Here is a 57,671-nt window from a genome sequence, read left to right as displayed (position 1 = left end):
ACTAAAGCCCAAATGATATTTCCCTTTAATAGCCTTTTAAATTCAAACTTAAAAATATTCATATTATATATCCCCCTTGCTTTCATAATAGTTCATAAATGTATCTTCTAGTGTTTGTTCACTAATTAATAATTTATCTATCTTATACGACGAAAGCTTTTTAACTAAACTATTTATATCATCTCTATAAAAGAAAATAAATTCATCATTATCATTTGAAAGAACTTCTCCTCCAATTTTTCTTATCAAAGCTTCATCCATATTTTCACAACTTAAAACTATCTTTAATGCAGCTTTTTTAGCTAACTTTTCTAAAACAACAGTATCAACGATTTTTCCCTCTTTAATTACTGCTACTCTATCACAAAAATTTTCTATTTCTACTAAGTTATGAGATGAGAAAAATACTGTAGCCCCTTCATTATTTGCCTTTTTTAATAATTGAAATAACCTCTTTTGAATCAATGGATCCAATCCATTAGTAGGTTCATCTAATATTAATAGCCTTGGCTTATGAATTAATGCTTGTACTATTGCTACCTTTTTCTTATTTCCCAAAGAAAGCTCTGACATCTTTTTGTTAACATCAACTTCAAGTAACTCATAAAGCTTATCAACTTCATTCTTGCTAATTCCATCATAAAAACTAGATGAGTATTTAATTATATCTTTAACCTTTATTTCATCATAAAATTTTACTTCACTTGGTACATATCCTATTTGCTTTTTAATATCCTTACTTTCCTTTACTATATCCATACCAAATATTTTTCCACTTCCCCCTGTAGGAAAAATAAAATTTAACAAAGTTCTTATTGTAGTAGATTTGCCTGCACCATTCGGCCCTACAAATCCAAATATTTCACCTTCCTTTATTTTTAAATTCACATCCATTATTCCTCTATTTTTACCATAAGATTTAGATAAATTATTTGTTTCAATAATATACATTTATTACTTCCCCCTTAAATTTTTATAAAAAATTGAGAAGATTTATTTAATATAATCTTCTCAATTTTCTTATTATCTTCTAAATATAAAAGCCTTTATTACTCCAAAAAACTCTCTCACATAAAATACTACTGCTGACACTTTATGAGATTGTGCTGGATATCCTAAAACATTAAATCCAACTTCTTTAGCTAAAAACTTTGCTCTAAACATATGAAAATTATTAGATATTATAGTAACTGTAGGAGCTTCTACTTCACTTTCCTCATCTAATATTTTCTTTGTATATAAAAAGTTTTCATATGTATCAGTTGATTTATCTTCCATTATTATTTGACTTGAATCTACTCCATTATCAACAAGAAAGTTCCTCATTGCACTAGCTTCACTAATCTTTTCACCTTCACCTTGGCCACCAGATACAATTATCTTTACATCAGGATATAGCTCATGAAAATCTAATGCTGTTTCTAACCTATATAATAACGATGTACTAATTTTTGTTCCCCTTACTCCTGCTCCTAATACCATTAAATAATCCGGCTTTTCAGTATCAACATGATGACCATTATATATTATAAGACCTTCTAGACTTATAAATAAAACTAATCCAATTATAAATAATACTGTAACTATACCTCTTATTATCTTAGGAATCTTACTCCATATATTTATTTGAAACCTTAACTCTATAAATCCATAAATAAGTAGAACTATTCCTAACATGCAAAACATACTAGAAAATGCTATAAATCCAAACATTAATTTTAAAACTAAATAATACAAAACTAATATTATACCTAGTATCATAAAAGCCTTGTATATTAAATTATTTTTTCTAATTAAGTTTTTTTTCATTTTTATTACCTTCCATTTCATTCCTCTCTAACTATATTATAAAGTATACTTATAACATAATTAAATAGTTTTTAACTAAATAAAATTATATATATATCATATATTTATATTAATAGTTTTCCTTTTTATTAATAAAGTAATATAATGAAAATATATAAATAGTAACAAGGAGATAAAGATATGAACTTAAGTAGAAATGACCACTGTTGGTGTGGTAGCAATAAAAAATACAAAAACTGTCATTTGGCCTTTGATGAAAAAGTATACTCTTATAAATTAAAAGGTCATGTAGTACCACCTAGAAATATTATTAAAACACCAGAACAAATAGAAAAAATCAAAGAAAGTGCTGCAATAAATACTGCAGTTTTAGATTTAGTGAGCAGTAAAATCAAAGCAGGAATGTCAACTGAAGAAATTAATACTATTGTTCATGACTATACAGTCTCACAAGGTGCAATACCTGCTCCATTAAACTTTCAAGGATATCCTAAAAGCGTTTGTACATCATTAAATGATGAGGTTTGCCATGGTATTCCTAGTGAAGATGTTATTTTAGAAGATGGTGATATAATAAATGTAGATGTTTCTACTATATATAATGGTTATTTTTCAGATGCCTCTAGAATGTTTATGATTGGTCAAGTACATCCTGATTTAGAGAAATTAGTAAGAGTAGCAAAAGAATGCTTAGATAAAGGATTAGCTGCTGCAAAACCTTGGGGATTCTTAGGTGATGTAGCTGAAGCTGTTCAAACTCACGCTGAAGCTAATGGCTACTCTGTCGTTAGAGAATTTGGTGGTCATGGTATAGGCCTTGAATTCCATGAAACACCTTTTGTTTCTCATGTAGGTAAAAAAGGAACTGGAATGTTATTAGTTCCTGGTATGGTATTTACCATTGAACCAATGATAAATATGGGAAAACCAGATATATTTATAGATTCTGATGATGGTTGGACTACATTAACTGAAGATGGTTATCCTTCAGCGCAATGGGAGTATACAGTATTGGTAACAGAAACTGGAATTGAAGTATTAACTCATTAAAAAAGGTGCATTTATACATGCACCTTTTTTTATACCTTAAATATTTATAATATAATAATTATTTTCCTACTTTTATTAATTTAAATAAATTTCTAATATTTTTATATCAATTTACTATTTTTTTCATATTTATTTTAACTTTTTTTATTATATTACTAAAACTTATTTTTTCTATTTTAATTTTACTAATTCTATTATAAAATTAATACTTGCAAGAAATATTTCAGTATTTATACATCCTGAAAGGAGGCATTCATAATGAATATAGAATTAACAAAAGAAAAATTAAAAAATATTTATGGAACTGTAAGTCCATTTGAATTTAAAGATAAATTATTAAAATTAGCTTCTTTAAATAATAGTACAATCTTAGATGCTGGTAGGGGAAATCCAAATTGGACTGCTGCTGAACCTAGACAAGCTTTTTTTACTTTTGGTCAATTTGCAATATTAGAAACTCAAAGAACATTAAATATTAATGCTCTAGCTGGTATGGTTCAAAAAAACGGCATTGCTAAAAGATTATTAAAATATATTAATGCAAATCCTTCACTACCTGGAATTAATTTAATACAAAAAATTTATGATTATGGAGTTAATAATCTTGGATTTAATGAAGATGAATGGATTTTTGAATTGGCTGATGGAATTATAGGTGATAATTATCCTGTCCCTGATAGGATGCTCGTAAATATAGAAAAACTTGTAAATAAATATTTACTTAAAGAATTATGTGGTAATATTAAATTTGAAAATAATTTTGATGTCTTTGGGGTTGAAGGCGGAACTGCAGCAATGTGCTATATCTTTGATTCCCTTGAAAAAAATCACCTATTGAATAAAGGTGACAAAATAGCTCTTATGACGCCTATTTTTACTCCTTATTTAGAAATACCACATTTACCTCATTACAATTTTGATGTAATAAATATTCATGCTAATGAAGTTGATGAAAATGGTCTTCCTACTTACCAGTATAGTGAAGATGATTTAAATAAATTAAAAGATAAAAATATTAAGGCACTATTTATAGTGAATCCAAACAATCCTGCATCTATTGCACTAAATGATCATTGCAGAAATACTCTAAAAAATATTGTAACTAAATATAATCCTAATTTAATGATTATTACTGATGATGTTTATTGCACATTTGTTAATAACTTTAAATCTATAATTAGTGATTTACCTTATAATACTATTGGTGTTTATTCATTATCAAAATATTTCGGTGTAACTGGTTGGAGACTTGGTGCAATAATATTAAACGAAAATAATATTTATAATAAACTTATAGGTGAACTACCTGAAAAACATAAAGATACTTTAAATAAACGTTACTGTCATTTATCTTCTAACCCTGAAGAATTATCATTTATAGATAGATTAGTTGCTGATAGTAGACAAGTTGCTTTAAATCATACTGCAGGTCTTTCAACACCACAACAAGTACAAATGGCATTTTTCTGTGGATTTGCATTAGTTGATATAGAAAATAATTATAAGAACCTTACTATTGATATTTGTAAAAGACGTAAAGAACTATTATGTGAAGGCTTAGAACTTAAAGTTTTTAATAACCCTCATTATGCTTCTTATTATACTGAAATAAATATATTAGATTGGGCTAGAATTGAGTATGGAATTAATTTTGCTAAGTTCATTGAGGAAAATTATACACCATTTGACATCCTTTATGATTTAGCTAAAAATTATTCTATTATTTTATTAAATGGAGATGGCTTTGCATCTTCTAGATGGGGTTTAAGAATTTCTCTTGCTAACTTGAATGATGAAAGTTATCTTGAAATTGGCAAAACTTTAAGATCTATTTTTAATACTTTACATCAACATTGGGAATCTAATAAATAAATTTTAAAACTTAACCATCAGAAAAAACTAGTAATCATCTTTTCTGATGGTTAAGTTAAATAAAACACATATGCTAAAATAAAAAAAGTTAATTTAAATATCCCTTTTACATAATTTTATTTATCCTTTAATTTTAGCCATTTAGTAACTTTATCTATAAAAAGAATTCCATCTAAGTGATCTATTTCATGACAAAAACACTTTGCCATTTCCCCTCTTCCAGTCAAAATTATTTCTTCTCCATTTTCATTTAATGCTTTTATTGTGACTTTCTTAGGTCGAATTGTATTACCATATTTATTAGGAATACTTAAACACCCTTCTACACATTCTTGAATGCCCTTTTCTTCAATAATCTCAGGATTAACTAATTTAATTATACCTGTTCCCATATCTATTACTACAAGTCTTTTTAATATTCCAACTTGCGGTGCTGCAATTGCTGCTCCATCTTCTGTATTATGCAGGGTATCAAGCATATCATCTAATATCATTCTTATATGATCATCCACTTCTTCAACTTTTTTGCATCTTTTCCTTAAAATTTCATCGCCTTCATATCTAAGTTGTCTTAATGCCATTTTATTCACCTCTAATTTATTTCTACACTTTATTTTACTCATTACAAATATAAATATGAAAAAGTGATTAATGCATTTTATTTTTACATTTATTTGTGCAATAATAAAAATATAAATTATAAAAGGTCGGTGATTTTATGAATGCTGAAATAGATAAATTAACAAAAATGCTAAAAGAAAGTAACAATATAGTCTTCTTTGGTGGAGCTGGAATGTCAACTGATACTAGCAACAAAGTACATAAAAAATAGAATATAAGTATATAATTACTTATATTCTAAAAATATATTACTTAAAATGCATTTGATATTGGTTTCCAATTTTCATCATTCATATTTTCTGTATAATTTGTATTATTTATTTTAAGTTGCTCATTTTTATCTCTGACAAATCCCCAATTTATATTTTTATTATTAGCATATTGTTTAAACGCTTCAAATTTATTTTCAGTCTGTCTATCAATATTCTTACTTTGTCCGTATTTCTTTTCTCCACCCTTAGTTTCAATAATCCACACATCACCATTTTTAAGTTTTACGATGTAATCTGGATAAAATAGCCATTGTTTTTGTATGCTATCTACATAGACAACTGAAAAATATTCTTGTCCAGTATCTCCATTTTTATAAACCCAATCAACATTTTTATTGCTTTCACAATATCTTTCAAATAGTCTTTCAGGTAATGAACGAATACCATCAACAAGAACTGATGAAGGATACTCATTATATGCATTGCTAAGCATTTCTACTACATCAGTTTCAGAAGCATCATATTTGATTAAATCAACTTCTGGAATAGTAAATGGCTTTGTTTTAGGATTTAATACTAAAGAAGTTTGAATTCCTAATTGACTTGTTGCTTCTCTAAAATCACATTTTAATTTTTGTTCATTATTTATAATGAATGCATAAAATTCTTTTAATTTAAGATTCAATAATTTATCTTTCTTATACGTATTTTCTCTAAATAACCTCTCTAAAATAGCCTTTAACTTTTCATGTTTTATTCCTATTGATGATTTTATTGAATCAATTGAATGCATTAAATCTATACCATTTTTATGTGTATTTACCATTCTACGTGTTTCAATAAATGAGCCTATTTCTACATCTAACACTGAACTTGTTTTAATAAATTTACCTTGTCTTGCTACTCTTTTTAGTTCTGCCGAAAAATCATAACCTTCTGATTCTAAAATAAGCTTATTCTTATTTAAATCAGATGTTAAATTATATTTATCAGTAAAAAATTTATTTATTTTTATGAAAGCTTCCCTTTCACCTAATCCATCATAATCAAGATTTTTAAGTTGTTTTTCTAACGTAAATGTCTTACATTTTTCTTTTAAAATAACACGTTTCACATCAAATGCACTTGCTATTTCTTGTTTTATAGCTTCCTTATACTTCTCATCAAAAGTATATAAATAACAATTATCCAACACTTCATCATTATAATGAATTGCTTCAGGCATTCTTCTAATTCTTCCAATAGTTTGTATAGTAAAATCTTCTCCCATATTTTCTCTTAATTTAACTAAAATCTTTGCTCTAGGACAATCCCATCCTGTTGCAACAGCTTGCTTCATTAGCAAAAATATTGGGGTTGCATTCATTTCTTCAATACCTTCTTTATTTATCTTATCACTATCTTCACTCATCCATTTTGACACTAATCCATTTTCATAAGTATATCCCATAGTTTCTAATTTAGTTTCAATATATTGTATTAACTCTTCTGACATATCTGGAAATTGAATTAATATTAAAGGATTTATTTTTATTTTTTTTCCAACTTCGGTATATCTTTTTACTATTTCTTTTCTTTTTTTATCTGCAATTTCAATTAAATAATCATGTTCACTATCTATATTGATATTAGCTTCTACTCCCTCATTTATATATATAGCCTTAGAAATTAATCCAGCATCAATCACTTCAACTTCAGGTATCTCATAAAAATTACTTAATTTATTCTCTTTAACAGTAGCTGAAACCCTTATTTCAGATATTGGTGCAAATGCATTAATAATATTCTGAGCTTTTTTAGTATCGTTAGAATGCTCCTCATCTATTATTACAATAAAGTTTATTCCTTTCCTATGAGCTTCTGCTATTCTCTCAAATAAATTTTTCATTTCACTTTCAGTGATAGCTTTATTTCTAACATTTGTTATTAATTCCCAATTTATAAATGCAGTATCACCTTCTTCAAATCCCATAGTTAAAACTTCATATAGGTTTTTAGCTATTCTACTTGGTAAATGTTTAATCATCTTATTCATGCTTTGTTCTTCTAAATTACCTTTTCCCGGACAAAGCCATATAAATGCCACTTTTGAATCTATATTTTCTATATATTTATCTATATAGTCTATTAATATTAAAGTTTTCCCGGAACCAGTTGGAGCTTTTACTAGTGTTATTTTTCCATTAGGATTTAATGAAGAATAAAGTAAATATTTTACACAGTTTTCTTGAAAATTAAATAGCCCTCTTGATAATCCAATCATATCTCCTCTACCTCTCTCAATTCATTTCTAAAATAATATTCTGGTATTAAAATAATATCAATTCCCAACTCATTAAATAATACTTCTTGCTCTTTAGTTAATAGTACTTGTGATGATATATATACCTTTTTGCATTTTGTTAAATTTGTTTTATCAGCAGTAAACATATCAATTTCTTCATCTGTAAAAATTATTTTATATGTTTCGCCATCTATCCTAACTCCATGCTCAATTTGAACCATCTCAGTAATATGATTTAATAACTTACTTTTTACATCATATCCATCATCATCATATGCTTGTTTGTCAATGTACTCTGTTTTATAATATTTTAAGTTTTCCAACATTCCATTAACTTTAATTCCTTTTTTTACTATACCCAAAACTTTAAAATTTCCATTTTCAATTATGGATTTCACTTGTGTATACATATTCTTATTTTCTTCAACTATTTTATTAACTTTCTCTAGTAATTTTTCTGACCTCTTTAAATCATTAATTGTGAGCTTTTTTTCAAATAATATAGTTTTAACATCCTTACTATGTTCATATCCTTTTATCGCAGCTTTAATCCTTTTATAAGTAATCGAACGTGCAATACCATATTTTTCTTCCCAACCTATCCATTCACTTTCATTTTCCTGTTTTAAACCATATACATTTTTAAATTCTTTTTCTTTCTTTTCTCCAACGGCATTATTCGTACAAAGTATAAATTTTCTGTCCCCTCCCAATTTCTCATTCATAAGCATTACAGCATGTCCCGTTGTACCACTTCCAGCAAAGTAATCTAATACTATTGCATTAGGTTTATCTTTAATAACTGCATATAAACAATCATAAACATTATATAAAGATTTAGGAAAATCAAAATCATTATCTTTTACCATACTATTTACTAGTTGTGTTCCATACTCATTTGCATCATATTTTTTATCTGTCCATACTGTTTTATAGGATGCAAAATTTTTGCCTATCTCAATCTCATATCTGCCATTATTCTCTTTAACTCGTAACAAATCTTTAATCGATTCTACTGATTGACGTGCATATCTCCATTTTCTTTCTATTCCATTAATATCTATAGGATATATATAAAAGCTTCCTTCTTCCTCTATAAACTCCGTCTGTTGTGGATGTACACTATCATCTAATACATCTCCAAAACCAATAATTTCACCATCTTTTACTATAATCGGATAAAAACAATTTTTAGCATCACTTCTTTCTGATTCACTTCCCCAATTTCTAAGATTTGACCAATCTATATCTTCAGGCTCAAGTTCTCTATTTCCGATTACTTTATATGATTTATTGTAGACAAAAATTGCATATTCATGAATATACGAAAAATTACTGCCTTGTACACCTCTTGGATTATGTATTATAGTTATACAATCGACCTTATAATTTGGACCAAATATTTCTTTGAGTAATAGAATAGTTGTTGCTAATTCATTTTCATCTATGGCACAAATTAATACTCCATCTGTTTTGAGTAAATTTTTTGCTATTACTAATCTATTATTCATCATACTTAGCCATTTACTATGTCTAAAGCCATCTTCCTTATCAACATAATTATTATCATATTTCCAATCTTTTGCTCCAGTATTGTATGGGGGGTCAATATATATTACATCTATATTTCTTCTATGAGTTTTCTCTAATAATTTTAAACTATGTAAATTATCACCTTCTAATAAAAAATTAAACTTTTTATCAACTTGACTTACAATTTCTCTACTTATATCTTCTGAAAATACTGGAACTTTTGTTTTCATTTCTAAATCAACTTGTTCATAATGTTCTTCCCATAATAATCCATACTTTTTATTATTTATTTCAGTTTCTATTTCTTTTATTGCTATGACAGTATTATCATCCGTTGTACTTTCAATGATTTGCTTGAATATTCCTTCTATCTTTTCTCTTTTTTGTTTTGCTAAATTGCTCATTTTCTTTTCCCCTCTAATTGTATACTTTTCCATAATTAAGTATAATATATAATATTATTAAAAGGCAAACTTATATTGTATTTATATACATATTTTTCTTTAATATGTATTAATTTTACTTAATTTCTATATTATTAAGAATAAAAAAAGGAGTGCTTAAAACACTCCAGTTGTCGTAAATACAGCCTTTTCTAATATTTTATATAGTGACGTAAAGTCTTTAAACTTAACTTCTTCTACTGTTGGTATTATCTTTTCTTTCTCTTCATCATAAGCTCTACCAACTACAATATATTCAATATGATTTTTAAATACATCTTCTGATTCACCATTTTCAAGTTTAATCTTAAGTGAATTTAATATATCTATATAATCATCTTTAAGTCTATGTGTTTCATCATAGTAAGAATTGAAGTTATCTATATTTTCTATTTCTTCTTCAATATCCTTTATCTCTGCTTTTAGTTTTGAGCTTCTAGTGTTATAGTTCTCTTTGCTAATTTCTCCATCCATATAGAGTTCCTTAGTTCTATCTAATATTCCAATATTTCTCTCTAACTTTGTTTCTAAAGAACTTTTATCTTTTAATTTATACTTTGATAATATCTCATCTATGATTTGTTCTATAGTCAATTTAAACTCATTTATTCCTCTTGGAGATAATAAAAAATTCTTAAGTGTATCTTCATTAAAACAAGCACTATTACAATCCCCATTATTCTTCTTACTACTACACTCCCATAAATCGCCTTTCTTATTAGTTCCTTTATGGAAGAAATTTTTACCACAAACACTACATCTTATTTTGCCACTCATTGCATAGACTCCATTTTTAACCCCTTTTCCTCTTAAGGTTCTTGATTTCCTAATCTCTTGACATTTATCCCATAGTTCCTTAGAAATGATTGCTTCAATCCTATCATTTGGTACTATATCATATTCTCTCGCTTTTTTATTTGTTTCACTTTTTTCATCATAGTAATATTTTTGATATCCTACATATCCACAATAACGTTCATTTCTAATAATCTCCATTATTCTATTAGGCTTCATATCCATTTCCTTAGCTATCTCTCTCATGCTTTTGCCTTCTGAGTAAGCTTCAAATATATACTTAGCTTTAGGAGCATCTTGATTTTGTATCAACTTATTCTCTCCATTAATATAATCAAATCCAAGCATTTTTTGACAAGGTGGCAAATAGTTTCTTTGCTCTCTAGCTTTTTCCAACCCTTTCTTAACTTTGTATTGAGTATTCCTTGACTCTTGTTCATCTAATAAGAAAAAAACATTAAGAATAAAATCTATATCATTATCAAATGAACTCCTTCCCATGTCCAAAAATATAACTTCTACATTGTTTTGTTGCAAAGCCAGTAAACATTGCTTCATTAATATTTGATTTCTCATAAATCTACTGCTATGGCTTACTATAATTTTATTTACTTGTGCTTTACTCTCGCCACTAACAAATATGATATTACCTTTGTGCTTCTCTACTAAAACATTACATCTCTTTAGCATCTCTATGAAATTGGGTCTATTAAATACTTTGGTAGCAGTTTTTCCATAATCAGCAAATACTTCTATTATTTCATAATCTGAGCTTTTGTAATTGGATTGAGTGTTAAAACTCGTTAACTGTTCCTCACTAGTAGTAGATACTCTAGCATATAAATAAACCTTCTCTTTTGTTACTTGACTCATACAGTTACATCCTCCTTATTTTCTAGAGTGATTATATCATTTTTATCAATAAAATCCAAATTTTAATTAGGTAAACACTAGGCAAATACTTACTTTAAAGGCTCTCTGTTGATTTTCAAATTTCTATAATCTTTACAACCTACATTTTTATAGTTATAAGTTATTTTCAAAATTTATTTTTTCTACAAAAAGCAAAAAATCGGGATGCAATATTTACTACTGCATCCCTATTGATTAATTCATTGGTATTTTTACATTTGCACCAAATCTAAACAAATCATTTCTTCTCTTTTTATTTATGTATTCCTTGTACCTATCTATCTCTAACTGTTGTAACCTAACTATCTCTTTTCTTCTTTCTGAAATTTCTGCTTTTGCTACTGCTCTTTTCACTGATTTTTCATCTCCAGTAAAAGCTTGACTTTGGGAGTAAGCAGGTAGCTTATTTCTAAGAATCGAGATTTCTCTTAACGTATCAAAATCAGTTACTATTCTTTCATAGTCTACACTATCTATATCCTTTTTCTTAGGAAGCTTTATTTCCTTCAGCACCGTAAATCCAAATGATAATTTAGCTTCACCAAAATCTTTTAGTTTATCCATTACTTCTTCTGTTAAAGGTAAAGTATAAAGTATTCTTAATCTATTTCCACTCTCTTCATATTCAAATGCATCCACTGGTATTTGATTTTTATAATCATGATTTATAAGTAACAAAGGAAATTTTTCTCCCATTGATTTCAGCTTTCTACTGAAGCAACCACTATTAATTTTCTCTCTAAATTTCTTTCCATCTTTGTCCATCAATACCTCAGAAAATTCATTAACTGGTAAATAACCAGCAAGATATATTTTTTTCTCTTGCTGGTTAACTCTCAATTCTAATGTATCATTCATTCTTGTTTCCATTATGCTATATCCTCCATCACTGAGCCTAAGTAAGCAATCTTAGAATCCAATCTACTTTTAATTTCTTTAATCTTAGACTCTGCTATTAGATATAACATATTGTTTATATACTCCTCGGTTGGTGCTTCAAGTGTGCTTAAAATATCTCTTAACTCTACACCTAATGCTTCTACTCTGGCTTCTGAAGCTCTTCTAAGAGTTTTATTAATTTTTCCTACTGTTGTAATCTTTCTGTATTCTTTTTTTATTTCTTCCTCTAAATCATTTGCAATTTTCTCTCTTTCTTCTCTTGGAAAATCTCTATCTAACTCTTTAGTTTGCATAACTTTATTGTAGTCATTTCTATAGTTTAGATGACTATTAATACTTCTAATAAATACTTCTGTTTCTGTGAGCTCCATATTCCTACCAAAAACTCTATTACAGTCTATTTGTTGTAATTTTATTTCATAACTGTCTAGCTCTTTTCTAAGCTCTTGTAATGTAGTTAATGCGACTCCAGCACCTATTGGATTTAAAATTGATTGTTGTCTAAAGTTTGGATTCACTAAATTCCATAAGCTATAATCATAATTTTCAATTTGTTGAATTCTTTTTGTGTTTATACCTTTACTTACTTTATTCTTTGACATAATATTATTTCTCCTTTTTCTTTAGTATTTTTAGATTTATTTGTATCTTCTATCAGCATTAATTTTCTTACGCTTTTTCTCTAGTTGTATTCTTCTATCATTATCTACAATTGACTTCCACTCTGGACTATCTAATCCATACTGACTTTTATAAAATTCTCTCAACAAATCAAAAAGTGAGTCGCCAGTTAGATATGACACATAATCTTCGCTACTGTTACTATTCTTTTTAACTATTTTTTTAGTCATCATCCTTCCTCACTTTCATATGCAATAAAAATTTTATCTTTTGTCGTATTGGTTAATCCATAACTCTTCATTATCATGTCTAGCTTAGTTATACTTTCATTTCTCTTAGCTAATAGTTTAAGATAAAGCTCTACATTATTCTCACATTTAGCCATGTAAGCATTTAACTTACTTATTGTAGCTAGTAACATTGCCATTGTAGTAATTGGAATAATATCTACATTCGTAATGTTTGGTATAGTCTTTATTAGCCATAAAAAGTATCTCCTTTCTTCTTTTGATGCTAATAACTCTAAGTCATTCCTTTTTTCTGCTAAATCGAAACCTATAGCACTATGAAACTCTTGTAGTTCTTGTAGCTTATCTTCCATTAGTAAAGCTCCCACTTTCTATCTTTTTTTACTTCTCTATTTGCAGTAACATCATAACTTCCCTCAAAACCATGAAGTGAATAATATTCACGAAGACTTTCTCTTATTGCATCTGATAAACTACATTGTTTTCTTTTGATTAATTCATTAATTGCTTCTCTCTCATCAGAACTAACCTTAAATGTTATTTTATAAATCCTTTTCAAAACTTTACTCCTTTCTGTTGACAATAAATTTATTTTTATGCTAAGCTAATCTCATAACAAAAAAGACACGTTAGAAATTGTGATTTTAACCACTAATTTAACGTGTTTTTTTCTATGCCTTTTATCTTTAATTGTTCTAATCTGTCTTACTTAATTTCATTGAATAAAAAAGCACACATATTTTATTCTATTGCAGGGCGTGACTCTATTAAGTGTAAAGATAAAAAAAAGAAGGTCATTCCTACCATTGTTAACCACTCCAATAGAATTTAACCTCGTACTTCTATTTTTCCTTTCTTCACATCATCAAATATTATTTATAATCATATTTATATTATCTATTTCATCACTCTCTTTACTTGTAATCATTACTTATATTTCTATAACTACATAATCTCCTACTATTTTTATTTCAATATCAATACTTAATCTAGAGCACCAATTTAATGATGCTCTAGCCAACACAATCAGTATTATGAATAATACTAGATTACACTTCCTAGATAGATTCTAATATGAAACTTAGACTAGTTATCACTACAAGAAAGGAAATAGTAATAGCTATTTGAAGGCTATAAATATGGAATTTAGTTGTCTTTCGGAGATACCTTAGTATTTATTATGAAATTATAGCCTTTAGATAACTATTATTTATTTTTCTTTATCATCTGATGAACACACCATCTAATATACTGACTTAAAGTCATAAAATTACTATCTGCATTTACTTTAAATTCTTCTTTTTCTTCTTGTGTCATATTCAATAACAATTGATGTTTCTTTTTCTTCACGTATTCCTTGCTCCTTTTTTTAATAATTAAAGCTCCAGCAAAAATCACTGAAGCTTTAATAGTTTTGGTCGTTCCTATTTATGAGGAAAGCTCTTCCCTCCCTCAATTTTAATAGTATATATTTTCCATATATTTGTCCTAAAGAAACGAACTTTTTTTATTTTTTTGTATTTATTTTTTGTTCGTTGTATCTAGATATCTTCTGACAAATCCTCTTAAATCTCTTTCTTACTCCACTCTCTTGAATTCTGGCTTTTGAACTAATTTCCTTAAGTGTATAACCTTCATTTATCATATGAACTATTATTATATCTTCCTCAGTAAGCAACCCTTTATTCTTCATTTCATCTAATGTAACTAATATATCATAGGCTATTAAACACATCATATTGTCTGGTATTATATCTCCTTTTAAATATATATACCTTATAATAGCTTCTACATGATTCTCATTAGTGTAATCAATAGCATCATAGTCCACCTTATCACCAATCCACTGTTTAGGTTTTTCTTTTTCAGTAGCGCTCTTACATATTTGTTTAGTAAGTAACATATCATCATTAATGTTGCTCATTAATCTTCTATATGCCTTAACACTAAGTTTTCCATCCTTCTGAAGCTCATCTAATAGATTCTTGTAAATTTTATATTGTCTTAATATTAAACCCATTATAGACTCTTCTATTAAATCCTCATCAGTAATTTTCCAATCCATATTTATATAATCATTTTTTTCAGCTACAAATATCTTAAGTGGCTCATTAGGATTGTCTACCTCTAAACCAACCCTTTGTCTTTCAATGTAAGTATCAAATTCGTTCTTGCTCATAAGTAAGTATTTCTTTTTAATAACTTTATCTCTTGGAGCTTTCTTTAATAAATATGTAGCTATAAACTCCTTTTGTCCATTTGTAATACTATTTAATTTCCCTTTTTCAACCAGTTCTTCAATGTGAGCCAACCTCTCTTCAAACGTTTTTAATTCTAGATTCACTTCTAATTTCATAATCTTTTTTATCTCCTTATTGTATATATTTGATGCAACTTAATACTGCATCCAGTGAACTTCCCTCCTTCTTTTCATTTACAATAAGGTTATTTATACATCTTTAAAAGGTGTCTATTTGCTACTTTCATTAAGACTCTATATCTCATTATTTGAGCTTAAAGCTATCGGTTTAACCTCTCAGCTCAGCATCTCACATTATAAACTTTCTCTCGCTTTGCTCGTTCAAGTTTAAATGCTCGAAGTTTCGCTGGTGAATAATAGTGATTTTTCAGGTAACATTTCTGTGATTTACTATAGATATATAGCTAGACACGGAAATGTTACCTATAATTAAGTTGTGTTAAATGTTAATAATGCTTATCCTTACTCTTTTCCCTTCAATTACTTTTGTTAAATCTTCTATTTTATAGCCTTGCTCAATTAATCTTAGTGATAACCCCTTCCACTTTATAAGCCTTCCCCTTTCATCATAAAGTTGAATTTCATTGCTTAATTCTTTCTTATCATTAGAAGTTAATGGTCTATTTAACCACTTTTCATCTAACTCAATATCATTAGATATTTCAGAATCATCAGACTTTAGATATAATCTGTCAATATCTTTTCTAACTCTGCTTCTTGCTTGAATCTGAGTTGTTTTATTAGTTGAATTTACTAGAACCCAATCTATATCATTATTCTTTATGTTTATTCCAGTTTGTAATGAAGCATTTATTATTAAAATATCAATATTATCAGGAATCATTCCATCTTTAACAACTGATTCTAATACTTCTAATTGATGTGTACTCATTGCATTTTCTTTATTATTTAAACTCCATAGACCAACTGCCCTTACCCCTTCATTAAAGCAGGTTTTCACAATATCATTTACAGTAGCAATCCTATCTGTATAAACTAACATCTTAACACCAGTTCTAGTAGTAACTTTTTTAAAATCTTTTATAACTTTCTTTATTTCTCTATTGGTTCTATATGGTATTACTATATTTTCTCTTAATCTTTTTATTTCAGGTTCATTACTAAAATCATAAGTAGTAGGTACTTTAAATCCTTTATTATATGTTATTAATTCAGGTGTTGCCGATAACATTACAACCTTAGCTTGTCTACTTAACGACTTAATCTTTTCAATAGCAACCTCATACATATCTGAATCTTCATTATCAAATTTCATTCTATAATCAACTAGCTGATGAGCTTCATCCATTACAATAAGTTTTATCTTTCTAAATGAATCGGGATTTCTTTTTGCATAATATCCAAATTGTGCATAAGTCATTACAGTTATTTTGTTTTCTCCAAATCCTTCACCAAACTCTATAGAGTTATTAACTACATTATTATCATCATTCTTACTATAGAATCTGCACAAATGTGAATAGTCCTTATCTAATCTAACTGCTCTTTTAAGATTTGATGTATCACACAAGTAAATTATATTTTCTAATTTCTCCCCTTGAATTAATGTATTAAATGTAAAATATGTTTTTCCACTTCCACAAGGTGCTACAATAAGACTAATTCCATTAGATACTCTATAACCTCTTTCATGCCATAACTCATTAAGAGTCTTATATTTTCTAATCTCATCCATAGCTCTAATTTCTAACTCAGGAGATAATGAACTAATAACTCCCTTTACTATGCTTAACAATTTACTATCATAAGCAATATGTCCACTCTCTATATCTGCTAATACTCTTTTATAACTCTCTAATCTATCCATAAATTCCTCCATCTTTTGTATAACCTAGCTGGAGCTTTTGTCACTCCAGCATTAGCTTATTGTTTAACCTTCTAATTCTTCAAAAGTTAACTCACATTCCCCCAATAAAGCTATTAACTTTTCTTTAGTTTGTTCTTCTACTCTTTTATAATCTATAAAAATTTCTAGGTATCTATGTTGTTTAAATTGGTTTTCTTCTTCTTCCTCCCATAGTTTTGAATAATATTCCTTAGTTTTTACTGCTAACTTATAAGACTCTTTTAACTTTTCAATTGATTCTAGAGCTTCTTTCTTTTTGTTTAAGTTATTTCTTGTCGCTAATCCTTTCATTAGTTCTTACCTCCATTTACTTTTTCAATAAATTCTTTCATAGCCCTTTCAATTACATCCGTTGCTTTTGTATCTGTTGCAATACAAGCTATCTTAAATTCCTTTCGTAATTGTTCGCTACATCTAATTGTTACTGTTGCTTCTCTTTTTTTCATAAAGTATACTTCTCCTTTTTTATATTTAAAATTCTTCTACATTAGGATTATCCGAATCTACTGCTTCAAAACGTAAAACAAGATCATAATTTAATTTGTTTTACATATAGTTATACAAACCTACTGTATAAAAAAATTGATGAAAATAATCATCAACTTAAATAAAAAGAAGTTGGATAAATCCAACTTCTACATTATTATTTTTTAATATCATCTTACGTTTAATATTTGTTACTACAAACCTAATATCATATGAAAAATAATTTAAAATTTTTTCTTAACATATAAACTTGTTATATTTTTAGATTTTACTTACCAATCATATCTTTCTATATTTGAATTATTTTAAAATATATTAATCTCTCCATTTTGATTTTTTCCATAGTCTTAACCCCTGAAAAGTTGCATTTTCTATTCCAACTTCTTCAACATAGGCTATTAGACAATATATTGACATACCTTTTCCTCCTTGCTTTCTATTTATCAAGGTGTTAAAATCTTAATTGCGAGTTAAGAGTGCTTCCACCTTGGGAGTGCTTTTTTATTTTAAGCTATAATATTATCTCCAATAATTATTCCATTAAAATCTAATGTTTCTGTCTTATTTTCTATAACACACTTTGTTCTACCTATTATCTTATCTGATAATCGTAGCTCTCTATTAATTCTTTCAACGTATTCCTCACTAGTTTCTTGAGCATTCATATACATTTCTCTCTCTTCTAAAATCATCGCTGATTTCGAATCAGATGGTTGAAACGTAACATAGTTATATTTTTTAAGCATATTAAATGCTTTACTTGGGAAATCTACCCCTTTCTCAAAATATTTATCAACAACAACTCTTAAAAAGTTAGATACACAATTTAACTTAAGCTTTCCTAACTCTAGTTGATTTTTGAATCTATATCCAGCTTCTCTTACTATTTCACTATCTAAACAAGCTAATATTGATATTACATACCCATTACCATCAATATCAGTATATTTTCTTGCAATCCTAACTGAAGCATTATTAAGTTGGTCATACTCCTTTCTTTCTATTGGTGTCAATATTTTAACTTTTTCAACTTCTTCTACTACTTCAGATATATGAATTTGTCCTTTCACTGGAATTTCAGCATTTGAGTCTATTGGATTTCCATTTTTAACGTCTGTTTTTTGTATCTTTGTTACTGTTTTTTTATCTGAAGCTAAATGCTTAAAGTTAGTATACTTATTAAAGTTACCAACCTTTGCTTTTTGCTTTTTTACTACCATATAACCAAGCTCAACTAGCTTTTTAATACTTCTTTTCACAGTTGCTATTGATATAGTAGTTCTTTCTGCAATTACTTCTATAGAAGGGAATGAACAACCTAGCTTCTCATTGTATAGGCTCATTAGATATGTATATATTCTAAATTCATTAGATGTGATATTTTTATCAGTTATTAATTCATAAGATAATTTTAAGAATTGCATTTGTTATTCCCTCCCTTCTTGGTGATGTTATTATGCGTTACTATACACATATAATAACACATAGTGACGTTACTGTAAAGTAAAAAAATAAAAACTGACAAGTTTTTTTATTTCTTATCAGTTTCTAATGATTCCATTATCTCATATAGATTTTTATTTTCTATTTCCTTTTTTAATAACTCTAATCCCATTTCAATTATTACACTTTGCTTTTGCTTATTCTTATCGCATACTTCTGTTAAAAACTCAAAGTGTTCATAACTTAAAGATGTACTCAATCTCTTTCTATTTTTAATTGCCATTTTTAAGTACCTCCCAGTGAATCATCTTAATATCATTATACATCACTTAGCGTTATTTGCATAGACTAAACTAAAGTAGACTATAATAATTTAAAAAATAAAGCCATAGGAAATTTACTTTCCAATTAGTCTAATACTATATACTAATAAGTTAAATATAGATATAGTAAGTATTAGATTATGGCTCATTGTGATACTTCTCTATAGCTCACTGTGATACTTTTAATATATTGATAGCTTGAAATAGATTTTATTATTTTAAATGTTTATAATAGAAATAAAGAAAGGAAGTGTTTTTAGTGGATGATAAAATAAAACAACTTGCTGAAATAATTAGAAATAGTGATAACATAGTATTCTTTGGTGGAGCTGGATGTAGTTGCGAAAGTGGTATCCCTGACTTTAGAAGTTCAGGAGGAATATTTATGTCAGATTTAAGGACTTCGTTATCAGAATCAACTGAAAGTGGAATTCCTGACTTTAGAAGCTCTAATGGATTATTTAATGAAAAGCTTAATGTTACTTTTACTCCAGAACAATTAGTTTCTCATAGTTTTTATATAAGATATCCTGAGCAATTTTTTAACTTTTATAAATCTAAACTAATATATCCCGATGCAAAACCTAATGCTGGTCATATTGCATTAGCTAAACTTGAAGAAATGGGTAAATTAAAAGCTATCGTTACTCAAAATATTGATGGACTTCATCAAGCTGCCGGTAACAAAACTGTATTTGAACTTCATGGTTCTGTTTTAAGAAATTATTGTACTAAATGTCATGCTTTTTATGACGAAAAATTTATTCTAGAATCTAAAGGTGTGCCTACTTGTACTAAATGCGGTGGTAGTGTTAAACCTGATGTTGTTCTTTATGAAGAAGGACTAGATGATAATATCATTAGAGGTGCTGTAAATGCCATTACAAATGCTGATACATTAATTATAGGTGGAACTTCACTTGTTGTTTATCCTGCTGCTGGGCTTATTGATTACTTTAAAGGAAAAAATCTTATTCTTATAAATAAAAGTTCAACTTCGGCTGATAATAAGGCTGATTTAGTTATTAATGATTCTATAGGTAAAGTTTTAAGTGAGGTTGTAAATAAAATTTCCTAGGAAATATGTCATAAATAAAACAATAGAGTCTAAATTTATAGACTCTATTGTTTTATTTATATTATTCTGCAGATTTTTCTTCATCTCTGCATTTACATTTATTTTGATCTTTTGCTTCATCTTTTTTAGACTCATCTTTGCATTTAGATTCGTCTTTCTTTTTTTCCTCTTTCTTAGATTCATCCTTACACTTAGTTTCTTCTTTTTTCTTTTCTTCTTTCTTATTGTCGTCCTTGCACTTCTTCTCTTCTTTTTCCTTCTTCTTCTCTTCTTTTTCTTTCTTCTTGCAAGGGTTTGAAGAAGTTTCTTCTATATCATCTTGAGAAGTTTTTTTGCACTTTTCATCTGAAGACTTTTCTTCTGAAGGTTCAGATGTTTCCTTAGATTTAGTTTGTTCCTTTTCTTCTGCAGGTGCTTCTACTGTAGTCTTACTATCACTTGAATTAGTAGTTATAGTTTGGGCATAAGTAACACCTTCTACCATCATTAATGCAGAACAAATCAATAATGATATAACTTTTTTCTTCATACTTTTTTCCTCCAATATTATCTTTAGTTTGTTATAATTACTCCTAAGTATTTCAAGCTTAGTATTACCATATTGAAAGAAAAATATGATTGTCCATATCAAATGTGGCCAAACTAATTACGATGTAAATAAACCCTTTTTAACCACTAATTTCTGAAATTTATATAAAATTGAGAAGATATTATTATCATAAACTAATACTTGTAGATTAGTTCCTGAAACCATAGGTGATATCTCAAGCTCAAATTCACCATTCTTTTTTGCTTGTGTTGTCCCCACTGTTCCATTTTCTGATACAACAATTACATTACTACTTGGAATGGTCTTCCCTTTTATGTTATTGCTAGAAGATGTGATTTTTTCTACTTCTAAATTTACATAATCTTCATAATCAGATATAACCTGAGTTGCCATCATTGCATGTCCAACTTTATTAGGATATATTTTAAATTCATTATTTACAACCTGAAAATTTAATTTTTCATCACTATTTAAAATGTTATAGCAATCAATAACTTCATAATCATATATACTATAATTTTTTGTAATTACTTCATTAATAGCACTTATCTTTTCATCAAAGTAATCATATATATTTCCCTTTTTATTAATATGGTTATAAACAGTATTTATATAAATATCTGCATCAGGAGATAACTTTTTTATTTGCTTAATTATATTGATAAAATCTTTTTCAAAACTATCTATTTCCTTCATAACTTCTGAATTTATTTCATCACTATTCAAGTATTCACTTACAATAGCATCAAATTTTTCCTCATCATATTCACTTAAATGTTCGCTATCAATATTATTATATAAATTATTCATAATGACATTTAATATATTATTTCCTCCTATGGATATAGTAATTAAACCAGTACCTTTTATTTCCTCTTTATTTGAATTTATTATGTCAAGTAATTCAGATGATGTTATTCCTTCCATACTTAAATTACTATAAGCTAAATCTGAATTTAAAGCCTTTAAAAAATTTTTTATTAATGACACATAAGATACATCATAATAGTCTTCACTTTCAGATGCAACCTCATCACCAAGAGCTACATATTTATTAATGCTATTACTTGCATCTCTTCCATTTGCTTGAATTGAAATTGGTATAATTAAAAGTATTACTCCTATTATTACTATAGCTATTATATTTAATTTGCTTATCTTTTTCACAATAGCCCCTCCCTCATAAAAAAAACTCCTATATTTATTATATAGCTTTTTTAGGTATTTTTTTCCATGAAATTATCTACATTTTCCCCTTTAATCTTTAATAACATAAAGTAATTCTACAAATTAACCTTTAGAAAAAATTTACACAAGGTTAATAAAAAAAGTTATATTAGCTAATAAAATATAGACTAATATAACCATGTTTTTTTACATATATTTTTCTAAGGTTTCAGCCCTTAAATAAGACTTTTTAATTATTTCTTTTGGGTATCCAATATGATCCAATAATTTAATAGCATTACGAGTTTTAGATACTCCCCTTTTTAACTTATAATCGAAGGTTAATCCCTTACTATCTACTTTTTCACTAAAATAGAAGAATTCATAATCATCCTTAAGTATATCTGTAAGTTCTCTATCATGAGTTGCTACTATTGATATACTATCTTTACTATTTATATATTTAAGAATCTCAGCTGACGATGAAATTCTTTCAATAGGATTTGTCCCTCTAAATATTTCATCAATAGGACAAAATACTGGTAATTCCAATTCTAATGCTTTTATAATTCTTAATAAAGCTTCTGCTTCTGCCATATAAAAACTCTTTCCTAATGTAACATCATCACTTGGACTAATAGATGATACTATATTAAAGAAACATGCTTCATATTTTTTAGCTAATACAAAATTAAAAGTTTGAGCAAAAATCATATTTAATCCTATCATTCTTAAGAATGTAGATTTACCTGACATATTAGTTCCAGTTAAAACTATTCCTCTCTTTTCAAACTTAATAGAATTAGATACTGCATTTTTTACAAGTGGATGTATGCCGTCTATGATATTTATATTTACCCCATTATTAAATATTGGCTTAGTATACTTATCTTTTATCTCTTCTTTATAAGATGCAATTGCTATATAGCTTTCTATCTCACCTAATAAATAATATAAATCTAAAATTTCTTCTCTTTTTTCTCCTAATAAACTTGCTACTCTATAAAAAGAAGTTTCTTCTAATAAAAATGGTATAGTAAATACTTCAAAAACTCCCCCACCAACATTAGCAAATTGAATAGTTTTAGTTGCACTATCAATTCCCTTTAATTCTTTTAATATTTTTTCCATCTCATCTGTGTAATTTCTTATTTTAGGGTTATTTATCTTTGTAATTTTTTTTGCAGAAATTATTATATTTCTTAAATATAATAATCCCTGTGACTTAACATTCTTTCTTTCCTTATCATTAATAAATACATTTACCCATAATAAACAAAAAGTTGCAAGTAACCAATATGGCTCCTTAAATAATATTGATAAAAGTATAGTACCAAGCATTAATACTCTTCCAAAGAAAATATATAAATAATATTTACTTTTATTTTCCTCAAGTGGTTCCATTATCATATCTAAAAAAGTATTTTTCCTATCATATCCAAGCTTGAAATAAATCATTTGAAGCTTAGTTCTTAAATCGCTATCACTTCTTAGCTCTTCGATAAATTTATCTCTTTCATCTAATTTCTTTTTATCATGAAGTGGATTTCTAAGCATTTTATATAATATAGCTTCCCCAGCACTACTATATGTTCTATCAACTTTTTTGAATACTTCATCCATGTTAAAATCATCCCAAGTTTGATCATCTATAGTGTATCCATCATGTTCTTCCATATCAAAATATGTTCTTATATATTTAAAATTTCTTTTCTTTTTTCTTTCCTCTCCAAAATCATTTTTCATAATATCATATAACCCTAATATTGAATCCATTAAACTCATATTGCACCTCTTTTGTCTCTTATAGTTTGAAATAAATTTAAAAATACCTATATCTTATTATAAATTTATTTTAATTATACACTATAATCACCTTTTATAATATAATTAATAATATTATGTTTTTTTATAATATACAAAAACGTCTCTAAAGCTTTATACTTTAAAGACGTTATATATTTTTTATTTCTTTGAAAATTTATATATGTAAAACATATTAACAAAGAATATAAATGTATTAATAATACCTACGGGATAGGCCTTTACAATAAATCCGTAAATTGCAAAAAGCACACATCCAATTGAATTAATTATTCTAAGTTTTAATATATCAGTCATTAATAAAGATATTGCAATCATTATTGATGCTGCATATCCAACCCACTCAATCAATGGTATTCCAAACATAAAAAAGCACTCCTCTTTTGTTAAAATATTATTATTTTATACCGATTCATAGAAAATGAATATATATTCAATTAAATTTCTCTTAATATTCTCTTAACGCAATTACAAAATTAGATATTTAAGTATATAATATATTTGTTATATATAAATATACAAAATATATTATGAGAAAGGAGTTATTATTCTATCATGAAAATTAACTACAAAAATATATTTAAATATTTATTGGTTATTTTATATCCATTAATGATATCTATTTTGTTAGAATATAATATTTGTCAGAATTTCAATGAAACAATGACCTTTTTAATAACAAAACCAAATATCTTATTATTTAATATATTAATATCTGCAATACTATTTATACTAATTTTTCTTATCATAAATAAAGCATGGCTCTCAATGGCAATTCATGGTGGAATATTTTATATTCTATCTTGTGTAGAATATTTTAAATATAAAACTAGCGGAAGTCATTTAGTTATTAGTGACTTAATAATGACAAAAAATCTAAGCGACGTTGGAAAATTTGCTTCATTAAAAATTACTTATCCTTTGGTTCTTAACTTAGCAATTTTAATAATATATATAGTTTTTACCTATAAGGATAATTTAATTCTAGATTTTTCACTAAAAAAGCGTATTTATATTTGTGCAAGTATAAGTGCAATGTTAACTATAGCATTAACAACATCCATCTCTGCAAAAGTATTTTCAGTATTTGAAATAGAAACTAATGTTGCAACTAATATATTAGAAAGTAACGAACAATTTAGTGATATAGGCTTTTTGCCTTATTTGGCAAAAACCACCTCTGAAAATTTAATGGATATTGTAAATCCGCCTGAAAATTATAGTTATGATTCTATAAATGAATTATTTTCTTCTAAAAATGAAAATTCAACTGATAATACAACTACAAATTCAGATAATATGACATTTAATGAAAATAAACCTAATGTTATATTTATTATGTCTGAATCATTTAGTGATTTTAGAGTATTTGATTCTCTCAATATAGATGGGGATATATACTCAGGATTTGATCAAGTTGCTTCTGAAGGATATGTAGGAAATTGTGTTGTTCCAACCTTTGGAGGATACACAACAAGAACTGAATTTGAATTGCTAACTGGTCTTCCAACCTATGCAATTAACACACCATCAGTTCCACAAAACTTATTAAAAAAGCAAGAAACAATTGATACAATACCTAAATATTTTAAAAACTTAGGTTATTCTACTACTTATATTCATCCTTTTAGTAAAAGTTTCTATGATAGGGAAACCCTTTATTCTCAATATAGTTTTGATAACTTATATTTTGATGATAATATGACTGTAGAAACAAATACATTTAGAAGATATATTTCAGATGAAAGTGTGTTTAACCAAATAAAATCTGTACTAAAATCAAGTGATGATCCAAGTTATATTTTTGCTACTACAATGCAAAATCATCAGCCTTACTATGAAGAAACTGCTGAAGGTGCTGATCAATTATCATATTATTTACAAGGTGTAAAAGAAACAAGTAATGATTTAAGAGAATTTACTAATTGGCTTAAAGATTTTGATGAAGATGTTATTTTAGTATTTGTGGGAGATCATTTTCCATTCTTTACTCCTGATGATGATGTTTATAACAGATTAGGTGTTTCAGATACTAACTCTGAATTAATATATACTCAAAAATATATTATTTGGAACAATTATAATTCAAATATTTTATATAATGATGATAAAACTATTTCTGCTTTTTACATTCCTTATGTAGTAACTGATATGATTGGAAGTGAGGATACAAAGTTCACTAGTACTATGAAAAGTATTATGAATTCTTATCCACTTTACTCCCCAAGCATTCAAAGTTCTAATGAGAGAAACGTAGAGCTTGACTTAATTACTTATGATAGAGTTATCGGTAAAAATTATAGTAATGAAATAGAATCGAATGGGAATTAATTATATTTCTATATTGCTTTTCAATTTAATAATTCTTATATAATAAAAATAAAATTAGGAGGTAACTTCATTAGTTAAAATGTACCCTATAGGGTAGACTCTTTTTTATCATGTCTACTCTATAGGGTACATTTTATTCTACACAAAACTTAGATACTTTTATAAGTAAAGATTTATAACATTAATTTTTTCTTTGATTTTGCTATTACCTTTTCAACTATAGGATCAAATAATTCTGCAATTTCTTCCTCTTCTTCAATTAGTTCTAAAGCTCCATAATTAGTAATTGCTCTATGCATAGGTAACTCTCCTAAAAGTTCTACATTCATATCCTTCAAGAACTTTTCTGTATTTTCACCATTGAATAGTTTTATTGTTTTATCACAATCCGGACATTTAATATAACTCATATTTTCTATAACTCCAAATACATCAATATTCATTTTTCTAGCCATATTTATAGATTTAGAAACAATCATAGAAATCATATCTTGAGGAATAGAAACCATTACTACTCCTTTAATAGGAATAGATTGCATTACCGTTAAAGGAACATCCCCTGTTCCTGGTGGCATATCAATTATTAAGTAATCTAACTCTCCCCAATATACTCCAGTCCAAAATTGATTTACTACACTTACTATTGCTGGACCTCTCCAAATTACAGCTTCGTCTTCCTTTTCAACAACAAGGTTTAAAGACATAACTTTAATTCCCTCACTACTTTCTACTGGGAAAATTAATTTCTCAGTCCCCATGGCTCTTTGTTCTTCTATATGAAGTAATCTTGGAATACTAGGACCAGTAATATCTGCATCTAAAATTCCTACAGAATATCCTCTTTGAATTAACTGTCTTGCTAACATTACAGACATAGTAGATTTTCCTACTCCACCTTTTCCACTCATTACAGCTATAATGTTTTTTATTTTATTTGAAGAATTATTTTGAATATTACACTTTTCTTCCTCTTTTCCACAATCGCCATTACTTGGGCATGAATTACAATTTGACATTTATTTCACCTCTTTATTTGGTACTATTTATCATAAGTTTATTCCTCTTATCTTTCTTTGTCAAATTCCCTAGCGCTTACTATCAGGATTTAATATCCTTCATCCTCATAATAATGATGCTTATAATAATCATACTTTTCGTCATAATAGTTATAATCATAATAATGATTATAGTAATCATAATCATCAAAATAGAAATCTATTTTATTTTCATATTCATTATTATCTTGATTTATCAAATCATTTTTTTTACTATAATCTTCTATATTATAATCATGATCAAAGTATTTTTGATAATATGTTTTTGGCGCACCATATGAATCAGGCACTTTAACCTGAACCATACTCGCACTTACTTCAGCAACATGTAATTCTATCAATAATACTATAAAAAAACCATTTATCAATATTTTTTTCATACCTACTCCTTTGTTTATATAAAAACACTTTAAGCAATAAATTTTCTCATGTAATTCTTCTATACTTATTTACTATTTATATATATCTTAAACATTTTATTTCTGATTTATAAAAACAATTATACTTAATTATTAATTTATTTAATTTTAATTTAAACACAATTAAAAGTTTCTAAACCTAATTATTTTTAATATAAATTATAATAAAAATATATTTTTCTTCATATTTTTTACTGTTTTTATTATATTTATACATTTATAAAGATTTATTCTTGTAAATGCTAAAATTTATTATAGTGGTTGACAATATAATTTTATAATTAATAGGTAGGATAAATGAACAACGTATATTATCTAATTATATCAAGAATTAAAAATATGACTATATCATCCGATATAGTCATATTTTTAACCTCTCTAAACCACTTTCCTTCTTCTGCTATTATTTATATAATTTATTCCTCTCATTTTAAATCTTTCATATTCATTTAAACTATAAAAATGTTGTAAATCTGATACTAAAAATAATCCACTCATTATTAAATATTTTAAATCATTTAAATTGTTTTTTTCTTCATCATCTTTAGCATTAATTTCATCACTTTCAAATTTTAAATTTTCATAATTCTTTAATGCTATTTTTAAATTCATTTTCATTTGTTCTTCAGTAAAACTTTGAAAATCATCTTTTATGGCCTTCTCAATAAAAGCTATAAATTCTGTATCTATATTTGTAAATTTTTCGTATGTTCTAATTAAACTCATATCTTACCTCTTTCAGTTTTAATTATTATTACTTTATTATATATTAATATTTAAAATTTTAAAACTCAAAAAGATACTGTCATTTAAATTACTAACAGTATCTTCTTATCTAAATCTAAATTTTTATTTTAAATTAATTTGTCCTTTATTTTTAAATTTTATTAATGTATAAATCTCATCAAAAGCTAATAATATTATTAATAAAATTGCTAAAATAGACCATACAGGCTTTATCATATAATATATTCTCATTATTAAAAATGGTTGTAAAAACTCTGTAGTTAAAATACTAATAATAGTCCATGCCATAGAAAATCTTAAACATATTATTCCTTTATAATTATACTTTTCATTAAAATAATCCCAATAGTCCTTATTAAAATATTTTCTCATTATAATACCTGTTGTGTATTCAACAGTAGTAGGAATAATAATTGATATAAATAATAAAAATATCTTATTAGGAAAAGCATTATATAATTGAATAATCCAAGCCATAGCAATGGCATACATAGGCTTAAATGGTCCAATTAAAAAACCATCTTCTTTATAATGTCCAGTAACAACATAACTAAAAACATTTTCTAAAACCCATCCTAAGAAACCATAAATAAAAAAATTATATAAAAACTCCATATTACTCTTCCTCCTTAGTATGTTTTTAGTTTTACTCATCTTTTTTAATTTATACTAAACTATTCTTATATTTTTATATAAAAATAGCCCAGGAGCATCTAATCTTTAAATACTCCTGGGCTTATTATCTTTATATCTTCTTATTTACAAAAACTTTTTTTCATCTCCATCAGCAACTTTAGTTTTCACTTTTTCTGATATTTTATCCTTTATTTTATATGGTGCATTTAAAATCTCTTTTATCCTCTCATCATTTACTTTATTTATAAAATAAATTATTACTTCACCTATAACCATAGCCCCTATAGCATCTGCTACAAAATGTTGCTTTACAAAAACTGTAGATAAAATTATTAATATTCCTACAATTTGTGTATAATAGAATTTTTTCTTAGTTTTTTCATATTTAGTATATCGCATTATAAAATAAGTTGTTAATACATGTAAAGATGGAAAACAATTTACAGGTCTGTCCACACAATAAATAATATTAACTAAATAATTTAACATATTTGTATTGCTTACATCTGGTCTAATAATTTCTGTTGGATAAAAGTAATAAATACAATAACATATTCCCATTCCAATGAAAAACGATAAGAATGTTCTCATATAATTTTCTCGTGATTGTATTAATATAACTATAAAACCTATTACAATATATATATACCAATATAAATAGGGAATTATAAAAATCGAATTAAACTTAATAACTTCATCAAACATAGTGTTGAGTTCATGTCCATTTTTATTAATCGTACCTGCTATATAATAATTTATATTTATTATTGGTATAAGTAAAAACCATACTAAATCTAAAACTTTTATTTTTATTTTATCATTTATCTTTATTGTATTTAAGTTAACCTCCACCATTGTTCCCCCTTTAACTTCCTTTTCATTTTTGTTATTTTATGGATATAGTTATAATACTATCTTCCTCTTTACATTTCTATATAAAACAATAAAAAATAACCAATTTTATAAATTGGTTACTTTTTATTATTTAAGTTCTAACAAATCTAACTATTTAATAGCCTAAACATCTCTGCAACTGATTGTTTTATATTATCAGGAAGACTTTCTAGAGCTTTTTTTCTTTTTTTCTCGTCTTGAATTTGCGCTATTCTCATTACTTCTTGTTGTAAACCAGGAGTCCTGTTAAACTCTGCAACTAACCTATTAAACCTGTTAGCAAAATTAGGATCTTGTTTCATTTTTCTATCAATTTTCATGATTAGTTCATATGGATTCATTTACACTTAATCTCCTTGAATTCTTTCTAATTTATAATATTCCTTATATTTGTATATGTTCATAATAAAATTTAATCAATCTATATACATTTGCATAAACTAATACTATTATTGGACAAAATACTATATGAAATCAATACAAGGAGAGTTTATGATATGTACAATGCAAATGAAAAATTTAATTTTTTTGAAATTTTAAATTTTAAGTTAAATAATCAATTCCATTATAAAATAAAAAAAATCCAAATTTATTTTTTAAAAAATTTTATAATTTTTTTAATTTCTTTTTTTACTATATTTAATATTTTCTCTTGCAATTCAAATTGTGAAGTAAATTTGGATCCAAATGAAAAAATTGCTTACCTAACCTTTGATGATGGCCCTAGTAAAAATACAGAACTAATACTTGATATTTTAAAAGATAATGATGTTCATGCAACATTTTTCATTATCTCCCCTTATATAGAACCTCATATTAAATTTGTAGAAAGAGCTTATGAGGAAGGCAATGCAATTGGTAATCACACTGCTGATCACGAATTTCAACATATTTATACTTCAGAAGAAGCATTTTTTAATAATTTTGAAAAACAACAAAAATTCATTAAAGAAACAACTGGTAGTGATTGTACAATATTTAGATTCCCTGGCGGATCTCATAATACCATTGTAGCTAATTCTAGAGGTAAAGATTTCACAAAAAATATAACTACAAAGCTTAATGAACAAGGTATAAATGTTTATGATTGGAATGTAGATTCTGGAGATGCTAAAAGTAATAATATCCCACCTGAAACCCTTATTCAAAATGTTGCTAAAAATATTAAAGATAAAGATGGTAACTATAAAAATCCAGCTATTATTTTAATGCATGACTGTATGACAAAAACTACTACCGTAGAAGCTTTACCAGGAATAATTAAACTATTAAAAAATGAAGGTTATACATTTAGAACATTAAAATAATTTTTAGCAAAAAAATGTTAAATCGCAACTAAATACTAGTTTCGATTTAACATTTCTACTAAATTAATATTCTATTCCTGCAGCTGCTATATTTTCCTTATCTCTTGATGAACAAGGAGTAACACCATATGTCATTTTACAATAAGGACAATTATCAACTAATTTTTTCATTGTAAATGTCTTTCCACAACTACATTCTATTTCATGAGGAGTTGCTAAAGGGAAGTCCGCTTTATCTTTACTTCTAACTAAATCAACTACTGCCTTCCCATCTTTTTTATTCATATTTCCGCATCCACAACTCATTTATTTTCCTCCTTAAATATATAGATGTATTATAGTCTTAATTATACAAATAACTAATTATTATTTCAGTAACATTTGTTACAATATTTTTTTATTAAATAATAATTTTTATTTAATATTTTCATTTTAACAATAATACTTCTCTTATTAATATTATTATTTTCTACTTATCTACTTTCTATTACAACTTTCTTAATTTACACTTCTAATTATTGTTTACATAAATAACTTTTACTTTTATGTACACATTGTTTTCTCCTAAGAATATATTATAGTATATTACAATAAACTTAGGAGGATAAATTCATGAGCGGAAGAATAGGAAATTGTATTTTTAAGACTGGTTGTAATGAACAAATAGATGCAGTTGTTAAATTACCAAGGGAATGTAGAAGCTGTATATTTGGTACAGTACTTGATGAAAATGGACTACCTGTAGCTGATGCAGTAGTTAAACTACTTCAAGTTAACGGCAAGTGTGAATATCCAATTCCATTAACTCATACTTTCACAGATGATAATGGACAATTTTTATTTGGTCCTTTATGTCCAAACACAACTTATATGTTAAAGATATTTAAAGATAATACTCAAATTATCCGTAAATGTTTAAAAGTTAGCTGTTTTAAAGGATCTTGTATAAATGCTGCTACTGCAGAAAGCGAAAGTGAATCCACTGGTTGTGGATGCTAATCTTAAATTGCAACTCATAACTTTATACAAATGATAAATAAAAGGGACTGTTTTGCAGTCCCTTTTAATTAATATTCATTTAAAATATTAATAATTAACCACTTTATTGCGCCCAAATAACTTCGCTAAGTATAAAGCTTCATCAGCAAATTTTACGTTATTATTGAAACATTTATAATTTTTAGAGTAATTATATATTCCTATACTTACAGTAACACTTATATTTTTAGAATCAACACTAAAATCATAGTCCTCAATATTTTCTCTAAGCTTATTTGCTTTTACAGATACATATTCCTTATTGCTACTATTAACTACAATCCTATATTAATCATTAAATGAATTAGTGCTTTTTCATCATTAAATATATTAATTATTATTTCCAACAAAAAAAGTTAGTATTTAGTAAGACTATTATACTTCTAAATACTAACTTTAAATTTCATAAAATTATAAATTGTTATCAGCCGCTATTTTATCAACTATAGACTTTCTTTCTTCTCCAATTGCTGCAATTAATTTAGTTGGCATGAATCCATTTTTATATATTCTATCATCATTAGCCTTTATCATAGCTACAACTGTTTCTTCTAGTTTTTCATATGATAATAAATCATCTTGATATAAATCTACTACATCCTTCAGTTTTGTCGCTAATTCTTTTGGATTTCTATATACTGCTCTCATATATGGCTCCTTTTTGTTTATCTTTTTATTAAATGCGTATAAAAGTTTTTATAACACTAGTGTATTATATATTAAGTAAATTAAATTGACTAGACCCTATAACTCTATTCCAATCCTTGATGGAATACCTTCTTTAAAAGGATGTTTAATGCATTTCATTTCTGTTACATAATTAGATAATGCTATCAACTCTTCATTAGGATTTCTACCAGTCATTACAACTTCTAATGTTTTAGGCTTATTATTTAAAAATTCTATTACATCATTTAATTCTATAAATTCATTATTTATAGTAGCCATGATTTCATCTAATATTAATAAATCATATTCTTCTTTATTCATTATATCCTTAATTGCTTGAAATCTTTTAGTATGCTCGATTTTAGCTTGCATCTTTTCTTCTGTATTCATGTCCCAAACAAATTTATTAACTGGCTTTCCTGGGAAAAATGTAATATACTCATCTAATTTCTCTAATGATATTAATTCTCCACTTTTACCACTTTTCAAAAACTGAGTAATGAATACTTTCTTTTTTCTTCCTGCTGCTCTTATAGCTAAACCCATTGCTGCTGTTGTTTTACCTTTGCCATCACCACAATATATATGTATAAGCCCATTATCCATTATTTCCACCTCTAAAAATATATTATAATTATTTTAATAATAATACTTTTATATTTAGGTCTTGTCAATCTTAACTATTGTTAAAGTAAAATTGATATTAGTACTAGTGCTGCTACTATTTGAAGTGTTCCAACTCCTAATGCATATAAAGATACAGCTTTTCCTTGTTTAAGTAAATCTCTTACATTTACTCTTAATCCAATTGCAGCTAAGGCAATAATTTCTAAATTATTACTTACTTCTTTACATATATGAGATATATTATTAGGTATTATTTTTAAAGAAAATAATGCACAAGTTACAAAAAATCCTATTACATACCAAGGAATTTTAACTTTTCCTTTTTTAATATCTGTTGTTTCTTCCTCAACTATTTCTACATTACTTTTATTTTTTATATGTCCAAATACAAATACTACAACAACAAGTAATACAACTCTTAATATTTTAAATATCATAGCCATATCCTTTACTTGCTCACCGACCATAGCTCCACTAGCTGCTACTTGCCCAACAGATTGTAAAGTTCCACCTATTAATGCCCCTGTAGCTAAAGTTTCATCTTTAAATAACGCCTTTGCTATTAATGGTAAAATAAACATTAAAACAATACCCGTTATATTTACTATAGTTATTGAAATTCCTTTATCTTTATCATCAGCATCTATTACAGGTGCTGTTGCTGCTATTGCTGATGAACCACATACAGCATTTCCACTAGCCATTAAAAATCTAAAATTTTCACTAAACCCTAATTTTTTTCCTATATAAATAGTTCCAATAATAGTTATTGCCATTTGTATTATTATAAATGTAAACCCACCTATACCAAGTTCTAATAGCGTTCCTATACTTAATGTTGCGCCTAATAAAACTATAGAATATGATAATATATCAGTCTCTGAAAATTTATATCCCTTTTGGAACACATCTTGATTTAAAAATAAATTTCCTACAAACATACCTAAAAATATAGATATAGTACCTGCACCTAATTTAGGCACAAATTTTGCAATAAACATTCCGACTAATGCTACTGCCAATGCAACTAAAAATCCTGGGAGTATACCTTTAATATACTCTATAAAATTTTTTTTCTTCATTGTTATTACTCCTTATCTTTTGTTATTTAAATTCTCATACTATTATTATACCCATCTTTTATTCATTAGTAAAGTAAATCTTAATCATGATAATCATTATTTTTTTTGATGATTTGTATATAATAATAGTTTATAATAATATTATTACTTTATACTTAAATTATATAAGGAGTGTTTTAAAATGATTGAAGAATTTAAAACTTTTATCGCTGTAGTTGATTATAAAAATTTTACTAAAGCAGCAGAACATTTAAACTTATCCCAACCTAGTGTTAGTGCTCATATTAAAAATTTAGAAAATATGTTTGGAGTTACTTTAATAAACAGATCAATAAAGCAAAAAAATATATCTATTACCGAAAGTGGATACACACTTTATAAAAGGGCTAAAGAAATAATAAGTTTATTAGATGTAACATTTATGGATGTTAAAACCCTATCTTCTTCTATTAAAGGCAGCTTAAAAATTGGTGCTAGCTTAACTATAGGAGAGTACATACTACCTAAATTTTTAGCCATTTTTTCAAAAAAATATCCTGATGTTGATATTGAGGTCATAATAGAAAATACATCTCTTATTTCTGACGAATTAAAAAAATTCAAATTAGATATAGGCCTTATAGAAGGATCTGCTTCATCATCCTTATTTAAACAAGAGTACTTTTTAGACGATAACATGGTATTAGCTATACCTTACAATGATTCATTAAAATATTCTAAATTTAACATTGAAGATCTTCAAAATAAATCTTGGATTACAAGAGAAGAAGGATCTGGAACTCGAGAATATCTAGATTTATTCTTTACAGAAAATAAAATACTCACTAAAAGCATGATGGTATTAGGTAGCAACCTAGCTGTTAAAGAAGCTGTTAAAAATAATTTAGGAATAACTATAATTTCTAAACATGTTATTGCTGAAGATGAAAACAGAAATGAAATATCTAGTATAAAACTTGATAATCACTTTACTCGCTCACTTTCCATTATTTATCCAAAAGAATTAACTCTTTCAAAGGCCGCTAGCATATTTTTAGATGAATTAAAGGAGTATTCTAGTATCATACAACTGCAGAACTCGAAAAAATAAATGCATTCTACATAGGAATTAATATAAGTTCTTTTAAGATTTTATATTAATTCCTTGTAATAATACATTTATTTTTTTATTTATAAGTATCTTAATTAACTTGCATACATTTTAAAATAAAATTAATCTTTATTCTATCTTGGATATAATTTTGTTTTTCTTATTTTATTCATTACCTTATCTCTTTTATAGAACATCTGATAATAATCTTGAAATAGACTCCTTAACCTTAACAAATGTACTTCTTTTATTATACATTTCTATGGTTAACTCTTCACATTTCATCATATCTTTTTCAAATTCATATTTTTGCTCTTTTGCTATTTTTTCTGAATATATCACTGAAATAACTTCAAAGTTTAATTCAAAACTTCTTGTATCCATATTAGCAGTTCCTATTGAACAAATTTCATCATCTATAACTATAGTTTTTGCATGTAAAAAAGCATTTCTATCGTAATGATATACTTTTACCCCTTCCTTTATTAATTCACCTGCATAAACTAAATTTGCCCAATATACAAAAGGATGATCACCTTTACCTGGCAACATTATTCTTACATCAACTCCTGAAGCAGCTGCTAACTTTAAACTATCTGAAATACTATTATCAATGATTAAGTAAGGAGATTGTATATAAAGATATCTTTTTGCTTTTTGTATCATTTTTAAATATGTTAACTTTATTTCATATTTATCACTTAAATTTGGTCCACTTGATACTATCTGCATTCCTATATTAGGTCTTTCTATATATTCTTCTTCAACTTCTAATACATGATTTAATGTAACTTCTTCTTTTGTAGCATATCTCCAATCTGCTAAAAACCTTAAATTTAAATCCTTAACGGCACTGCCTTTAAATTTTATATGAGTATCCCTCCAATATCCAAATTTTTTGTTCTTTCCTAAGTATTCGTCTCCAACATTAAATCCACCAACGAATCCTATCTTATTATCTATTACAACAATCTTTCTGTGATTTCTAAAATTCATATTAATATTAATGAGTTTTAGCCACGAAGGAAAGAATTCACCAACTTTACCTCCAACATCAGTTAATTTTTTAAGCACATTTCTATTTAAAGATCTACTTCCAACTGAATCATATAATAATCTAACTTCTACTCCTTCTTTAGCTTTTTCTTCTAATATATTTAATATCTTAGTTCCTATCTCATCATTTTTAAATATATAAAATTCTATATTTATACTTTTTTTGGCTTTTTTTATACTTGTCAATAATTCTTCGAAAAATAAGGTTCCATCTGAATACATATAAACCTCATTGTCATTTCTATATGGAGAATAATCCATAGCTTCAAGAGCCCTAATCATATCAATATTTTTTTTATCGACACCTTCCTCTTTTAAGTCCCCTCTTTCTTTAATTTGATTTTTGTAATTTTCAAATATTTTTAGCTCTGCATTTTTAAATCCAAACATATTAGTTTTATTCATTTTTCTACCAATAAGTATAAGTATAATAAAACCTATAAACGGTGCTAAATATAAAATCAATGTCCATGCTATGATATTATTTGCTGAACGTTTTTCTTTAAATATCATATACGATATTGTTACTAAATTAATTACATGAATTAAAACTGTCATTATCTTAAACATCTCTTCATCTCCTGTATATTATTTTTTCTATTAAAATATCCACTTTATAAAATTATATTATTAGTATTTAACATTTCTATAAACTTATTTTTCACACATATAAAAAGCTTTATCAATTATATAGATAAAGCCTTTCTCCCATTATAATATACATATTATAAAACAAATTTATATTTTAGAAAACATTTTGCATTAACCTTTTTATAAAAATAAAAACCAATATATATCTATACACCTATTGATTAAAATAGATTCAATATATATTGGTATAATATTAAAAATTATTTTATCTAACTATTAAACTTCTTCCTTGAACTCTCTTTGGCGCAACATTTGCTCTTGCTGAATAGCCTATTGCTGCGCACCCTATTACTGCAAAATTTGATGGTATATGACATCTATCAAGAATCCTTCTCACCCTAAAATCATCACAAGTATCTCCTAATTGATTAATCCAGCAAGTTCCCATTCCTAATGATGTTGCAGCTAAAAACATATTCTCTAACCCTGCTGCTCCATCAGTATAAAAATATTTATAATCCTTTTTAGCTGTAACTATTACAAGGGTTGGTGCATTATAATAAAAATTATAATCCTCACTAAATCCTCTTGAATCTTCTCTTTCCCTAAATACTTCTTTAACAGCTTTATTTAATTCATGTAATACTTCGTTATTTTGAATAGCTGTGTAATAACATCCTTGACTATTCATTCCACTTGGTGCACATAAAGCACATTCTAAAATTTCATTCAAATCTTCTGTTGATATTTGTGTATCAATATATTCCCTACAACTTCTTCTAGCTTTAATATTTTTTATAACCTCATTCATCTCAAAACCCTCCTAAAAAATACTCTGTTTTTCCCTCCATATTAATTTATATAAATAAATCTATTTGATATGCTTACCCCCATATTACTTTATAAACTAATATTTCAATCTCACTTAAAATAATTGTCTTATTTTTTCTTCATTTGCTTTAACCCATTTACATAGTGTTGTTGCTTTTATAATTTGCTCTTTTAAAATTTCCTCTGCAGACATAAAATTATTGCTAATACCTTCTTTATACCTAACAAGGAAGTGTAATATTACATCAAGTCTCCTCAGCATAATCAATGATGGTATTACATTTATCTCCTCAAGAGAAAGCTTTACATATTCTTTATACCCATTAATAAAGCTCCTCATATTTTCAAGCTTTACTTTATCATCATTTTCACTTGAAATTGCCTCTGACAAGCATATTGATAAATCCATAGCTTGTAAATCCTTCGCTGAAAACTCAAAATCTAAAACTGCTGAAATATTGTTATTTTCATCTTCTAATACATTAGATGCATTAATATCACCATGAATAATCTGATGTGGTAAAATTCTTAATTTAGGTATTACGTCTTTAAATTCAATAAAATATTTACTTAATTCCATTAAATTATCTTTTTCCTCATTAAATTCATTCGGTGGATTAATACAAAATTCTATAGCCTTATTTAAAGTGCATTTAGGATAAGATTTTTCAAGCTCATAACATGGTTCATAAATAGGCTTAAATTCAATTTCTATACTACCTAACACTTTTGTTATTTCACCAACAGCTTTGCCTAAACTATAAAATTGTTTAGTATTATGTAATTCTGGATTAGTTCCCTTTATCATTTTTGCTACAGATACTAGTTTCCCATCCATTCCCATACTTACAGTATTACCTTCAAGATTTTCTTTTGGTTTTGGAACATTAAATGATAAACTTCTTTTATTAAGTTCTTCTAAAACTAAATGCTCATAGTTTACCTTTTTATTATCTCTATGACTTTCATATATCCTTAAAATATATTTTTTATCTCCTATAACTAAGAATTTAGTGGTATTATTCATTCCACTACTTCCTTGTTTAACATAATAATTTTCTTCCTTAAAATATTGTTTCACAATATAATCTATATATTCTTGTTCCACTTCATTCCCCCCTGAAAGTTTTATAAACTATATTTCATAATCCATACACATTCTATTACAAGTAACACCTTTAACAATTGTGGCAACCTTAACATGTTCTTCATGAACTTGATAATTATTTAAAGCTTCAACACTTTCAAATGTACTATTTAACATTATATCTGCATTACTTCCTGCTATCGGATTAGTTATAACTTCAATTTCAACAATTCCTGGAATCTTATTTTTTAAGCTCTCTAAACCATTTTTAATCTTTAATTTATCTTCTTCACTCCCCTTACCTTCTTGAAAATTCCATAAAATAATATGCTTAATCATATCTTTCTTCTCCTTTTAATTTATTTATATATTAATTATATCAAAGTAACATCTTATTTAAAATTTTCATTTTCCAATTGTTTACATGTTTACTGTTAACATTTTATTTTATTAGATATTTATTTATTTTTACTTAAACATAATTACAATATTTTTTTAACTTTATTCATTATAATAAATTTAAATACTATGTTATACTAAATAATAATTAATATTAGTTAGATAATTTAGGAGTTGAAAAAATGAATATAATTATTTCACCAGCAAAAAAAATGAAGATAAATAATGATGATATTATTTTTGAATATCATCCTGTTTTTATGGATAAAACTAACATACTATATAATCAATTAAAATCTTTTTCATATGATGAACTAAAAAAGCTATTAGTTTGTAATGATGACTTAGCTAAATTAAATTTTGAAAGATATAAAAATATGGATTTAGATAAAAACTTATCTCCTGCCCTTCTAACTTATGAAGGAATTCAATATAAATATATGTCTCCAGATTCTTTTAGTGAAGATGAATTTAATTATGTTAAATCACATTTAAAAATACTATCTGGATTTTATGGAGTTCTTAATCCTTTTGATGGAGTTGTTCCATATAGATTAGAAATGCAAGCAAAACTCAAAATTGACAATAATAAAAATCTTTATGAGTTTTGGGGCAACAACTTATATAAGGAAGTAACTAAAACTAGTAATGTTATTTTAAATTTAGCCTCAAAAGAATATAGTAAAATAATAGAAAAATATTTAAGCAAAAATGATATCTTTGTTACTTGTATATTTGGTGAATTAAAAGATGATAAAATTAAAGTAAAAGCTACAGAAGCTAAAATGGCTAGAGGACTTATGGTACGATATTTAGCTTCTAATAATATAGAGAATATTGAGGATGTTAAAAACTTCTCTGAACTATCTTTTAAATATTCAGAAGAGCTTTCTACCGACAAAGAATTTGTATTTGTAAAATAAAATATATATTTAAAGTAATATGTAAATTATACCATGAAATAAAGCTAACTAAGACTACCGTAAAAGCTATTACAGTAGTCTTAATTTATTTTTGCTATTCTATAACAGTAACTTCTATTGATTTTGAAGCATAACCACCATCTTCATCAATAACATCTACCCAAATTACATGCTTATCTGCAATTTCCGGTTTCCAAATTGTAACATTGGAATCTTTAAATTCATGTAATGTTGTCCATGTATTTTCAAAGTCATGAACAGCTACTCTGTACTGAAGGCTAGAAGCTCCTGTTGCTATAGTTGTAACGTTTACACTATCTCCTACCTTTATTGTAGCTTTATCCACAATCACATCTGTAATTTCAACAGCTTTTTTACTTACCGTAACTTTTTTTGATATATATTTTAAATTACCTGCTGAATCTCTAACATCTACATAAACATAATACTCTCCTTCTTCTTCTGGAGCCCATTTTACTGATGATTCACTAGAATAATCTTTTATTGTAGTATATTCACTTCCTTTCTTATAGTAAAATTTATAACTTAAACTTCCAAGTCCACCTGTTGCATCTGCTGAAATTGAAATTTCTTCGCCTACATTTACCTCTGTTTTATCTAAATTAATAGAATTTAAAACTATATCTGTATTCCTTGGGTCTATTGTAAACTCAAAGGACTCTTCTTTTGTATTCCCTTGTGAATCCTTTGCTGTTACTGATACTTTATAAGTTCCAGCTGTAATTGGTGTCCATTCAGCTGTACTATTTGTAGAATATCCTCTTATAGTTTTTTCTTCATTGGTTTCAGTATTTCTACAAGTAAATTTATATTCTAATGTTCCATTTCCACCAGTTGCTGTTACTGATAACTTTATGGTAGTATCTGCAACCTGTGGTGACACTTTATCTGCTATAAATGAAGTTATTTTTATTGGTTTAACTGCCTCTATTAAAGTCCACATACCATTTTCATAAGTTCCTATCTTTCCTGTTGGCAATGATAATCCTGGTTGTTGTGCTGCTGGTATTTGAACATTTCCATTATTAAATATTACTTGTGTATTTTCTCCCCATCCATCTGGTAATGTGTAACTATATACTCCATTACCTTCATTAGTCATTGGTACTCCTGGCCATTTTGCAATTTCCTTCGTTGGGCTTACGCTTTCATCATATACATAAATATTTGCACTTGACCAGCCACTTGGTAACTTAATCTTTGCAACTGATGTTGTTATAACAGGCGCTTCAACCTTTTTGTAACTATAAGTTACTGTTGTAGATTTTCCTTCTGAATTTTTACCTGTTAATGTTAACTTAACTATATCACCTATAGCTACAGTTTCTCCTAAAGTAATTGATGTTCCATTAGTATAAGTTTTTGCATCCCCTCCATTAACTGAGTAAGTTGCTTCTATTGTATTTTTTGTATTTAAAGTTACATTTAATGAATTAGTAAATTCAGTTCCATCAGCTATTGAACTTGATACCTCTGGATTTGGAACCACTACATTATTCCATGAACTATTCTCATAAATCTTTACCTCACCTGGCTTTAATAATAAACCTGGTTGTTGTGCTGCTGGTATTTGGTTATTTCCATTGTTAAATATTACTTGAGTATTTTCGCCCCATCCGTCTGGTAATGTGTAGCTATATACTCCATTACCTTCATTAGTCATTGGTACTCCTGGCCATTTTGCAATTTCCTTTGTTGGGCTTACACTTTCATCATACACATATATATTTGCTGATGACCATCCACTAGGTAATTTAATCTTTGCAACTGCTGTAGTTACAACTGGTTTATCAATCTTTTTATAAGTGTAAGTTTTCGTTGTAGTCTTTCCTTCTGAATTTTTACCTATTAATGTTAATTTAACTGTAGATCCTATAGCTGTATCTTTACCTATTGTTATAGCTTTTCCGTCAGTATAAGTAGTTTCTCTCCCTCCATCAATTGAATAAGTTGCTTCTACTGTATTCTTTGCATTTAAAGTTATATTTAATGAATTAGTAAATTGAGTTCCATCAGCTATTGAACTTGATACCTCTGGATTTGGAACCACTACATTATTCCATGAATTATTCTCATAAATCTTTACCTCACCTGGCTTTAATAATAAACCTGGTTGTTGTGCTGCTGGTATTTGGTTATTTCCATTGTTAAATATTACTTGAGTATTTTCGCCCCATCCGTCTGGTAATGTGTAGCTATATACTCCATTACCTTCATTAGTCATTGCTACTCCTGGCCATTTTGCAACTTCCTTTGTTGGGCTTACACTTTCATCATACACATATATATTTGCTGATGACCATCCACTAGGTAATTTAATCTTTGCCGTAGCATTCTCAATTACATCAACTTTCTCATATTTATATTCTTTAGAAACATTTTTCCCATCTTCACCTATTCCTGATAAAGTTAAAGCAATTATATCACCTACCTTTGATTCTGAACCTAATGTTATAGTCTTACCATTAGTATAAATTACAGCATTTCCACCATTTATAGAATATGTTGCACTTTTAGTATACTTTTCACTTAATGTTATATTTAATGAATTTACAAACTTAGTTCCTGATACTATAGAACTACTTACTTGAGGATCATTGCCTACTTGAGTAGCATAAATTGTTGCTATTGTACGTCTTCCAATATTACCAGTTAATTTTCCATTAGAAACAGTAAATGTATTTCCTGATACTGAGTCAATATATTGCCCATTAGCTAATTTCGTGTCACAATTAATGCTAGTCCCATCTCCAACATTAACTATCATTATCCCCTTTGTTCCTCTTTCTGTAATAAATACGTTATTACCTTGAGTTCTTATATATTCACCTTCACCAGCCATATTATTTCTAAAATCATTAGCTGCTACTACTATTGGATCTTTCCACATGTCATCTCCAGCACTTCCCATGTTACCAGCTAAGTATCCACCTGCTGTCCTATTAAAGAATAAAGGAGTAGAACCTGAACGCCCTGCAATTATTGCCCATCCTAATTTAATTTGTTCATTTGTCAAAGCAACTGTTTCTTTGCCATCATTTGCATAAGTGTCATGGGATTCTACCCATGTTACTAAGTTTGAAGCACTACCACTTACAGTATAACTTTTTGCATTGTTTACATTAGCTGTACTATGATATCCAACCGCACTTCTTACTGATCCACCATACCAGTCAGTTGTAGTTCTCATATAAGTGTGATATGCATTAATTCTATCTGCTCCACCTTGTAATACTTCACCATAAATAAACAAATTTTCTTTATTATTTAAAGAATTTAAAACTCTTGGCCAAAAATCACTTCCACCATCATCATCAGGTAATTCTATATGCTTAGCAGCATCAAATCTAAATCCATCAGCTCCACAAGCAATAGCATCATTTAAGAAACTTATAACCATATCTTGCAATTTCCAACTTGATGTATTTAAATCTGGAAGACCAATTCCTAAATGAGTTACTTGCCATCTATTATTCCAATCGCTAACCCCTTTATGTTCATGCCAAAGAGTTGAATCATCTTTTATAGACGAATCAACATTATTTGCTGGATAGTAAGAGTCGTCTCCCCCACCTCTATTACCAGTATGATTAGCAACGACGTCAACTATTATATCAACACCGTACTTATCCGCCTCTTCACACATATTTTTAAATTGTTCTCTAGTTCCTAATTGAGCATTTCCAATTTTAAAATTAGTTGGCTGATATAATATCCACCACTTTGAATTAGCCATTAAATCTTCTTTATTACCTTGAATTGGAGATGTTTGAACTGCTGTATATCCAGCTTCTTTAATTTCAGGTAACTTTGATTTTATTGTATCAAATGACCAGTTCCATGCATGCAAAATCGCACCATCATCTATTGTACTAACTAAAGATTGTGTTGTTTCTGTTGCATTTGCTATAGTTATTAGTCCTGTAAAATTATTAAATAATAAACTTAAAGCAAATACTAAAGCAATAAAAAAACTGGTAAACTTCTTTCTATTATTCATTATCTTCCCTCCATATTATATTTCTACAATGAATTACTTTACTTAATTTACTGTGTAATCCATATGTCCTGATGCTTTATTGTTAGAAGAATCTTTAGCATCAACCCATATTTTATATTTTCCCTTTTTAGTCGGTACCCATGTTGTTGTATTACTATCTGAGAAATCACTTATTTTTCTCCATCCATCTTTTATTTCATGAACAGACATTGAATATACAACATCTTTTCCTCCTTTAGATTCAGCGGTTATTTTAACTTCTGAGCCAACATTTCCACTCTCTTTATCGGTCTTTATATTGGTTATATCTATTTTATTATTTTCACTAATCTCTTTTTTACCTATACGAGCTAAAGATTCAGTAATAACATCATAATCTTCCTTTTCTGCTGAAGTTGATGAGTCTGGTCCATACTCTTCAGTTGCAACATCTAGCATTGATTTATCATGTGGTAAAGAAGCTATTCCTGATTGACCAAACGTTGATATATGCATAACCCCAATACCATTGTTCTGAATATAATCTCTATCAATTCCTAATGACTCTAACGGAATTGTCATAGAGTACATTGTATCTTGCTTTGTATCATGACCTTCATCTAACATATTAACCCAATTAGATGCGCTATCATATAAATCATCCGGAGTATAGCCTGCCCATCCATTATCTTTAATTCCTAACATTGTATTTCCTAAAAATCCATTATCATATTTGAATGATACTCCAGCTTCCTTAAATCCAACAGCTGTATCATAATTAAAGCAAGAATCATCCTCTACTTTAAATATCGCTGGTTGTCCTACCCCTGGCTTACTTGAAAAATACATTAGTGTATCTACTTTTGTTTCATAGTTTACCCTAACTCCCCAAACATTTTCATCATAACTTACTACTCCTGTTTTAGAATCTGTTTTCTTTATAGTACCATCCCCACTTTTATTTGGACCTATACTAAATGCTAATATCTGTGGTATATCACCATTATATGGTTTTCCATTATCACTGATTGGGTAATTTTGAGCTGGATCTACAACATCTGTAACATTTACAAATTGCCACATTAGATATAAATTATTATCATCCCAGGCTCCATATAGTGCATACGTATCATATACAGGTCCTTCATGGGATCCCCTAAATATACGTGCATCATCATTAGCTACACCTTGAGCAATTATCATATCTTCTGTCCAATCACTTATGCTATTAATGGTTTTATACTGACCTACTCCAGTAGCATTTGTTGAATAATTTCCCTCATCGCTACTCCTTAAATTTAATCTTGTTATAAATTTGCTTATTATCTTATTTTCTTGTGCAAAAGTAGTAATTGGTCCACTAATTATACTAGCTCCAACAACTCCGGCTACAACTATTGCTGAATATCTTTTATAAATAGATTTCATATTTACCTCCCACCTAATCTAATTTATAACTTTTATAGTTATATTTTTTGATTCCTTATTTCCATCATCATCCTTGACATCAACCCAAATGTTATATACTCCTGCTTTTTCTGGTGCCCACTCTATTTTATTTTCAGTAGAATACTCTGAAGTTAAACTCTTCCACCCTTCATTAATCTCATGAGTAGAAACTTTATACTTGAGAGTTCCAACTCCTGTAGCCGTAGTGCTTATTTCAACAACTTCTCCGATTTTTATAGTTTCCTTACTAGTAGTAACTTCATTAACAACTAGCTTTCCTTTTTCAATTATGAATTTAATTTCTTTATCACTTAACTTTTCATTTGAATCTTTCACAGTAACTTTTATTGTGTAACTTCCTACTTCAGTCGGATTCCAAATGACACTACTATTAGAAGAATATTCACTTATTATTTCGGTTACTTTATCCTTTTCAACCTCAAATTTATATTTAAGTTCTCCTGTACCACTTGCATCTGCTGAAATTTGAATACTTTCATTTATAAGTTGTGGTGATTTTTTATCAGTGTTAATACTATTTATAGTCGGTCCTGTTGGATTCTGAGTATACCATTTACCTTGGTAATACCACATTTCATCCTTAACATCGAAACCTGATTGTCCTTGTGCTGGGTTTTGGCTTCCACCAGCATTACTAAATATTACTTTGGCATTTTCCCAAAGTGGCTGACTATAGCTATACCACCCATCACTATCTTTTTCTAACTTTACTCCAGGCCATGGTGCTACTTCTTCTGTTACACCATCAATCTCCCTATACATATACACATATGGATTGGCCCAATTATTAGGATTATCATAATTAATTTTAACTTTTAACTTAGTTGCATCTACTTTCGTATAGGTATATGTTGCTTCTGATTCTCCATCTAAATTCTTCGCAGAAACCGTTACCACTGTTGATTCATCAAACTCTACATCCTTACCAATACTTATTGTTTGTCCATTTGTATAAGTGCCTTGTTCTACACCATCAATACTATATTTTCCTACTTCTGAATTACTAACATAAAGTTTCAACTCCAAAGTATCTGTATAATATTTTTTTGATTGTTCACTAATACTAACATCTGGTGATTTATCACCCTTTTCTATTAATATTACCCCATTTGTATCTGCAGTAAATGTTACTTTACCATTTTTAACTGTTGTTATATCTCCTGTATATGCATCTCTTACTTTGCTTCCATTGCTAAACACCTTTGAAACATCCACATCTATTCTTCCTGATGCTCCAACAACACAAACTACTCTATCACTATCTCCATTTTTATTATAAACTCTACCAAAAGTATATGGAGACTCTGATATATCTATATTTTCACCTGCACCTACTGATAAGTGATTATTTCTGAATTGTCCAAGTTTTTGCCAATGAGTTAATGTTTGTGAAGCTTGGCTACTTGAATCTGTTAAGTCACTCCAATTCATAGATGTACGATACATTTGATCTTTATATTCTCCCTTTGTGAAGAAATCTTCCCATCCTAATGGCCTTGCTGTCTCATCACCATAAAAAATTTGTACTGCTCCTGGTGCTAATAGTAATGATGTTCCTCCATCAATTAGCTTATTTCTATCATAGATTGAGTCATCATGAGATGAAATATAACTTAGTACATTGAAATCATCATCCTTATTAACCTTTGCTAATTCATTATACTTTGCTTTTAAATTTGAAATTGTTGCTCCCTTAAATGTGAAATTTATAATAGAACTGAAATTTCCAGATGTAAAGAATGCTGATTTCCCTACTCCATGTCCCCAGGATTCTGCAGTTGTCCAAAACTCTGCCTCTTGGTCTAATACCTTATCTGGATTATTTGATTTGTATTCTTTGAATGCTATATCTGCTTCTTCGTTTAGAGCTGACCAAGATTCCATATCAACTTGATTTGCTGTATCACATCTAAATCCATCGATACCAAAATCTCTAATATAATCTGTTAACCATTTTATTACATAATTTCTTGGAGTTCTAGGTAAATTTCTTTTTGTAAAGAATTCATCCAACTCTTTCATTTCTTCTTCATATCTACCTTCTTCTCTCCATTTTGTCTCTAGTATTGGTGGTAGTCCTATCTCTTGTGTACTCTCTGTTTTTATATCTGGTAATCCACAAAGTGAATCTGTATATCCACCACCTTCATTTACCTTTGGATATCCATCATAACCTGCTGAAACCCTTAAAAAATCTGATCCCCACCACTTAGTTGCCCATGTAGAATCCTCTTTGTTATACCAAGTATTTGCTTCAACTGTTCCTCCACTTAAATCACTTAAATTTCCATAGTAATAATCTTCCCATCCATCTATCATACTACCGAATCCATATTCATTAGCATCCTTCATAGTTGTATATCCAACATGATTTAAAACTATATCCATGACAACTCTAATTCCTTGTGAATGAGCTGTATCAACAAAATTTTTAAAATCCTCTTCATTACCCATATTTTCATCTATATTGGTGTAATCTAATGCCCAATATCCATGGTATGAATAATAAGGAAATCCTTCTCCATTATTTTCTCCATTTCCTCCTGCTGCATTTCCTGAAGTATATCCATGTATCTGTTCATAAGGTGCAGTTAACCATATTGCATTAACACCCAAGTCAGTAAAATATCCTTCATCTAATTTTTGTGTTAAACCCTTTAAATCTCCACCGTGAAAGGCTCCGGGATTATTTTCATACCCATTTTGAACATTTCCATTTTGATCTAACCCTCGTCCATATGAATGATCATTACTGATATCACCATTTTTAAACCGGTCAGTCAAAACAAAATATACAGTTGCATTATCCCATGAAAATTTCACTTCCTCCTGTGTATCAGAGCTTTTTTCAATGTTACTTGTTGTAGAATATGTTACTTGTCCATCTTCATCCATGTCAATTTTTAAAACGTTTTCATTTTGTTGATAATTGTTGAGATAAGTAGTATTAAAACTTCTTGTTCTCATTGTAGCACCGGTTACAAGACTACTTGCAATAACAGTAAAAACTATCGCTCCACTTATTACCCGTTTGATTTTTTTCATTTTCAAACTTCTCCCCCCTATTTATTTTTCTATATAAGTGTTTGTTATATATTTTTACTATATATCAAATATATCCCAGTAGCAATCATTTAGTAGTCTTATTTGTTTTTTTGTAATTTTTTACAAAATACATTTTTAGATTTTCTCACAAAAATTTATAATTTTAGACATAAAAAAACAAATGAAACCATTTGTTTTTTTAGGAAAACCTCTACTATTTAATATTACTTTTGTATAAAATAAATATTTTCACCATCACTCTTAATACTAATATCGCCACTACTAGTATAAAAAGTTTTTATTTTATATTTTTCTAATAAAGATACTAATTTTCTATCTGGATACATAAACTGAGAACAAGTTATAACTGCATATTTAGGTGATACAGATTCTAAAAAGTCTCCCACTTCTTTATTATATATTCCATGATGCGCCATCTTTAAAAAAGTATATTCACCATTATTCTCATTAATAAACTCCCTCATTCTTTCATCTTCAGCATCTGCAGCAAATAAAAATCTATACTTTCCATAATCAATTCCGACAATAATACAGTAATCATTAGATTTTTCATACTTATCTTTTAAAGCAGGGTAAATAGTTATATTAGCACCATTAACATCTCTAGTAATTTCATTATGCAATAAAACTGGTATCAACTTATTTCTTTCAACTGCCTCAACATAATTCTTATATTGAACAGTATCTTTCTCATAATCAGCTTGAATTAAATTTTTAATCTTAAAATTATCTAAAATACTTGGTGCTCCACCTATATGGTCCTTATCATTATGAGTTAAAATCAAATATTCAAGCTCTTCAACACCTTTATAATTTAAATAATCATTTATTACAGTACTATTTTCATAAAATCCTGTATCTATAACAATAAATTTCCCTTCACATTCAATCAAAATAAAATCTGACTTTCCTGTGCTCAATATATCTATCTCAAAAGGTAACTTAACAGTAACATCTGCATCTACCCACTTTTTGCTATTACTTTTTATTTTTAAAAATCCTATTATGCTAAATATAATTACTAAAATTATTATTATTAATCTAGTGCTAACTTTTTTTAAGACAACATTTTTCATTTATCTCCCTTCTTAACTATAAAAAAATACTTTATTTATATTATTATACGCTTTTAACATAGTAACTTATACAAATATAAAATTAATATTTTCTATATTATGTTAAATTCATATAACTGTCATAAATTTGACATATTCATGGACTATACTAAAGAAAATAGCACATAGAAATTAGTGTTATTTGTTAGTTAATATCATTCCCTTCACAAGGATATAGATTAGTTCCCCCTATTTCTAATCTATATCTTTTATTATATTAACCCTTTAATTCTCTCCTGAAATTCCTCATATAAACTGCTTATATATTTAAAAATATTTTCATTATATCTTTTCCCATAAACAATTAATGCTTTATATCCAATTCTTACTACAATCTCATTATTCAAATCAACAAACTGTTCAATCTTTTCATCTCCATATTGCATATTTCTAAGATATAGCTTTTGTGTTAATAAGGTTATGTGTATTACTAAATCCCTTATAGAATTAGCCCCATTAGTTTTATTTAAATAATCACGAGTAGAATTCATTAAATATTCGTCATATCTCAAGATTTTTTTAACCAGTTGCTCTATTCCATCTTTCAATTTATATGGAAATATAAATTTATTAGCTAACAAAACAATTATTACACCTATAATTACGTATAAAACTCTATAAAATAATAATTTATTAATATTTACTGTTAATGATGATACACATATTGATGCCATAGCTGCAAATAATGATATTTTATAATATTCCTTAAATCCATATAATAGATATAAAGATAAAATTAAAATTACTATTACAACCCTCTTAGAATCAAATAAATGTATTACTATTCCTGTAATTAAAATAGCTATAATATTTCCTTTTACCCTTTCTCTACTCTTTGAAATAGTATCTTCATAATAAGGTTGCATAATAGACATAATAGTGATTATAGCCCAAATTACTTTATAGAATCCTAAAAATTCAGCTATAAAAATAGCAAATGACAATGTAATTGACATTCTCATAGCAAATTTAAATCTAATTGATGAAATTACAAAATATTCTTTAAAAATTACTTTTGGCTTATCTAAATAAGTTCTTTCCCAATTCTTATATATTTTATTAATATCCTTATTATCTAATTTTTCTAAATCTCTAATGCATTCTATGATGGAAGAAATAGCAAATAATACTTCTTTATACAAATTTGTTGAATTTCTATTTTTTTCAATTATAAAAGCATTTTTATATACTATATCGCTTATCTTACATGCTTGTTTTGAATAATTAATTATTAAATCAATTAATGACCATAAATCCCCCATCTGTTCCTTTGATATATTATTGTTTTTATATTCTTGAAAAATCTTCTTCAAACATATATTTATATACTCTATATTTAAATATAATTTAAACTGAATAGTCCCAAGATTAGTAGTTAAATATCCTTTATGCCTTGTTGTATATACTTTATAAACCAAATCCATCATTATTTTTGAACAATCCTTTGTTAGCTTATAATCAAAATTATCTTCTAAAATATTATCTACTTGAATCTTTAAACTTTTTAATGCAGAGTTAATACTATTTCCAAAAACAACTTTTGCATTAGATCTTTTAATATACGTTCCTATAATTATTATCATTACACCAAAAACAACTGCTAATAACCTATTTGGAAGTTCATAAATAGAGATCTTAGAATATTGAGTAAACACATATAACATTATAAATGGTTTATAAAAGGTTGCATCATAAGGAGATGATATAATATATATTATTAAAAATATTGCTATTAAATCTATAAATATACCAATCCATGGATTTAATGATGATATAAATGCTACTAAAACAATTAATAAGTCTAATAATAATATTCTTCCTATTCTACTAAATGGCTTAACATAAAAATTCTGTCTTCCTATTACTGTTGAGGTTAATGCAATTGGAAATGCTATCATTATATTTTTAACACCAAATAAAACTCCAACACCAGCCATTGTAATTACTGCAACTGTTCCATTTCTTATCATTGATGTAATATTTAAATTATATTTTTTCACAAAATAATCAAGCATTTTCTCACAACCTTTGTTTAAAAGAATTAAATTTCCACTATTACTTTCTCCTTATAAATACATAACTATTCCATACTAAAAATTATTTATAATAAAATAAAGATGTAATAGCTATTTATTTTTAGCTTTACACCCTTATTTTTTCTTTAAATCTTCAATTTCACTTTGTAATTCCTTGATTTGCTTGCTTAACTCTGATATGGATTTCTTTAATTCATTTATATCATTACTTGATTGCATTTTATTTTCTGAACTGCTGGTTGTTTTTTTCTTTTTACTTGAACTTACATTAGCTTGTCCCTCATCGCTAGAATTTGAACAAAATGGATTAGCTGCATTTCTATAAATTGGATTATATATTCTTCCTGGTCCACCTTGAAAATATTGCTGTTGAGCATTAAATGTTATTATTACTTGACCTAAAAGTTGAAGCCAGTTACCTAAAGCATTTTGTACATTAAATGGCATCTTTTGTGCTGCAATATTACCAAACAAAACAGTTATCAAATTAAGTATTTGTGGATTAAAATCTTGAAATCCACCTGGCACATCACTACATGCCTTCCTTTGCTCTTCTGTAGCCTCTGCATTTTCATTTCCAAACATGCAATTTTCACATCTACCATTACTTGCTTGTGAAGTGTTACTACTGCTATTTTCATCAGTAGTTTCTGAATCAAAAGAGGCCATATATTCATTAAAAAATTTTATAAACTCATCAAAACTATTATTTCCATTTTGATTCATAATTTTCCCCATAAAAAACTACTTACTATCATAATACTCTTTAATTTTTTATTTGCTACAATCTCAAAATATGATCTTTTAAATCAAATCATAATTCTTTAATAAACTATCTAAGTTATTTTGTAACTTCACTTCATCTTGAATTAACTAAGGATATATACTTTTGAAAATATGATATTTTATGAGTGAAAATGATTTATTAAATAAAATAAAAAAATATCAAATGTACAAAGTAATATTAGGTGTTAAATTTATTTGATTTATAATATAAAAAACAGTAGATAAGTTTAAAAATTTATCTACTGTTTGATAGATTCATATATTATTAACTATATATCAAAATAATTATTTTAATAATCTGAGCCGGCTAAATATCCTGTTGAAAAAGCCATTTGAAGGTTATATCCACCTGTTTCTGCATCTATATCAATAACTTCACCTGCAAAGTAAAGATTTTTAATTACCTTAGATTCCATAGTTGAAGCATTAATTTCTTTTACTTTTACTCCTCCTGATGTTACTTGAGCAGCTTTTATAGTTAAAGTTTCTCTTGCAGTAAGCTTCATTTCCTTCATATATTCAATTATTTTATTTTCATCTTCCTTCTTTAAATCACTTGATTTAATTTCAGTTAATCCTAACATTTCAAATATAACTTTTAAAAAGTTCTGTGGAAGAATACCTTTTAAATTATTTAATACAGTTTTATTAGGATTACTTCTCATTATTTGCGAAATTTCATCTTTAGATTTATCTTTTAAGAAATCTAAAGATACCTCTACTTCACCTTCACTTAAGGCCTTAGTTATATATGAAGAAAGTTTTAAAACCGCAGGACCTGAAATACCAAAGTGTGTAAATAACATATCTCCAAACTTTTCTATTTTTTTCTTTTTAAGTTTTGCAGAAACTATTACGTCCTTCATTGCAACCCCTTGTAAGCTTTTAACAAACTCTTCTTTTATAACAAGTGGAATTAAAGCTGCATATATAGGTGTAATTGTATGCCCATGCTTTTCTAATATTGAATACATTGCCCCATCGGAACCTGTATTAGGAAAACTCTTTCCTCCTGTTGTTATTATTACTTTATCACCTAATATTCTTTCACCATAAGATGTTACAACCCCTTTAATAGCTTCATTTTCAACTATTAAGTCACTTACCATTGTATTGTATCTAATTTTTACTTTATTCTTCTCTAAATCATTTTTTAGTAATTCTATAACTTCATCAGCCTTATCGCTTTTTGTATATACCTTTTCATCAAGTTCAACTTTATATTCAAGCCCATTATTACTAAAGTATTCTAAAAGTGAATAATTAGAAAATGTATATAATGCACTATATAAAAACTTTTTATTATTAACTATCTTATCAAAAAATTCTTCTATATCTCTATTATTAGTTATATTACAACGACCTCCACCAGTAAGTCTTAATTTCATACCAATTTCTTTATTTCTTTCTATTAATGTAACTTCATTATTTTTTGCTGCACTAAGAGCTGCCATAATTCCAGCAGGCCCTCCCCCAACAACTATAACTTTAGCCAAATTTGTCACCTCACTAAATTTCCTTTGTTTATTTACTCATTATATCATACTTTATAATTCTAGCTATTTATATAATCCATAATATAATTATAAATTTTTAAGAAAGTGTTCATTTGATTTTAAAATATTAATTAGATATAATTTATTAAAATAGGTAATACATACTGCTTTAACTACGTAATTCCATTTAGGTATTTAACTTACCTTACAATAAAATATTTTAATTTAAAGGAGATAATTATGGGATTAAAGAAGATGATTTCTACACTACTTATATGTGGAATAATGATTTTAGGAAATATTAGCACAGTTTATGCTGATGGTGCTAATGTTGTAACTTTAGGGACAAACCTATCTGCTGAACAAAAACAAATAGTTTTAGATTACTTCGGTGTAAAAGAAAATGAAGTTGTTATATTAGAAGTTAATAACCAAGAAGAAAGAAAATACTTAGAAGGAGTTGCTACTGAAGCTCAACTTGGTACAAGAACCTACTCTTGTGCTTATGTACAACCTACTTCAAAAGGAAATGGTCTTAATGTTAAAACAGTAAATTTAACTTATGTTACTTCTTCAATGATAGCTAGTACTCTTACCACTTGTGGCATTACTGATGCAAATGTAATTGCAATGACTCCGATTTCTGGTGGTGTAAGTGGTACTGGTGCTTTAACTGGAATAATGAAAGCTTTTGAAGATGCAACTGGTGAACCTCTCGATGAAACAAAAAAGGAAATTGCTTCTGAAGAGCTAGTTATAACTGGTGATTTAGGTGAAGATATTGGACAAGATAAGGCAACTGGTGTTATAAATGATATTAAAACTGAAATTATTAAAAATAATACTCAAGATACTGTACAAATAGCCGATACAATAAATAATATAACTAATAATTATAACGTTACATTAACACCTGAACAACAACAACAACTAGAAAACTTAATGGCTAAAGTTTCAGAACAAGATTATGACTATAAAGAAATGAAAGATGCCTTAAATAGTGTTAAGGATGTTGTTAACGAAAAACTTGATGCTATGGGTGAAAAAGTATCAACAGGCATTATTGAGTCTATAAAGGAATGGTTTGTTGGATTAGGAGATTGGTTTACTGGTTTATTTAATAGTAATGAAAAAGACCTAGGTATATTAGAAACAACTAACGATGATCTTTTAGGTGATAATGTTGTTGTAGATGCGACTGATGAAAATGTAATTAAATTACCAAGTGCTGAAGAAACTCAAGGTTTCTTTGAAAAAATATGGAATTGGTTTACAGGTTTATTTAACGATGATTCAAATGATATAAATAATGATAATTCTACGGATCCTGTTGATACTCCTATTATTGGTGGTTCTGAAAACACAGAATCAGATAACACTATTGATGATACAATAGATAATGATACAACTCCAGATGAAGATACCTCAAATTTCCTAGAAGATACTAATACATCACCTTATGATACTACTAATACAGATAACTAATATAATTATTAATTAAATTTTAAAAAGACTACTAACCTTTTATATAGTTAGTAGTCCTTTTACTTTTAATTAACTTTTATTAGTTTAATGCAAAAACTGTTACAGTTGCTGCATGAACTCTAACTGTAGGAATATCTTGAGTAAGGTTAGTTAACTTAACAATTGCCATTTCACCATCATTAACTTCTAATAGAATTCCTAATGAAATATTATTAGCATAAACTTGATTTGAAACTGATGCTACATGCTTACTTGCTGGTATCTCATTTCCATTACCATCAGTAAGAGCAAAAATTATATCATTTCCATTGCAGCCACAGCTAGTAGCTGAATATGATACTGTATATTTTACAAAATAAGGATGTCCTCCTAATAATATTATTGCTGCAGTATTATCATCATGTTTAATATTATTTCCTGTAATTTCATGATTACTAAAAACAACATCTTCAGCATAAGATAATTCTTGAACATCTTGGAATGGCCTATAAATTACCCCATAATCATCAATGTTTCCAGCTTCTCCTGTTGCTCCTGTTGCTCCTGTTGCACCTGTTGCACCTGTTGCTCCTGTTACTCCTCTTAATCCTTGTGGTCCTGTTGCACCTGTTGCTCCTGTTGCTCCCCTTATTCCTTGTGGTCCTTGTTCTCCTTGTACTCCTTGTGGTCCTTGTGGCCCTTGCTCACCTTGTGGTCCTTGTTCTCCTTGTGGCCCTTGCTCACCTTGTGCACCTGTTGCTCCTCTTAATCCTTGTGGTCCTTGTTCTCCTTGTACACCTTGTACACCTTGTGGCCCTTGCTCACCTTGTACACCTTGTGGTCCTTGTTCTCCTTGTGGTCCTTGTTCCCCTTGTACTCCTTGTATTCCTTGCTCTCCTTGTATTCCTTGTGCACCTGTTGCTCCAGTTGCACCTGTTGCTCCTCTTGCTCCTGTTGCTCCTGTTGCTCCTGCTACACCTTGTGCTCCTGTTGCTCCTGTTGCTCCTCTTATTCCTTGTGGTCCTGTCGCACCTGTTGCTCCTGCTACACCTTGTGCTCCTGTTGCTCCTGTTGCTCCTGCTATACCTTGTGCTCCTGTTGCACCTGTTGCTCCTGTTGCTCCTCTTAATCCTTGTGGTCCTGTCGCACCTGTTGCTC

General features: G+C 27.4%; 53 protein-coding genes and 2 pseudogenes (1 of these 55 running past the window's edge). 10 read left to right on the top strand and 45 right to left on the bottom strand.

What is annotated here, in order from left to right:
• The 3 genes from I4V63_RS11615 to I4V63_RS11605 all read right to left on the bottom strand — a co-directional run.
• Positions 1–62, bottom strand: partial view of an ABC transporter permease subunit gene (locus I4V63_RS11615; RefSeq protein WP_196001414.1) — the start only. 754 nt of this gene lie to the left of the window's left edge; the window shows 62 of its 816 coding nt (coding positions 1–62); the start codon lies at positions 60–62; its stop codon lies off the left edge, out of view.
• Between the two features lies 1 nt (position 63).
• Positions 64–951, bottom strand: a complete 888-nt coding sequence (locus tag I4V63_RS11610) for an ABC transporter ATP-binding protein (RefSeq protein ID WP_196001413.1) — start codon at positions 949–951, stop codon at positions 64–66.
• A gap of 72 nt (positions 952–1,023) precedes the next feature.
• A complete protein-coding gene (locus I4V63_RS11605; protein ID WP_196001412.1) occupies positions 1,024–1,809 on the bottom strand; it encodes a YdcF family protein in 786 nt (261 codons plus the stop codon).
• A gap of 180 nt (positions 1,810–1,989) precedes the next feature.
• Between I4V63_RS11605 and I4V63_RS11600 the strand changes: the two genes are divergently transcribed.
• Complete coding sequence (locus tag I4V63_RS11600; protein WP_196001411.1) at positions 1,990–2,859, top strand: methionyl aminopeptidase; 870 nt, start codon at positions 1,990–1,992, stop codon at positions 2,857–2,859.
• Between the two features lie 258 nt (positions 2,860–3,117).
• Positions 3,118–4,731 (top strand): aspartate 4-decarboxylase, encoded by a 1,614-nt coding sequence (gene aspD / locus I4V63_RS11595; RefSeq protein WP_196001410.1) that lies wholly within the window; start codon positions 3,118–3,120, stop codon positions 4,729–4,731.
• Between the two features lie 116 nt (positions 4,732–4,847).
• On the opposite strand, the gene def is transcribed toward aspD, so the two are convergent.
• Entirely contained in the window at positions 4,848–5,312 is a 465-nt protein-coding gene (def, locus tag I4V63_RS11590) for a peptide deformylase (protein WP_196001409.1), read from the bottom strand.
• Positions 5,313–5,449: 137 nt separating this feature from the next.
• Between def and I4V63_RS11585 the strand changes: the two are divergent.
• Positions 5,450–5,539 (top strand): annotated as a pseudogene (locus tag I4V63_RS11585) (NAD-dependent protein deacylase); the annotation flags it as partial.
• 65 nt (positions 5,540–5,604) lie between these two features.
• On the opposite strand, the gene I4V63_RS11580 reads toward I4V63_RS11585, so the two are convergent.
• The 15 genes from I4V63_RS11580 to I4V63_RS11510 form a co-directional block, all read right to left on the bottom strand.
• The gene (locus I4V63_RS11580; RefSeq protein ID WP_196001408.1) at positions 5,605–7,827 is read right to left on the bottom strand and encodes a DEAD/DEAH box helicase family protein; all 2,223 of its coding nucleotides are present in this window, start codon (positions 7,825–7,827) and stop codon (positions 5,605–5,607) included.
• A complete protein-coding gene (locus tag I4V63_RS11575) occupies positions 7,824–9,785 on the bottom strand; it encodes a site-specific DNA-methyltransferase (RefSeq protein WP_196001407.1) in 1,962 nt (653 codons plus the stop codon). Before I4V63_RS11575 ends, I4V63_RS11580 begins: the two co-directional genes overlap by 4 nt.
• Before the next feature lie 156 nt (positions 9,786–9,941).
• A complete protein-coding gene (locus I4V63_RS11570; protein ID WP_196001406.1) occupies positions 9,942–11,492 on the bottom strand; it encodes a recombinase family protein in 1,551 nt (516 codons plus the stop codon).
• 234 nt (positions 11,493–11,726) lie between these two features.
• A complete protein-coding gene (locus tag I4V63_RS11565; protein ID WP_196001405.1) occupies positions 11,727–12,401 on the bottom strand; it encodes an HK97 family phage prohead protease in 675 nt (224 codons plus the stop codon).
• Positions 12,401–13,033 (bottom strand): hypothetical protein, encoded by a 633-nt coding sequence (locus tag I4V63_RS11560; protein WP_196001404.1) that lies wholly within the window; start codon positions 13,031–13,033, stop codon positions 12,401–12,403. The genes I4V63_RS11565 and I4V63_RS11560 overlap by 1 nt, the downstream gene beginning before the upstream one ends.
• Before the next feature lie 36 nt (positions 13,034–13,069).
• Positions 13,070–13,282, bottom strand: a complete 213-nt coding sequence (locus tag I4V63_RS11555) for a hypothetical protein (RefSeq protein ID WP_196001403.1) — start codon at positions 13,280–13,282, stop codon at positions 13,070–13,072.
• Positions 13,282–13,653: a hypothetical protein gene (locus tag I4V63_RS11550; protein WP_196001402.1), complete on the bottom strand. Its 372-nt coding sequence runs from the start codon at positions 13,651–13,653 to the stop codon at positions 13,282–13,284. The genes I4V63_RS11555 and I4V63_RS11550 overlap by 1 nt, the downstream gene beginning before the upstream one ends.
• Positions 13,653–13,859 carry a ribbon-helix-helix domain-containing protein gene (locus I4V63_RS11545; RefSeq protein WP_243280494.1) on the bottom strand — a complete coding sequence of 69 codons (207 nt, stop codon included), beginning with the start codon at positions 13,857–13,859 and terminating at the stop codon, positions 13,653–13,655. The genes I4V63_RS11550 and I4V63_RS11545 overlap by 1 nt, the downstream gene beginning before the upstream one ends.
• A gap of 647 nt (positions 13,860–14,506) precedes the next feature.
• On the bottom strand, positions 14,507–14,650 hold the full coding sequence (locus I4V63_RS11540; protein ID WP_196001400.1) for a hypothetical protein: 144 nt from the start codon (positions 14,648–14,650) through the stop codon (positions 14,507–14,509).
• Positions 14,651–14,807: 157 nt separating this feature from the next.
• Positions 14,808–15,656, bottom strand: a complete 849-nt coding sequence (locus I4V63_RS11535) for a hypothetical protein (protein ID WP_196001399.1) — start codon at positions 15,654–15,656, stop codon at positions 14,808–14,810.
• A gap of 343 nt (positions 15,657–15,999) precedes the next feature.
• Positions 16,000–17,388 (bottom strand): DEAD/DEAH box helicase family protein, encoded by a 1,389-nt coding sequence (locus I4V63_RS11530; protein ID WP_243280493.1) that lies wholly within the window; start codon positions 17,386–17,388, stop codon positions 16,000–16,002.
• A 63-nt stretch (positions 17,389–17,451) separates the two neighbouring features.
• Positions 17,452–17,718 (bottom strand): hypothetical protein, encoded by a 267-nt coding sequence (locus tag I4V63_RS11525; RefSeq protein WP_196001397.1) that lies wholly within the window; start codon positions 17,716–17,718, stop codon positions 17,452–17,454.
• Positions 17,718–17,873 carry a hypothetical protein gene (locus I4V63_RS11520; protein WP_196001396.1) on the bottom strand — a complete coding sequence of 52 codons (156 nt, stop codon included), beginning with the start codon at positions 17,871–17,873 and terminating at the stop codon, positions 17,718–17,720. Before I4V63_RS11520 ends, I4V63_RS11525 begins: the two co-directional genes overlap by 1 nt.
• A gap of 546 nt (positions 17,874–18,419) precedes the next feature.
• Positions 18,420–19,337 carry a helix-turn-helix domain-containing protein gene (locus tag I4V63_RS11515; protein WP_196001395.1) on the bottom strand — a complete coding sequence of 306 codons (918 nt, stop codon included), beginning with the start codon at positions 19,335–19,337 and terminating at the stop codon, positions 18,420–18,422.
• A gap of 107 nt (positions 19,338–19,444) precedes the next feature.
• Positions 19,445–19,639: a hypothetical protein gene (locus I4V63_RS11510; protein WP_196001394.1), complete on the bottom strand. Its 195-nt coding sequence runs from the start codon at positions 19,637–19,639 to the stop codon at positions 19,445–19,447.
• Positions 19,640–19,938: 299 nt separating this feature from the next.
• Between I4V63_RS11510 and I4V63_RS11505 the strand changes: the two genes are divergently transcribed.
• A complete protein-coding gene (locus tag I4V63_RS11505) occupies positions 19,939–20,757 on the top strand; it encodes an NAD-dependent protein deacylase (RefSeq protein WP_196001393.1) in 819 nt (272 codons plus the stop codon).
• A gap of 61 nt (positions 20,758–20,818) precedes the next feature.
• Here the strand turns inward: I4V63_RS11505 and I4V63_RS11500 are convergent, their stop codons facing one another.
• From I4V63_RS11500 to I4V63_RS11485, 4 genes are all read right to left on the bottom strand, one after another.
• A complete protein-coding gene (locus I4V63_RS11500) occupies positions 20,819–21,286 on the bottom strand; it encodes a hypothetical protein (RefSeq protein ID WP_196001392.1) in 468 nt (155 codons plus the stop codon).
• Between the two features lie 117 nt (positions 21,287–21,403).
• The gene (locus I4V63_RS15935) at positions 21,404–22,474 is read right to left on the bottom strand and encodes a GDSL-type esterase/lipase family protein (RefSeq protein WP_196001391.1); all 1,071 of its coding nucleotides are present in this window, start codon (positions 22,472–22,474) and stop codon (positions 21,404–21,406) included.
• A gap of 207 nt (positions 22,475–22,681) precedes the next feature.
• The gene (locus I4V63_RS11490) at positions 22,682–24,250 is read right to left on the bottom strand and encodes a DNA mismatch repair protein MutS (protein ID WP_196001443.1); all 1,569 of its coding nucleotides are present in this window, start codon (positions 24,248–24,250) and stop codon (positions 22,682–22,684) included.
• A 189-nt stretch (positions 24,251–24,439) separates the two neighbouring features.
• A complete protein-coding gene (locus tag I4V63_RS11485; RefSeq protein WP_196001390.1) occupies positions 24,440–24,664 on the bottom strand; it encodes a YgjV family protein in 225 nt (74 codons plus the stop codon).
• A 402-nt stretch (positions 24,665–25,066) separates the two neighbouring features.
• Here I4V63_RS11485 and I4V63_RS11480 point away from each other — a divergent pair, with 402 nt between their 5' ends.
• Positions 25,067–26,629 (top strand): LTA synthase family protein, encoded by a 1,563-nt coding sequence (locus I4V63_RS11480; RefSeq protein ID WP_196001389.1) that lies wholly within the window; start codon positions 25,067–25,069, stop codon positions 26,627–26,629.
• A 173-nt stretch (positions 26,630–26,802) separates the two neighbouring features.
• Here the strand turns inward: I4V63_RS11480 and I4V63_RS11475 are convergent, their stop codons facing one another.
• The 6 genes from I4V63_RS11475 to I4V63_RS11450 all read right to left on the bottom strand — a co-directional run bounded on the left by I4V63_RS11475 (position 26,803) and on the right by I4V63_RS11450 (position 30,721).
• On the bottom strand, positions 26,803–27,645 hold the full coding sequence (locus I4V63_RS11475) for an Mrp/NBP35 family ATP-binding protein (RefSeq protein WP_196001388.1): 843 nt from the start codon (positions 27,643–27,645) through the stop codon (positions 26,803–26,805).
• Positions 27,646–27,734: 89 nt separating this feature from the next.
• On the bottom strand, positions 27,735–28,064 hold the full coding sequence (locus I4V63_RS11470; RefSeq protein ID WP_196001387.1) for a hypothetical protein: 330 nt from the start codon (positions 28,062–28,064) through the stop codon (positions 27,735–27,737).
• 417 nt (positions 28,065–28,481) lie between these two features.
• Positions 28,482–28,829: a hypothetical protein gene (locus I4V63_RS11465; RefSeq protein WP_196001386.1), complete on the bottom strand. Its 348-nt coding sequence runs from the start codon at positions 28,827–28,829 to the stop codon at positions 28,482–28,484.
• Between the two features lie 123 nt (positions 28,830–28,952).
• The gene (locus I4V63_RS11460; protein WP_196001385.1) at positions 28,953–29,465 is read right to left on the bottom strand and encodes a putative ABC transporter permease; all 513 of its coding nucleotides are present in this window, start codon (positions 29,463–29,465) and stop codon (positions 28,953–28,955) included.
• A gap of 144 nt (positions 29,466–29,609) precedes the next feature.
• Positions 29,610–30,341 carry a phosphatase PAP2 family protein gene (locus tag I4V63_RS11455; RefSeq protein WP_196001384.1) on the bottom strand — a complete coding sequence of 244 codons (732 nt, stop codon included), beginning with the start codon at positions 30,339–30,341 and terminating at the stop codon, positions 29,610–29,612.
• 146 nt (positions 30,342–30,487) lie between these two features.
• On the bottom strand, positions 30,488–30,721 hold the full coding sequence (locus I4V63_RS11450; RefSeq protein ID WP_196001383.1) for a hypothetical protein: 234 nt from the start codon (positions 30,719–30,721) through the stop codon (positions 30,488–30,490).
• Between the two features lie 336 nt (positions 30,722–31,057).
• Here I4V63_RS11450 and I4V63_RS11445 point away from each other — a divergent pair, with 336 nt between their 5' ends.
• Complete coding sequence (locus I4V63_RS11445) at positions 31,058–31,687, top strand: polysaccharide deacetylase family protein (protein ID WP_196001382.1); 630 nt, start codon at positions 31,058–31,060, stop codon at positions 31,685–31,687.
• A gap of 63 nt (positions 31,688–31,750) precedes the next feature.
• Here I4V63_RS11445 and I4V63_RS11440 read toward each other — a convergent pair whose 3' ends face one another.
• Positions 31,751–31,993 (bottom strand): hypothetical protein, encoded by a 243-nt coding sequence (locus I4V63_RS11440; protein WP_196001381.1) that lies wholly within the window; start codon positions 31,991–31,993, stop codon positions 31,751–31,753.
• 306 nt (positions 31,994–32,299) lie between these two features.
• On the opposite strand from I4V63_RS11440, the gene I4V63_RS11435 reads away from it, so the two are divergent.
• Positions 32,300–32,686 (top strand): carboxypeptidase-like regulatory domain-containing protein, encoded by a 387-nt coding sequence (locus I4V63_RS11435; RefSeq protein ID WP_196001380.1) that lies wholly within the window; start codon positions 32,300–32,302, stop codon positions 32,684–32,686.
• A gap of 450 nt (positions 32,687–33,136) precedes the next feature.
• Here the strand turns inward: I4V63_RS11435 and I4V63_RS11425 are convergent, their stop codons facing one another.
• From I4V63_RS11425 to I4V63_RS11415, 3 genes are all read right to left on the bottom strand, one after another.
• Positions 33,137–33,373, bottom strand: a complete 237-nt coding sequence (locus I4V63_RS11425) for a TIGR04540 family protein (RefSeq protein ID WP_196001379.1) — start codon at positions 33,371–33,373, stop codon at positions 33,137–33,139.
• Between the two features lie 96 nt (positions 33,374–33,469).
• Entirely contained in the window at positions 33,470–34,000 is a 531-nt protein-coding gene (locus I4V63_RS11420) for a cob(I)yrinic acid a,c-diamide adenosyltransferase (protein WP_196001378.1), read from the bottom strand.
• 80 nt (positions 34,001–34,080) lie between these two features.
• Positions 34,081–35,103 (bottom strand): putative sulfate exporter family transporter, encoded by a 1,023-nt coding sequence (locus I4V63_RS11415; protein WP_196001377.1) that lies wholly within the window; start codon positions 35,101–35,103, stop codon positions 34,081–34,083.
• A gap of 181 nt (positions 35,104–35,284) precedes the next feature.
• Here I4V63_RS11415 and I4V63_RS11410 point away from each other — a divergent pair, with 181 nt between their 5' ends.
• Positions 35,285–36,193 carry a LysR substrate-binding domain-containing protein gene (locus I4V63_RS11410; protein ID WP_196001376.1) on the top strand — a complete coding sequence of 303 codons (909 nt, stop codon included), beginning with the start codon at positions 35,285–35,287 and terminating at the stop codon, positions 36,191–36,193.
• 186 nt (positions 36,194–36,379) lie between these two features.
• Here I4V63_RS11410 and cls read toward each other — a convergent pair whose 3' ends face one another.
• The 4 genes from cls to I4V63_RS11390 form a co-directional block, all read right to left on the bottom strand.
• Positions 36,380–37,819, bottom strand: coding sequence for a cardiolipin synthase (gene cls, locus I4V63_RS11405; RefSeq protein ID WP_196001375.1), 1,440 nt, complete (start codon positions 37,817–37,819; stop codon positions 36,380–36,382).
• 286 nt (positions 37,820–38,105) lie between these two features.
• Complete coding sequence (locus I4V63_RS11400) at positions 38,106–38,651, bottom strand: nitroreductase family protein (RefSeq protein WP_196001374.1); 546 nt, start codon at positions 38,649–38,651, stop codon at positions 38,106–38,108.
• A gap of 114 nt (positions 38,652–38,765) precedes the next feature.
• On the bottom strand, positions 38,766–39,779 hold the full coding sequence (locus I4V63_RS11395; RefSeq protein WP_196001373.1) for a phosphotransferase: 1,014 nt from the start codon (positions 39,777–39,779) through the stop codon (positions 38,766–38,768).
• Between the two features lie 27 nt (positions 39,780–39,806).
• Entirely contained in the window at positions 39,807–40,097 is a 291-nt protein-coding gene (locus I4V63_RS11390) for a Dabb family protein (RefSeq protein WP_196001372.1), read from the bottom strand.
• Between the two features lie 242 nt (positions 40,098–40,339).
• Here I4V63_RS11390 and yaaA point away from each other — a divergent pair, with 242 nt between their 5' ends.
• Positions 40,340–41,080, top strand: a complete 741-nt coding sequence (gene yaaA, locus I4V63_RS11385; protein WP_196001371.1) for a peroxide stress protein YaaA — start codon at positions 40,340–40,342, stop codon at positions 41,078–41,080.
• 94 nt (positions 41,081–41,174) lie between these two features.
• Here the strand turns inward: yaaA and I4V63_RS11380 are convergent, their stop codons facing one another.
• From I4V63_RS11380 to I4V63_RS11350, 7 genes are all read right to left on the bottom strand, one after another.
• On the bottom strand, positions 41,175–45,101 hold the full coding sequence (locus tag I4V63_RS11380; RefSeq protein WP_196001370.1) for a starch-binding protein: 3,927 nt from the start codon (positions 45,099–45,101) through the stop codon (positions 41,175–41,177).
• Between the two features lie 42 nt (positions 45,102–45,143).
• Positions 45,144–46,508, bottom strand: a complete 1,365-nt coding sequence (locus I4V63_RS11375) for a hypothetical protein (RefSeq protein WP_196001369.1) — start codon at positions 46,506–46,508, stop codon at positions 45,144–45,146.
• A gap of 18 nt (positions 46,509–46,526) precedes the next feature.
• Positions 46,527–49,595, bottom strand: coding sequence for an alpha-amylase family glycosyl hydrolase (locus I4V63_RS11370; protein WP_243280495.1), 3,069 nt, complete (start codon positions 49,593–49,595; stop codon positions 46,527–46,529).
• A 224-nt stretch (positions 49,596–49,819) separates the two neighbouring features.
• Entirely contained in the window at positions 49,820–50,692 is an 873-nt protein-coding gene (locus tag I4V63_RS11365) for an MBL fold metallo-hydrolase (protein ID WP_196001368.1), read from the bottom strand.
• Between the two features lie 251 nt (positions 50,693–50,943).
• Positions 50,944–52,746, bottom strand: coding sequence for an FUSC family protein (locus I4V63_RS11360; RefSeq protein ID WP_196001367.1), 1,803 nt, complete (start codon positions 52,744–52,746; stop codon positions 50,944–50,946).
• Positions 52,747–52,881: 135 nt separating this feature from the next.
• Complete coding sequence (locus I4V63_RS11355; protein WP_196001366.1) at positions 52,882–53,493, bottom strand: hypothetical protein; 612 nt, start codon at positions 53,491–53,493, stop codon at positions 52,882–52,884.
• Positions 53,494–53,843: 350 nt separating this feature from the next.
• A complete protein-coding gene (locus I4V63_RS11350) occupies positions 53,844–55,049 on the bottom strand; it encodes an NAD(P)/FAD-dependent oxidoreductase (protein ID WP_196001365.1) in 1,206 nt (401 codons plus the stop codon).
• A gap of 240 nt (positions 55,050–55,289) precedes the next feature.
• Here I4V63_RS11350 and I4V63_RS11345 point away from each other — a divergent pair, with 240 nt between their 5' ends.
• Complete coding sequence (locus I4V63_RS11345) at positions 55,290–56,534, top strand: DUF1002 domain-containing protein (protein WP_196001364.1); 1,245 nt, start codon at positions 55,290–55,292, stop codon at positions 56,532–56,534.
• A gap of 79 nt (positions 56,535–56,613) precedes the next feature.
• Here I4V63_RS11345 and I4V63_RS11340 read toward each other — a convergent pair.
• Positions 56,614–57,671 (bottom strand): annotated as a pseudogene (locus tag I4V63_RS11340) (collagen-like protein); the annotation flags it as partial.

This window comes from Clostridium sp. 1001271B_151109_B4, assembly GCF_015670405.1.
Classification (GTDB): Bacteria; Bacillota; Clostridia; order Clostridiales; family Clostridiaceae; genus Clostridium.
Note: the sequence above shows the minus strand (reverse complement) of the source record. Positions and strands in the feature narration are given on the sequence as shown.

Bases quoted from the DNA above. Each gene is read 5' to 3' on its own strand.
- I4V63_RS11610 (WP_196001413.1), bottom strand. From the start codon at position 951: ATGTATATTATTGAAACAAATAATTTATCTAAATCTTATGGTAAAAAT.
- I4V63_RS11605 (WP_196001412.1), bottom strand. From the start codon at position 1,809: ATGAAAAAAAACTTAATTAGAAAAAATAATTTAATATACAAGGCTTTT.
- I4V63_RS11600 (WP_196001411.1), top strand. From the start codon at position 1,990: ATGAACTTAAGTAGAAATGACCACTGTTGGTGTGGTAGCAATAAAAAA.
- aspD (WP_196001410.1), top strand. From the start codon at position 3,118: ATGAATATAGAATTAACAAAAGAAAAATTAAAAAATATTTATGGAACT.
- def (WP_196001409.1), bottom strand. From the start codon at position 5,312: ATGGCATTAAGACAACTTAGATATGAAGGCGATGAAATTTTAAGGAAA.
- I4V63_RS11580 (WP_196001408.1), bottom strand. From the start codon at position 7,827: ATGATTGGATTATCAAGAGGGCTATTTAATTTTCAAGAAAACTGTGTA.
- I4V63_RS11575 (WP_196001407.1), bottom strand. From the start codon at position 9,785: ATGAGCAATTTAGCAAAACAAAAAAGAGAAAAGATAGAAGGAATATTC.
- I4V63_RS11570 (WP_196001406.1), bottom strand. From the start codon at position 11,492: ATGAGTCAAGTAACAAAAGAGAAGGTTTATTTATATGCTAGAGTATCT.
- I4V63_RS11565 (WP_196001405.1), bottom strand. From the start codon at position 12,401: ATGGAAACAAGAATGAATGATACATTAGAATTGAGAGTTAACCAGCAA.
- I4V63_RS11560 (WP_196001404.1), bottom strand. From the start codon at position 13,033: ATGTCAAAGAATAAAGTAAGTAAAGGTATAAACACAAAAAGAATTCAA.
- I4V63_RS11555 (WP_196001403.1), bottom strand. From the start codon at position 13,282: ATGACTAAAAAAATAGTTAAAAAGAATAGTAACAGTAGCGAAGATTAT.
- I4V63_RS11550 (WP_196001402.1), bottom strand. From the start codon at position 13,653: ATGGAAGATAAGCTACAAGAACTACAAGAGTTTCATAGTGCTATAGGT.
- I4V63_RS11535 (WP_196001399.1), bottom strand. From the start codon at position 15,656: ATGAAATTAGAAGTGAATCTAGAATTAAAAACGTTTGAAGAGAGGTTG.
- I4V63_RS11530 (WP_243280493.1), bottom strand. From the start codon at position 17,388: ATGGATAGATTAGAGAGTTATAAAAGAGTATTAGCAGATATAGAGAGT.
- I4V63_RS11525 (WP_196001397.1), bottom strand. From the start codon at position 17,718: ATGAAAGGATTAGCGACAAGAAATAACTTAAACAAAAAGAAAGAAGCT.
- I4V63_RS11520 (WP_196001396.1), bottom strand. From the start codon at position 17,873: ATGAAAAAAAGAGAAGCAACAGTAACAATTAGATGTAGCGAACAATTA.
- I4V63_RS11515 (WP_196001395.1), bottom strand. From the start codon at position 19,337: ATGCAATTCTTAAAATTATCTTATGAATTAATAACTGATAAAAATATC.
- I4V63_RS11510 (WP_196001394.1), bottom strand. From the start codon at position 19,639: ATGGCAATTAAAAATAGAAAGAGATTGAGTACATCTTTAAGTTATGAA.
- I4V63_RS11500 (WP_196001392.1), bottom strand. From the start codon at position 21,286: ATGAAGAAAAAAGTTATATCATTATTGATTTGTTCTGCATTAATGATG.
- I4V63_RS11490 (WP_196001443.1), bottom strand. From the start codon at position 24,250: ATGGATTCAATATTAGGGTTATATGATATTATGAAAAATGATTTTGGA.
- I4V63_RS11485 (WP_196001390.1), bottom strand. From the start codon at position 24,664: ATGTTTGGAATACCATTGATTGAGTGGGTTGGATATGCAGCATCAATA.
- I4V63_RS11480 (WP_196001389.1), top strand. From the start codon at position 25,067: ATGGCAATTCATGGTGGAATATTTTATATTCTATCTTGTGTAGAATAT.
- I4V63_RS11475 (WP_196001388.1), bottom strand. From the start codon at position 27,645: ATGTCAAATTGTAATTCATGCCCAAGTAATGGCGATTGTGGAAAAGAG.
- I4V63_RS11470 (WP_196001387.1), bottom strand. From the start codon at position 28,064: ATGAAAAAAATATTGATAAATGGTTTTTTTATAGTATTATTGATAGAA.
- I4V63_RS11465 (WP_196001386.1), bottom strand. From the start codon at position 28,829: ATGAGTTTAATTAGAACATACGAAAAATTTACAAATATAGATACAGAA.
- I4V63_RS11460 (WP_196001385.1), bottom strand. From the start codon at position 29,465: ATGGAGTTTTTATATAATTTTTTTATTTATGGTTTCTTAGGATGGGTT.
- I4V63_RS11455 (WP_196001384.1), bottom strand. From the start codon at position 30,341: ATGGTGGAGGTTAACTTAAATACAATAAAGATAAATGATAAAATAAAA.
- I4V63_RS11450 (WP_196001383.1), bottom strand. From the start codon at position 30,721: ATGAATCCATATGAACTAATCATGAAAATTGATAGAAAAATGAAACAA.
- I4V63_RS11440 (WP_196001381.1), bottom strand. From the start codon at position 31,993: ATGAGTTGTGGATGCGGAAATATGAATAAAAAAGATGGGAAGGCAGTA.
- I4V63_RS11435 (WP_196001380.1), top strand. From the start codon at position 32,300: ATGAGCGGAAGAATAGGAAATTGTATTTTTAAGACTGGTTGTAATGAA.
- I4V63_RS11425 (WP_196001379.1), bottom strand. From the start codon at position 33,373: ATGAGAGCAGTATATAGAAATCCAAAAGAATTAGCGACAAAACTGAAG.
- I4V63_RS11420 (WP_196001378.1), bottom strand. From the start codon at position 34,000: ATGGATAATGGGCTTATACATATATATTGTGGTGATGGCAAAGGTAAA.
- I4V63_RS11415 (WP_196001377.1), bottom strand. From the start codon at position 35,103: ATGAAGAAAAAAAATTTTATAGAGTATATTAAAGGTATACTCCCAGGA.
- I4V63_RS11410 (WP_196001376.1), top strand. From the start codon at position 35,285: ATGATTGAAGAATTTAAAACTTTTATCGCTGTAGTTGATTATAAAAAT.
- cls (WP_196001375.1), bottom strand. From the start codon at position 37,819: ATGTTTAAGATAATGACAGTTTTAATTCATGTAATTAATTTAGTAACA.
- I4V63_RS11400 (WP_196001374.1), bottom strand. From the start codon at position 38,651: ATGAATGAGGTTATAAAAAATATTAAAGCTAGAAGAAGTTGTAGGGAA.
- I4V63_RS11390 (WP_196001372.1), bottom strand. From the start codon at position 40,097: ATGATTAAGCATATTATTTTATGGAATTTTCAAGAAGGTAAGGGGAGT.
- yaaA (WP_196001371.1), top strand. From the start codon at position 40,340: ATGAATATAATTATTTCACCAGCAAAAAAAATGAAGATAAATAATGAT.
- I4V63_RS11380 (WP_196001370.1), bottom strand. From the start codon at position 45,101: ATGAATAATAGAAAGAAGTTTACCAGTTTTTTTATTGCTTTAGTATTT.
- I4V63_RS11375 (WP_196001369.1), bottom strand. From the start codon at position 46,508: ATGAAATCTATTTATAAAAGATATTCAGCAATAGTTGTAGCCGGAGTT.
- I4V63_RS11370 (WP_243280495.1), bottom strand. From the start codon at position 49,595: ATGAAAAAAATCAAACGGGTAATAAGTGGAGCGATAGTTTTTACTGTT.
- I4V63_RS11365 (WP_196001368.1), bottom strand. From the start codon at position 50,692: ATGAAAAATGTTGTCTTAAAAAAAGTTAGCACTAGATTAATAATAATA.
- I4V63_RS11360 (WP_196001367.1), bottom strand. From the start codon at position 52,746: ATGCTTGATTATTTTGTGAAAAAATATAATTTAAATATTACATCAATG.
- I4V63_RS11355 (WP_196001366.1), bottom strand. From the start codon at position 53,493: ATGAATCAAAATGGAAATAATAGTTTTGATGAGTTTATAAAATTTTTT.
- I4V63_RS11345 (WP_196001364.1), top strand. From the start codon at position 55,290: ATGGGATTAAAGAAGATGATTTCTACACTACTTATATGTGGAATAATG.